Genomic DNA, 54,545 nt, shown 5'->3' on the forward strand with positions numbered 1-54,545 from the left:
GCCGCCGCGGCCGGCTCACCCGCGCTCACCGGGGCCGAGCTGGACACCGTCCGGTCGGTCTACGACGAGCTGGTCCGGCCCCGGGTGCACGACCGGTGGTGAGCCACGCCGGCCGGGTCGTCGCCTCGGCGCGGTCCGGCCGGCATCCTGGTGACCGGGTCGGATCGACCGGCCTGCGGAGGGGGGACCGGTGAGGGGATGGCTCACGCTCACCCTGGGCCTGTTGGCCGTGGTGGTGGGCGCCGTCTGGACGGTCCAGGGCCTCGGGTACGTCGACGGCAGCCTGATGAGCGACGAGCGGTTGTGGGCCGTCGTCGGGCCGCTGCTGATGCTGGCCGGCCTGGTGCTGCTCTGGCGCGGCCTGCGGGCCCGCCGGCTGCCCTGATGCCCTGCCGGGCTGCGGCCCGGCGGGGAGCGGGACCGACCGATGCGGAAAGCCCCGCGTCCTGAGGGGACACGGGGCTTCTCGTCGATCCGGCTGGCCGGACCACCCGGGCCGGCGGATGCCGACCGGCTTCGCTCAGAGGGGGCGGACCTGCTCGGCCTGCGGACCCTTCTGACCCTGGGCGATCTCGAACTCCACCCGCTGGTTCTCCTCCAGCGTGCGGTAGCCGCTGGTCTGGATGGCCGAGAAGTGGACGAACACGTCAGCACCCCCGCCGTCGACGGTGATGAAGCCGAAGCCCTTGTCAGCGTTGAACCACTTCACGGTTCCCTGCGCCATGTGTATCTCCTTCTAAAACCGGCGGCCGAGCACGCTGTGCGGCCGATTGGCCGTATGCGGGCGGCGACGACCCGGGCGGGCCCCCACAGCGGGAGAACGCTCCGTGCCGACACCGTCTCGCAACAGCGGGGATCAGCAAACCACGTACCCAAAAACCTTGCACAGCCTAATCGACGAAATTCTCCGACATGTGACCTGACGGATGCCCAACGCACGCTGGCCGGGTCGTCCGACCCGGGCGAAAGGCCCCCCGTCCGTCGATGCGCACGAGGGGCCACAGGTCGTCGTCACCATCCGGTAGGACAGCCGTCGCGGCTGGTCACCAGGGGTACGGCCGGTCGCGGCTGGTCAGTCGGGCCAGCGCCCGGTCAGCCGCCGGACGCCGACCGCGCCACCCCGGTCCACCGCCGCGCGGACGACCGAGAAGATCGCCCCCTGCAACGCCGCCGCCGCGAGGATCTCGCCCCAGCGGCGGTCCTCGTCGGTGGGGTTGGGTGCCTCGCCGTCCCCGGCGGTCGCCTTCCACACCTGCCGGAAGATCGCCCCGGCCAGCGCGCCGGCCGCCAGTCCCAGCACCACCCCGACCGGCTTGTACGCGGTCCTGCCGATGCCCTTGCTCACCTGCGCCTCCCCCGAACGATCAACAACACCACCACGGCGGCCACCGCACCGGCCGCTATCGTCGCCCACGGCACCGGATCGCGCCGCACCGCCACCGACCTGTCGTACGCCTGGGTCCGGGCCCGGTCGACGCTCTGCGCCGCCTGCTCCCGTACCCGGGCCACGGTCGACGCGGCCTGCTCGCGTACCCGCTCGCGCGCCTGTTCCGCCGAGTCCTTCAGCCGGGCCTTGACGTCGGCCTTGGCGGCCAGCAGTTCCATGGTCTCGCCCAGTTCCACCCGGGTGCGCCGGATCTCCTCGCGCAGCGCCTCGGTGTCGCCCGTGCCGTTGCCGTTGCCGTTGCTGCCCGTCGTGCCGGTCATGCCCGTCCCCTGTCCTTCACCGCGGCGGCGACCGTGTCCACGTCCGCACGGACGCTGCGGACCGTCGCCTCCGGCATCGGGGGGACCGCGTGGCTGACCTGCTTCTTCCCCACCAGGGCGAGCACCCCGGCGACGAGGAAGAGCACCACCGCCACGATCAGCGCCGCCGCCCACGCGGGCAGCACCAGGGCCAGCAGCAGGATCACGGCGGTGACCAGTGCGCCGAGCCCGTACAGGGCCAGCGCTCCGCCGCCGCCGAACAGGCCGATCCCGATCCCGGCGTGTTTGCCCTTCTGGGTCAGTTCCGCCCGGGCCAGGGCCAGCTCGTCCCGGACCAGTCGGGAGACCTGCTCGGTGGCCCGCTGCACCAGTTCGGCGGTGGACGGCTCGCTCCCGGTCCGGGACGTGCGGTGGTTCGCGACGTCAGCCATGCTGTCCTCCTTTCGTCATCACCGCGCTGTATGCCCGGAGCCGCCGTCCGTCAATCCTGCAATCCTGCGCACGGTGACCAACCACATCTGACCGCAGGTCGGGCCGGGGCGTCCGGCAAAACGCCGAAGCGGGTACGACACGGCCCCCGCGACCGGCGGTCGCGGGGGCCGTACGGGCTGCGGACGGCTCAGCGGCGGGCGTCGGCCCCCGGGTCCGCCCCGACGGTGACGGCCTCGCCCCGGGCGTCCTGGTCCGGGCCGACGAACGCCTCGCTGCGGGCGTCGCCGTCGTCGCTGCCACCGAAGACCCGGGCGTCGTCGGGCAGCTCCCCCTCGGCGCGGCGGTTGACCTGGCGGCGCGGCGGCACCCACTGCCAGGGCAGGCTGCCGGCGGCGTCGCCCACCTCGGCGCGGGTCCGGGGCAGCGCGGTCGGCCGGTGGTCCCGGACCCAGCCGACCAGGTGCTCCCGCACCAGGCACCGCAGGTCCCACAGGCTGCCCGCGTCGGCGGCGCTGACCAGGGCACGCACCTTGATCGCGCCACCGGTGGCGTCGGTGACCTGGAGCACGCAGACCCGGCCGTCCCACAGGTCGGTGCCCTCCACCAACCGGCGCAGCTCCTCCCGCATCGACTGCACCGGCACCGACCAGTCGAGGTGGAACTCGGCGGTGCCGAGCACCGCCGCCTCGGTCCGGGTCCAGTTCTGGAACGGGGTGCTGGTGAAGTACGAGGTGGGCAGGATCAGCCGCCGGTCGTCCCAGATCTGGACCACCACGTAGCTGAGCGTCAACTCCTCGATCCGGCCCCACTCCCCCTCGACCACCACCACGTCGTCGAGGCGGACGGCGTCGCTGAAGGCGAGCTGGAGGCCGGCGATGACGTTGCCGAGCAGGCTCTGCGCGGCCAGCGCGGCGACCACACCGACCACACCGGCGCTGGTGAGCACGCCCGCGCCGACGCCGCGTACCGCCGGGAAGGTCATCAGCATCACGCCGACGGCGAGCACCACGATCACCACGATGGTCAGCCGACGCAGCAGCACCACCTGGGTGCGTACCCGCCGGACGTGCCGGTTGTCGGGCACGTCGACCCGGAGGAACCGGGCCAGCGCGGTGTCCTCGGCCACCACCAGCAGCGAGGCGACCAGCCAGGCCACCGCGGCGACCACGCCCAGCACCAGGACGTGCAGCACGGCCTGCCGCCACCCGGTGCCCACCGCGTAGCCGGTGGTCCAGCGGACCGCGAACTGGACGGCCACCACCGTGCCGGCCACCTGCAACGGCCGGTGCACGTGCGTGGTCAGCTCCGTCATCAGGTGCGACCGGCGGCCCAGCCGCCTGATCACCCGGTGTACCACCTCGACGAGCAACAGAGCGATCGCCGCCGCGGTGGCCGCGGCGGCGATCGTCTCGAGGTAGTCCTGCACGTGGTTGTCTCCCTCCGGCCGGGCTGATCGCAATCGGGCAAAGGCCCAATGGTGCCCGGCGTTTCCGGTATCGACCAGGCTCAGATCTTGCGGAACCGGGACTGGAAGAAGCAGTAGACCCCGAACGCGGCGATGCCGAGCGCCATCAGCGCCAGGATGAACGGCCCGTACGGCTGATCCCGCAGGGTACGCAGCGCGGCGTCCAGGCCACGCGCCTTCTCCGGGTCGTAGTTGATCGCCGCGACGACGATCAGCAGACCGGCGACGGCGAACACCGCACCCCGGGCGATGTAACCGGCCATGCCCAGCCGGCGGACCGTCTGCCGGGTCTTGCCGTTCATCTCGTTGGTCTTGAGGTTCCGCTCGAACTTCTTCTTGTAGCCGTAGATCACCATGCCGATGCCGACGGCGGCGAGCACCAGACCGGCGAGCCCGACCAGCCCGCGGCCACCGCTGGAGGCCATCAGCTTCTCGCTGAACTGCTCCTGCTGGTCGGCGCTGTTGGAGCTGGCGTCCTGGACCACCTTGATCGAGGTCCAGGCGAGCCAGAGGAAGACGACGGTACGGACGCCCGAGGCGATCCGCTCGAAGAGGCGTTCCTTGCCGCGCTTGGCGTGGTGGCCGACGGCCGCCTCCAGGGCCTGCCAGATGGCCATCGCGATCAGGCCGACGGCGATCGCGATCAGCAGGAACTTGCCCATCGGCTGGGCGCCCAGGGCGCGCAGGGCACCGTTCTGGTTGCCCTCCTCGCCGGAGCCGGCGAAGGCGATCTGGAGGATGACCCAGGCGAAGAGCAGGTGGACGATCCCGTAGCCGATGAAACCGGCCCGGGCGAGGAGTTCCAGCCAGCGGCTGTCCGCGGTGCGGGCGGCGGTGGCTTCGGCGTTCCGGGTGAGTGACATGGGGCCACAATCTCCGTTTGCGGAGATCCCCAAACGTGGTGTGCCGCGCTCCCGGGCAGGTCAGCTGCCGGCGTTGCGCGCCACCCGGATCTGCACCTGCTGGTCGGTGACGCTGTCCAGGGTGACCGCGAAACCGCCCACCTCGGTGGCCTGCTGGCCGATGGTGAGCGACAGCTGCTCGCCGGCCACCTCGACGGTCACCTGGTCGCCCTGCGCGCCGATCAGCTTCGCCTCGACGCCGAGGATGGAGGCACGGGCGTCCACGCCCCGGTCGAAGGTGACCGTGCAGGCGTCCAGGCCGCAGTCGGTGTCGGCGCCGTCGGAGCTGCATCCGGCCAGCACCGCCACGCCGAGCGCCAGGCCGGCCAGCAGGCCGGCGGTCCGCCGGAGGGGGGTGGGGGTGGTGGCGCTTCGCTTCGTCACCCGACCAAGGGTACGAGACGCCGCCCACCCCGGCACCCGGCTGGATCTTCGGGTCGGGTGCGCGGGCTAGGGTCCGGGCATGCCGTTCGACATCACCCGCACCCGGGACGCGTACCCCGCGCTCGCCGAGGGTTTCGCCCACTTCGACGGTGCCGGTGGCACCCAGACCCCCCGGTCGGTGATCGACGCGGTGGCCGACGCGATGCGGATCGCGGTGGGCAACCGCAGCACCGCCTTCCTGCCCGGCCGCCGGTCACTGGAACTGGTCACGGGGGCCCGGACGGCGGTGGCCGACCTGCTGGGCGTCACCCCGGACGGGGTGGTGCTCGGGCCGAGCGCGACAGCGCTGACGTACACCCTGGCCCGGACGCTGGGCGCGGACTGGGGCCCCGGGGACGAGGTGGTGGTCTCCCGGCTCGACCACGACGCCAACGTGCGGCCCTGGGTGCAGGCGGCCGGGGCGGCGGGGGCGACCGTACGCTGGGCCGAGTTCGACCCGGCCACCGGTGAGCTGCCCGCCGGGCAGTACGCCGACCTGGTCGGCGCGCGGACCCGGCTGGTGGCGGTGACCGCCGGCAGCAACGCCACCGGCACCATGCCGGACGTGGCGGCGATCGCCGCGACGGCCCACGCGGCCGGTGCGCTGGTCTGTGTGGACGGGGTGCACTCGGTGCCGCACGGCCCCACCGACCTGGCCGCCACGGGTGCCGACTTCCTGGTCACCAGCGCCTATAAGTGGTCCGGGCCGCACCTGGCCGCGATGGTGGCCGACCCGGCCCGGTGGGCGCGGTTGCGTCCGGCCAAGCTGGTCCCCTCCTCCGACGCGGTGCCCGACCGGTTCGAGGCCGGCACGCCGAGTTTCCCGCTGCTCGCCGGGGTAGCCGCCGCCGTCGACCACCTGGCCGGACTGGACCCGACGGCCACCGGGGACCGGCGGGCCCGGGTCCGCGCCGGGCTGGCCGCCGCGCAGGCGTACGAGGGGGCGCTGTTCGCCCGGCTGGTCGGTGGCCTGGCCGCCCGGCCGGCGGTCACCGTCCTGCCGGCCGGGGTGCGGCGCTGCCCGACCGTGTCGTTCCGGGTGGCCGGGTGGACGCCGGCCGGCCTGGCCGCCGCGTTGGGCGCCGCCGGGCTCTGCCTGTCCAGTGGGGACTACTACGCGTACGAGTACTTCCAGGCGCTCGGGTTGCGCGACAGCGGCGGCGCCGTACGGGCGAGCGTCTACCACTACAACACCGTCGACGAGGTGGACCGGCTGCTGGCCGAACTGGACCGGCTGGCCGAACAGGGGGAACCGGCGGGCCGGTGAGCCGCGTGGGCGGGTGGGTGGGTCAGCGGCCTGCGGTGAGCAGTTCGGCGGCGGCGCGGGTGGCGGCCCGGGTCGCGCCGTGGGTGGCCAGGTGCAGCCCGCCGGTGATCAGCTCGGGCAGGCCGAGTTCGACGACGACGGCGTCCGGCCGGGTGGCCAGCGCCCGGTCGACCGCGGCCCGCATCCACGGGTGCCGGTGCAGGTCCCGCACGACCAGCACCAGTGGCCGGCCGGCCGCCCCGGCGGTCGGGTCGGCGGGCAGGTCGGCCTCGGCGAGCCGGACGGTGGTGGTGCCGGGCAGCAGGTCGGCCAGGGGCGCCCCGAGGCCCCACGGGGTCTCCGCGCCGATCGCGATGTTGTGCGGTGCGGCGAACTCGACCACGTGCGCGGCGGCGGTCAGCGGCAGCCGGCCGACCGCGTCGCCGCTGACCCGTACCGCCCGGCGGGCGGCGTTCAGGCCGACCGGCGAGCCGTCGGCGGGGCGCGGGGCGGCATCGGGCCGGCCGGCGCGGGCGGCGGTGCTCCACTCGGCGAGCTGACCGACCCGCTTGGCGGCCTCGGCGAGGCGTTCCTCGGGCAGCTCACCGGCGAGCACCGCGGCCACGATCGCGTCGCGCAGGTAGCGGGCGGTGGCCTCGTCGGCGCGTTCGCCGCCGACGCAGATCGCGTCGGCCCCGGCGGCGAGGGCACGTACGGCGGTGCCGGCGAAGCCGTACCGGTCGGCGACGGCGCGCATCTCCACCGCGTCGGTGACCACCACGCCGGAGAAGCCCAGTTCCTCGCGGAGCAGGTCGCCGAGGATGCGCGGGCTGAGGGTGGCCGGCAGGTCGGGGTCGAGGGCGGGGACCAGCAGGTGCCCGGTCATCACCGCCTGCACGCCGGCGGCGACGGCGGCCCGGAACGGGACCAGCTCACCGGCGTCCAGGCGGGCCCGGCTGGCGGCGATCCGGGGCAGGTCGTGGTGGGAGTCGACCCGGGTGTCGCCGTGGCCGGGGAAGTGCTTGGCGCAGGCGGCGACGCCGGCGGACTGCAGGCCGCGCACCCAGGCGGCGGTGTGCCGGGCCACCAGGTGTGGGTCGGCGCCGAAGGACCGCACCCCGATCACCGGGTTGGCCGGGTTGATGTTGACGTCGGCGTCCGGGGCGTAGTTGAGGGTGACGCCGAGGTCGGCGAGTTCGACGCCGAGGTCGCGGGCCACGTCCTCGGTGAGCGTCGGGTCGTCGACCGCGCCGAGGGCGAGGTTGCCGGGGCGGGAGCTGCCCCGGCCGGACTCGATCCGGGTGACGTCGCCGGCCTCCTCGTCGATGGCCACCAGCACGTCGGGGCGTTCGGCGCGCAGCGTGGCGGTGAGCGCGGCCACCTGGTGCGGGTCGACGACATTGCGGGCGAACAGCACCACCGCGCCGAGCCCGTCGGCCAGCCACCGGCGGACCCAGTCGGGCGGGGTGGTGCCGACGAAGCCGGGTTGCAGGACGGTGGCGGCCAGACCCGCCAGGTTGCGCTCGTTCATCCGGCCCCGGTACCCCCGTCGCGTGTCGACGGCCCGGTGCCGTCGCGGTGCTGTCATGGTCACACCGGGCGAGGTAATAGTCAATAAACCTTACTGTTACTGTCTGGCGTCGGTCGGGGCGACGTGCCACAGTGCGGGGATGGACCTGCCGCCGCTCGCCGACGCCACCTCGCCTGCCGACATCCCCGGCGTACGCCTGCTCGGTCTGGTGGTCGGCGGGTTGCTGCTGCTGGCCGCCATCCGGGCCATGTTCGGCCGCCGCTGAGATCGACCGCCGCTGAGATCGACCGCCGCCGACCGACTGATCCCGCACCGGCCGGGGTACCGGTAGCGGGACGTCACGCCGCACCCGGCGGCGCGCCCAGCGAGGGGGCACGATGAGGATCGGCTATTTCCTGTCCAGCGAGGAGTTCACCCCGGCGCAACTGCTGGAGCAGGCCCGGGCCGCCGAACGGGCCGGCTTCCAGGCACTGTGGATCTCCGACCACTACCACCCGTGGACGGACGCCCAGGGGCAGAGTCCCTTCGTCTGGTCCGTCATCGGGGCGCTGAGCCAGGTCACCACGCTGCCGGTGAGCACCGCGGTGACCTGCCCGACGGTCCGCATCCACCCGGCGGTGCTGGCACAGGCGGCGGCGACCAGCGCGGTCATGCACGCCGGCCGGTTCGTCCTCGGCGTCGGCACCGGCGAGGCACTCAACGAGCACATCCTCGGCGACGCCTGGCCACAGACCGACGTCCGGCTGGAGATGCTGGAGGAGGCCGTGGCGGTGATGCGGGAACTGTGGCGGGGCGACTTCGTCAACCACCACGGCCGGCACTACACGGTGGAGCACGCCCGCGTCTACACGCTGCCCGACGCACCCCCGCCGGTGTACGTCTCCGGCTTCGGCCCCAAGGCCGTCGACCTGGCCGCCCGGATCGGCGACGGCTACGTCAGCATGATGCCCGACGGCGACCTGGTCAGCCGGTTCCGGGACAACGGCGGCGGCGACAAGCCGTGCCAGGCCGGCTTCAAGGCCGCGTACGCCGACACCGAGGACGAGGGCGCGCGGATCGCGTACGAGACGTGGCCCAACGCCGGAGTGCCCGGCGAGCTGTCCCAGGTGCTGCCCTCCCCCAGGCACTTCGAGCAGGCGGCCCAACTGGTCACACCGGACCAGGTGCGGCAGGGCTTCGTCTGCGGCAACAGCGCCGACGCCCACCTGGAGATGATCGACAGGTACGCCAAGGCCGGCTTCGACGAGGTCTACGTGGGCAACGCCGGTCCGCACTGGCAGGGACTGTTCGACCTGTACCAGCGCGAGGTGCTCCCCCACCTGCGCTGAACCCGTCCGCGCCGACCACGGGTCACCGGCGCACCCCGCCGACGGTGACCCGTGGTCGATCGCGTGTGTGCACCCGGTCACCGCGCCTGACCTGCGACGTACCGGCCGGCGTGCGTGATGTGTCCGATCCGGTGGGAGCGGTTTCGCCACCGGTCCACCCGGGTACCTCCGGCCCTCGATGAAGCTGTCCATGCACTCGACGACGTTGCGCCGCGCGGCGCGCAGCCTGTTCGGCTGGAAAGCGCTGCGGCCCAACCAGCTCGCCGCCATGCGTGCGGTGATGAAACGACGCGACGCCCTGGTGGTGCTCCCCACCGGAGCCGGCAAGTCGGCGATCTACCAGATCCCGGCGAGCCTGATCCCCGGGCCGACGGTGGTGATCTCGCCCCTGCTGGCCCTCCAGCAGGACCAGATCGCCGCGCTCAACGAACGCCAGCGCCCCGAGCTGCGCGCCGTGCGGATCAGCTCCGACGAGAGCGCCGCCCAGCAGGCCCAGGCGATCGACGACGTTCGGCAGGGGCGGGCGGAGTTCCTCTTCATCACCCCGGAGGCGCTGAGCAACCCCGACCGGATGGCCGAGGTGAAGTCGCTGGCACCGGCGCTGGTGGCGATCGACGAGGCGCACTGCATCTCGGCGTGGGGGCACGACTTCCGCCCCGACTACCTGGCGCTGGGCCACCTGATCGACGGTCTGGGCCGTCCGCCGGTGGTGGCACTGACCGCCACCGCCTCCCCACCGGTACGCGACGACATCATCGCCCGGCTGCGGCTGCGCGACCCCGAGGTGGTGGTCTCCGGGCTGGACCGGCCGAACCTGTTCGTCGAGGTCGCCTACTGCCCCACCGACGACTACCGGTGGCGGCGGCTGATCGCGCTGCTGCGCGACGACGAGCGGCCGGGCATCATCTACGTGCCGACCCGCCGGGCCGCCGAGGAGCTGGCCGAGCGGCTGACCACCGCCGGGTTCCCGGCGGAGTACTACCACGGTGGGATGCCCACCGCCGCCCGGCACGGGCTGCACGAGGCGTTCCTCGCCGACCAGGTGCCGATCATGGTGGCGACCTCGGCGTTCGGCATGGGCATCGACAAGCCGAACATCGCCTGGGTGGTGCACATGGCGCTGCCCGACTCGCCGGACAGCTACTTCCAGGAGATCGGCCGGGCCGGGCGCGACGGTGCGCCGGCCCGGGTGCTGCTGCTGTGGCGGGCCGAGGACGTCGGCCTGCAACGCTACTTCTCCGGCGGCCTGCCCGACGAGACCGAACTGCGGGACCTGGCCGCGCTGCTGCGCCGCCGGGCGACGACGAAGAAGGCGCTGCGCGAGGCGACCGGCCTCGGGCCGCGCAAGCTCGGGCAGTACCTGGCCCTGCTGGAGCAGATCGGGGCGGCCGAACCCCGGGCCGGGCAGAAGATCGGCGCGCCGCGCTACTCCCCCACCCCGGCGGAGGCGGGCGCGGCGGCCCTGGCCGAGGCCGAACGGCAGCAGACGGTGACCCGCTCGCGTACCGACATGATGCGCGCCTTCGCCGAGACCACCGGGTGCCGGGGGCAGGTGCTGCTGGCCTACTTCGGCGAGCAGATGTCGCAGGTCTGCGGGCACTGCGACAACTGCCACGCCGGCACTAGCGTGGCAAGCGACGGCGCGGTCGGTCCGTTCCCGGTGCACAGCCAGGTGCGGCACCCGGAGTGGGGACCCGGGCTGGTGCTCAACTACGAGGAGGACCGGATGACGGTGCTCTTCGACGAGGTGGGTTACAAGACGCTCTCCGTACGCGTGGTGTCCGAACAGGGCCTGCTGACGCTGGACTAGCCTGACCCGGGCGACCGCCGGGGGCGGTGCCCGCAGTGCAACGATCGAGAGGGGCTCAGTCGTGATCGAACAGCCGGCGTACACCGGGTTCGGGTTCTCCGACGAGGAGTGGGGGCTGCTGGTCGGCCTGCCGCAGTCGGTCCTGACCGCGGCCAGCGCCGCCGAGTCGGACGGTGCCCGGCGCACCCGCGCCGAGAACGCGGCCGGGCTGGAGACCATCGCCGCCGGCCGGGAGTCGGCCAGCCCGCTCGTCGCCGCCGTCGCCGGGGAGATCGTCTCCCGGGTGGGCGACCCGGAGGCCGGCGAGGAACTGCCGATGATCTCGCCGGCCGACCCGCAGGCGCTCATCGACGACGTGCTGGTCCGGGCCGGACAGGCGACCACCCTGCTGGCCGGGAAGGTCGACGAGGGCGAGGCCGGGGCGTACCGGCACTGGCTGGTGGAGATCGCCGACCAGGTGGTCGGGGCGGCGTCCAGCGGGGGGCTGCTCGGCATCGGCGGCGACCAGGTCAGCGACTCGGAGCGCAAGTTCCGCGACCGCCTCTCCCAGGTCCTCAACGACTGACGTCAACCCACGGCCGACGGGCCGGGCCAGCCTGACGGCGGCCCGGCCCGCGCTGTAGTCCGTGCCAATGTTCACGCATTGGTCAACGCCCACGGCGGGTTTTGCGCGGTGTCCGGCGTCCACCCATGGCAAATGCGATCTGGTCGAGAGTGGTCCTCGCGTGCTCCGTATAAGGGTGTTGCTGACCAAGGGTGGTTCGCAGTTTCCGATGCGCTGCTTCAGCGAATCGACGAGCGGAAATCAACTGCCCGCGCCGCCCCAATAATTGGGCGAGATTCACCATGCCCGAAAGCGTATCAGGATGATCATCGCCGAGGATCCGTACACGTCGCCGATACATATCCTCCGCAACCTCCAACGCCCGCCCAAACTCCCCCACACCACCCAACGCGACAGCCAAATTACTCGCACACTTCAACGTGTCAGGATGATCCTCACCCAAAACCCGAACCAGCCGCCCATACACATCCTCCGCAACCTCCAACGCCCGCCCAAACTCCCCCACCCTACCTAAAGAAATGGCCAAATTACCCGCAGACATCAACGCGCCAGGATGATCCTCACCCAAAACCCGAACCCGCCGCCCATACACATCCTCCGCAACCTCCAACGCCCGCCCAAACTCTCCCATATCACCCAACGCGACAGCCAAATTACTCGCACACGTCAACGTGTCAGGATGATCCTCACCCAAAACCCGAACCCGCCGCCCATACACATCCTCCGCAACCTCCAACGCCCGCCCAAACTCCCCCACCCTACCTAAAGAACCGGCTAAAATACTCGCAGACGTCAACGCGTCAGGATGATCCTCACCCAAAACCCGAACCAGCCGCCCATACACATCCTCCGCAACCTCCAACGCCCGCCCAAACTCCCCCACCCTACCTAAAGAACCGGCCAAATTACTCGCAGACGTCAACGCGTCAGGATGATCCTCACCCAAAACCCGAACCCGCCGCCCATACACATCTTCATTGATTTCGAGCGCCCGCTGATGGTTCCCGAGAGCACTCTGAACTACCGCAAGGTCGGAGGCAGTGCGAAGGGTATCGGGATGATCATGGCCGAGAATGCTGATCTGGCGGGTGAGGGTGTCGTCGATCAGAGGACGAAGCCGGTCGAACTGGCCCAGGTCGCGGTAGGCCCAGACCAGCTCGGTGGCAGCGCGCAGAGTGTCCACATGATCTGGGCCGTATCGCTTCTTCCACTCCTGGTAGAGGTTGTCGGCCAGTTGCTGGGCGGGGCGGCTGTCGCCCCTGCAGAGCAGGTAGACAATGGCATCCCGGGACCGGAGGCGAAGATCGGGGTTGTCGGTGTGCGCGGGATCCGCTGCCAGCAGGTGGGGCAGGATCATGCTCCACTGCGGCCAGGTTGCAGTGTCCCGGGGATCACCTGGGTCGACGGTGCCGAGCGCCGCCTCGATGCGCACCCGCAGCTCGGCGGCAACGGTGGGATCGATCTGGTCCCGGACGATCGCCTGGACCAGTCGATGGAGGGTGATCGTCCCTAGTTCGACCCGGGCCAGCCCAGAGGCACCGACGGCACTGATGGAACGCTGGCGCTGGAGCGGCTTGTCAACGATCTGCGCCAGCGGTGCGAGGATCTCCAGGTGCAGGTCGGCATGCCGGGCGATGGTGATGACGAGGTCGGTCGGCACCGGCTCGGGTGCCAGGAACGCACACAGATGGAGGACGGCGAGCGCGGCGGGATCCCTGGCCCCCAGTCCCGCGGTGCTCAGGGTGGCAGCCGCCGCCAGGGAATGCGGATAACCTGCCGGCTGCCCCTCGTCGAGCACCGCGAGCGTCTCCTCTCGGAGCACCTGCCGGTACTCGGTGACCGACATGCCGAACTCGGCCAGGTAGCTCGCCGCCTGCGCCAGCGCCAAGGGCAGGTCACCCAGGTCCTCGGCGAGGTGACCGGCCTCCATCGCGCTGATCCTGGCAAGGCGCAGCGTCAGCAGTTCCACCGCCTCTGTGCGGGGAAGGACGTCCAGCTCCAGGGTCCGGGCGAGCTGTCCCCAGGCCGTGGTGCGGGAGGTGACGAGCACATGCCCCTCGCCGTCCGGCACCCAGGGGCGGAGGTCGTCGGGTTTCTCCGCGTTGTCGAAGATCAGCAGCCAACGGTCCCGGCTTCGGAGGAACTCCTTGACCTTGCTTTGGGCGATCACGCTATCCACCTGGGCGTCGAGCACACCCAGCGCGATCCCGAGCGCGCTGAACTGCTCACCGATGGCCCCGGACTGCTCCGCCGAGATCCACCACACGACGTCGTAGTCGGCCCGGTGCCGGTACGCGTACTCCAGGGCCAACTGGGTCTTGCCGACCCCACCGAGGCCGTGGATCGCCTGCACGCCCGCAGCGCCACCGGATGACAGCCGGGTCCGCAGCTCGGCCAGTTCGCTCCCCCGACCGGCGAAGTTCGGATCCCGGGGCCGGAGGTTCCACACCGGCGACGGCCGGTCCGCTGCGGCGGCGGGCCGATCGGTGGCGGGCCGGGGATCGGGTACGCCGCTGGTGTTGATGTTGACCTGAACGCCGCTGCCCACCACGACACTCGTACCGTGCCCCTCGGTCAGTACCCGCTGCGTCACCGGCGGTGGATCGTCATCCGATCCGCGACTGCGTGCCGGCTCGGTCGCTGGACCGTCGGACGACTCAGTCATCGGCGCGCGCCTGCGCGGTGCCGAACGTGTTCACCTGGCTGCCGTGGCCCAGCACCGCCTGCCGCGCGTTGCCGGAGGCGGTGACATGCTGCACCACGTGACCGGCCGAGCGGACCCCGGCGCTCGCCGCGACCTGCCGTACCAGCGCCTCCAGTTCGGCGGCGGCAGTCGGTTGCTCGATCAGCAGGTCCTCTAGCCGGCCCGCCCACAGCGCCTCGTGCTGTGCACGCACCCGGTCGCCGTCCGCGCCCGCCGTCTCCACCGCACCACGGGTCCGCTCCAACTGTTGCGTCACCGCGTCCTCTCTCGCCCGGTCACCCCGGCCGAGCAACCGCACGAAGCCGGTTTTCGCCAGCACCCACGCGTCCTGGGCCACCGCGCCCACCAGTGCCGCACCACCGGCTCCCGCCAACGCGAGCAGTTCCTCCGCCGCCATCACAGCCCCCTGATCGGTCGCCACATGCCCAACCCATAGGAATATCGCAACCTGTCGACGCCAGACACCCTGGACGGACGGACGCCGCCCCGGAGTCGGGAGACCGACATCGAAAACCATCCAAAAGGCCAATAACGCCTCCCGAGAGCAGGCCGGAAACCGTCGCCCTTCTTCAACGACGTGGCGGACGTCCAGCGGTCGCCACGGCACCGCAGAGGGGACAGCGACCGTCGGGCGCGGATCGTTCGGCGCGGCGGGCGGCGAGGATCAGTCGGTTGCGGATCTGGGCCAGGGACAGGAACGGCGCGGTCATGCTCAGGTCACCCGGAGGGTGGCGGCGAGCTGGATGATCGCGGCTGAAGCCCGTGGGTCGTGGGCCAACTGGGCGAGCACCGATCGGGCGGTAGGCCGGTGGCGCACCTCGGCGGGGGCAGCGTGCTCGGCGGCTATGAGGGCGCGGCTGGCGTTGGCCGAGTCGCCGGTGCGCAGGTAGGCGCGGGCGGCGGCGAGCAGGTGCCCGGCGCGGTGTTCCGCCGGTAGCCACCGCCAGCCGTCGCAGGCGAGGGCCTTCTCGTGCCAGGCCACCGCTGCACCGGCATCGCCCAGATCCAGAGCGGCGACGACCCGGGCCAGGTCCACCGCGACCGGCCCGAAGGCGGTCCGATAGTGGTCGTGGCCGTCGCCGACCCGGGCCGCCATCTCGGCGGCCTCGTCGAGCAGGTCGGCCGTGGCGTGATCGTCGCCGTCTCGGGCTGCGGACAACGCGGCCTCAATGACCAGGGCACCGCACAGCGACAGCACCGGGACGCGCCCGTCGTCGAGGTCGGGTGGAGCGATCCGGTACGCGGCGGCCAGCGCCGTGGACCTCGCCGCCCGGGCCCGCCCCGAAGCGCGGAGCACCCGGCCAAGTTGCACGGCAGCGGTGGCCACCAGCACCGCATCACCGGCCGCGATGGTCATCGCCCGATCGGCAGCCAACCACGCCAGTTCTCCTTCATCCAGCTTGACCAGCAGTGACGCGGTGACCCGATACGCCTCCACCAGCACCGACCGCCCCGCCACCGGATCATCCGCGTACGCACGCTGCGCGGCGATCACCAGACCCGGGAGCAGCCCGGTCACCTGCGGGTAGCGGGCGTGCTGGAACATGCCCCAGGCGTGGGCGACGTCTCGTGCCAGCCGACCGGCCGACAGCACCTGGCCCCGCACTGTCGAACGACCCACCGCGATGTCGTACGTCGACAACGCTTCGCGGACCCGCTCCACCGCCTCCACCGGACCGGGCACGTCGGCCGGCCGGAGGTCCCCGCCGAGCAGCACACCCGGATCGATACACAGCACAGCGGCGATGTCCTGGAGCGTGGACACCTTGTCCAGGGTCCGGACACCCCGCTCGACCTTGTCCACCCAACTCTTCGACTTACCCAACCGGTCGGCGAACACCTGCTGCGACAACCCACGCCGCCCCCGCCAGTGCGCCACCCGCCGACCCACCGGCAACAGCTCACTGCTGTCCACGCCGCCACCGCCGATCCGGCACCGCCCGCGTCGTCTCCTCCACCGGAATCCGCTCCGCCTCGGCCTGCGCGAGCAGCCGCCGCCGCGCCGCCTCCCGCTCGACCGCCTGAATCCGCTCGCCCCGACTCTCGCCCGGATCACGTTCTTCGTCGCCCACCTGCGTCCCCTTCGCATGGGCGCGGCGGTACGGACTGAAGCTGCCGCCGCGCACGATCAGCGGCACAGCGACGGCCGGTCACCAGACCAACGAGGCGTCACCACACCGTGATCACGACGCTACGGAGCGCACGCGCAAGGGTTGGAACGCTTACGCACCACCCACGGGCAGGCTCATCCGTTCGCAGAGGCCCCGCAGCTCGGGCGAGGTCGCCCCCTTACGCAGCAACGACCGTGCCGTCTCCCGGGCGGCGACCGACGAGCGGGCATGTTGCGGCCCGATCCGCTCCGCAGCGAGCAGCATCCGTACGGCGTCACGATCCCGACCGGTAGCCTCGGCCGCGCGGCTCATGTCGAGCCAGAAGTACACCTGACGCACCGCCGGCAGACCCGCCAGCTCCACACCCGCCGCCGTCCGCATCGCCGCTTCCGGGCGACCCGTGTCGAGCTGGAACGCCATCGTCCACAGGGCCACGTTCCGTGGACCCCACACGAGATCCCAACTCTCGGTCTCCCCGGTGTGCGCGGCGATCCGCGCGGCCTCGGCGAGATGATCCTCGGCACCGGCCCGGTCCCGCAGACCGGCGAGATGGTGCGCCCGCGCCAGGTGCAGGAACCCCAGCACGTCCAACGCGCCATCGGCAGCGCTACCCGCAAGATCGGCAGCCGCCGCGTCACACCACGCGCGGGCCGGCCCGTAGGCCCCGGAGTAGGCCGACACCCGCGCCCGGTTGGCCGCCGCCACCCCGATCGCCACCCCGTCGTCGAGCAACCCGGCAGCCTCGGCGCAACGCTCCGCAGCCAGCCAGGCATGGGCCGGATAGCTCACGTTCAGCAACGACCCCATGGCCACGCCGTACACCGGCACCATCTCCGACAACGCGGCCCGCCGGTCCACCAGGGCGTGCATCGCCGGGACGAGATCCACCAGCCGCCGCAACGCGCCCGCGTAATCGCACCGCCCGTACAGTCCGCGCACCAGCGCCGCCTCACCGCGCACCTGTTCGAGCGTCGCCGTCGCGGCGGAGCGCCTGGTCAACGGGGTGTCCATCATGATCCGCCAGACCCGCTCGGCATCAATGCGGGCCGCGTCGAGCTGCCGGTCAGCCGGCGTGTACGCCTGACCCGTCAGGTCGACCACCGAACACTCCAGGGCCGCCGCCAGATCCACCACCATGTACCGGTCGGTGCGCTGCAGCCCCCGCTCGATACGCGACCACGACGTATGGGAGATGCCCGCCCGACTGGCCGCATACCGCACGCTCCAACCACGCAACTCCCGGCGAGCACGAATACGATCACCGATCGACGGATCGTCAGGAATAGAGCGACGAGGCATCAGCACACTCCCCCGGTGACACGAGATCCCCACCGGCCGGAACCGACAGGCTGCCACCACGGAACGTACACCCGCACCACCGGATGCGTGACACCCCGCGCCGGCCGCCGGCCGGCGCTCAAGAACGATGCCGAGCGAGCGCGAGTCAGTTGATCGACTCAATGTCGCCGATGGACTGGTATCCCCGGCGCTCCCATGCCGCTATTTCCGCGAAACAGCGGCATCTGCGCACCCCGCGTGCGCACCCGACCCTCCGGGCGTGGGGTCTTCGTCCAGAATGGAGGGGAAGTGCCCGCCGACGGGGAGGCCGGACATGGTGCACCGCACAGTGATCGACACCGAACAACTGCCGCCGACGGAACGGTTCGGGATGTGGCTCGACCTGGTCGCCCGGACCGCCGCGCCGCTGCGCATCCGCTCCGACCACCAACACGACTTCCGGGCCCGCGCCGAGTTCGTCGAGCTGGGCCCGATCCGGCTGGTGCGCTACCGCTACCCGTCGCTTGCGGCGGTCCGCACCCCCAAGCTGGTCCGCCGCACCGAGGTGGACTTCCACATGCTCGCCCTCACCACCAACGGCACCGGCATCGCCGGGCAGGCCGGGCGGGAGAGCCGGCTCGGGGCCGGTGAGTTCACCTTCTACGACGGTTCCCGGCCGCACGAGGTGAGCCACCTCGGCGACGGCAACGGCGCGGAGCACGCCGCCTCGATCGTCGCCCTGGTCCCGTACGGGGCGCTCCCGCTCACCCCGGACCAGCTCGCCCCGCTGCTGGCCGGCCGGATGTCGGCCAGCGAGGGGGTCGGCGCGCTGGTCGCCCAGTACCTGACCCGGATCACCAGCCATCCGGAGCAGTACCAGCAGGCCGACGCCGAGCGGCTGGGCGGGGTGGCACTGGACCTGATCGCCACCATGCTCGGCCGGTACCTGGTCGCCGAGGACGAGATGCCCCGCGAGGTACGCCGCCGGGCACTGCTCGCCCAGGTGCAGGCGTACGTCCAGCGGTGCCTCGGTGACGCCGGGCTGACCCCGGCCACCATCGCCGAGGCACACCACATCTCGGTACGCAGCCTGCACCGGCTCTTCGAGGAGGAGCACGCCACGGTGGCGTCGTACATCAGGCAGCTGCGGTTGGAGCGGTGCCGGCGGGACCTGGCCGACCCGACGCTGGCCCACCGGCCGGTGCAGGCCGTCGCCGCCCGCTGGGGCTTCCGGGACAAGGCGCACTTCAGCCGGGCCTTCCGGGCCGCCCACCAGCTCACCCCCCAGGCGTACCGGGAACTGCACCTGCAACAGGCACGGATCGTCAACAGCACGGCGTCCGCAGTCAACCCGGGACCGACATACTGACCGTGGGCCGGCGGTCACCCGACCGCCCGGCCCGACGGTAACGGGGGACCGCGGCGTGGCGTCCGTGACCCAGGCGGGTCACGGACGGCCGCCCGGTGCCGCAGCCCGTCCGGCACACGACCGCCGTCGCCCGGATGGCTCCCCGGCCGCACCGGCCCCGGCCCCGTCGCGCCTTCCCCCCAGGAACAGCGGCGGGGTCGGTCAGGTCTCCGCCAGCAGCTCCAGCACCGACCGTTCGACCTGCTCACGCGGGGCGTCGGCGGGCACCGGCAGCACCACGCCCTCGTGGTAGAGGTCGACCACCCGGGGGTCCACGTACGAGGTCCGGGCCACCGTGGGGGTGTTGCCGAGCAGGTCGGCCACCGCCCGCATCACCCCGGCCACCGCCCGGCGACGGGCCGTCACCGAACGCTGGGTCCCCACGGTCGCCAGTTCGGTGGCCGCCCGGACGGTGGCGTGCCAGGTGCGGAAGTCCTTCGCGGTCATCTCGCCGCCGCTGGCGTCGCGCAGGTAGCCGTTGACCTCGTCGCTGCGCACATCCCGCCAGACCCGCCCGTCCCAGTAGCCGAAGAGGCGTTCCTCGGTACGCCGACGCCGCCGCAGGGTGGTCAGCACCTGGCACAGCTGCGGGTCCTCGATCCGGCGGACCTGTTCGACGCCGCCCTTGGCCGGGAACTCGAACACCACGCAGCCGCCCCGGGACCGGGCGTGCTCCGGGCGCAGGGTGGACACGCCGAAGGTGGCGTCCTCCCCGACGGCGTACTGCTCGTTGCCGACCCGGAAGGCGCCCATGTCGAGCAGCCGGACGACGGTGGCCAGCACCCGGTCCCGGTTCAGCCCCCGCCCGGCCAGGTCACCGGCGATCCGGTCGCGCAGGGTCGGCAGCCGGCGGGCCACCTCCAGCACGTGGTCGAACTTCGCCTCGTCGCGCTTGCGCCGCCACTGCGGGTGGTAGAGGTACTGCCGGCGTCCGGCGGCGTCGGTGCCGGTGGCCAGGATGTGCCCGTTGGGGTACGGCGCGATCCACACGTCGGACCAGGCCGGCGGGATCACCAGCTCGCCCAGCCAGGCAAGCGTGTCCGGGTCCCGCACCCGCTCACCGTGCCGGTCCAGGAAGGTCCAGCCCTTGCCGCGCCGGCGACGCCCGTACCCCGCCCGACCCGGATCACTGCGCCGTAGTCGCACCTCAGACCCGTACCGTTTCCTCGGCCTCGTCCACGGCGGCCAGCACCCGGTCGACCGGGAGCGCCGCCCATCTCGACGCCGTACCTACCCCGGGCACGGCGGCGCAATCCCCGCCCGGGGCCCAGAGCACCCGGTGCCACGGCCGGTCGGCCGGCGGGCCCCAGCGGGCCGGCGGCACCGGGCCGAACAGCAGCACCGACGGGACCCGGTAGGCGGTGGCCAGGTGACCGACCCCGGTGTCCCCGCTGACCACCAGCCGGGCGGCGGCCACCAGGGCGGCCAGCTCACCCAGGTCGGTCCGGCCGGCCAGCACCGCCGAGCGGGGCAGGCCCGCGTCGGCCGCCACCCGGGCGGCCAGGTCCCGTTCCCCGGCCGAGCCGGTCACCACCACCCGGTGCCCCCGGTCGGCCAGCCGCCGGGCCAGCGCGGCGAACCGGTCCGCCGGCCACCGCTTCGCCTCGACCTTGCTGCCCGGGTGCACCACGGTCACCCCGGCCGGCAGCCGGCCCGGCGGTGGGCGGCGCAACGCCAGGTCGGTGCGGTCGGCCGGGATGCCGTACCAGTGGAGCAGCCGGCACCAGCGGTCCACCTCGTGCTCGTCGTCGTCCCAGTCGGGGCCGTCGCGGTGCCCGGCGGGCGGGCACCGGAAGGCCACCAGCCGGCCCGCGCCGGCCAGCATCCGGTGTGACCCCGGCCCGCGTCCGTGCAGGTTGACCGCCACCCGCGGCGGCGGCCCGGACCACGGCGGCACGTCATTCGGGAGCCGCCCGGACCACGGCGGCACGCCCGGCGACGACCCGTCGGCCGACGGCGGGACGGGCCAGGGCGGCGGGCCGAGGTCGTCGGTGGGCAGCAGCCGGTCGACCCCGCCGACCAGCTCGACCAGCGGGCCCAGCCAGGCCGGCGCGGCCAGCACCAGTTCCTCGCCCGGATGCCAGGCCCGCAGGGCGCGCAGCGCGGGCACCGCCGTGGCCAGGTCACCGACGCCGAGCGCCCGCAACACCAGGATCACGGGTACGAGGTCTCCTGCTCGGCGCAGACCACCAGTTCCCGCACGGTGCTACCGGGCGGCTGGGACAGCGCGAACATGATCGCGGCGGCGGTGTCGGCCGGGTCGTTGAGCTTCGCGTCCGGGCCCGGACGGTACTGCGGGTCGCGGTCGTCGAAGAACGCGGTGCGCATCCCGCCGGGGATGAGCAGGGTCACCCCGACGCTGCCGGCCAGCTCGGCGGCGAGCGACCTGGTGAACCCGACCACCCCGAACTTCGCCGCGCAGTACGCGGTGGCGTCGCCGACCGCCTTGACGCCCAGGGTGGAGGCGACCGTGACGACGTTGCCCCGGGACGCCTCCAGGTAGGGCAGCGCGGCCCGGACCACCGCCACCGTGGCGAGCAGGTCCACCACGACGATCCGTTCCCAGGTGTCGCGGGGGACGTCGGCCAGTCTGCCGGGCACGTCCATGCCGGCGGCGGTCACCACCGCGTCCAGCCCGCCGACCCGTTCGGCCAGGTCCCGGGTGGCCTCCTCGGCGGCCCGGGTGTCGGCCAGGTCGCACTCGATCCACGGCACCCCGTCGGCGGGGGGTCGCCGGTCCAGCACCAGCGGTCGTCCGCCGGCGCGCGCGACGGCGGTGACCACCGCCGCGCCGAGGCCGCTCGACCCGCCGGTGACCAGGACGGCCGGACCGGCACCGGGTGGACTGCTGCTCATCGTGCTCCCTCCGTCGTCGGATGCGCCGGTCCGACCGGGGACCCGGCGGGCTCCGGCCGGCCGGTGCGCCGGCGTTCGCCCCGGGCCGCCGCGATCATGTCGGTGGTGGAGCGCCCGTCCAGGTACGGCACCACCACGCTGTCCCCGCCCCACCGGCGCAACAGCTCGCCCTCCGGCAGGCCCGGCCCGTCGCCGACGCCGGTGGCGTAGTCCCCGCCCTTGACCCAGACGTCGGGCCGCAGCCAGCCCAGCGTGGCGTGCGGGGTGGGTTCGTCGAAGACCACCACCGCGTCGACGCAGCTCAACGCGGCGAGCAGCCGGGCCCGGTCGCCCTGCGGGATCACCGGCCGGTCGGGGCCCTTGAGGCCGGTGACGCTGGTGTCGGAGTTCAGGCAGACCACCAGGCAGTCGCCGAGCTGCCGGGCGGCCTGCAACGTCGCCACGTGCCCGGCGTGCAGCAGGTCGAAGCAGCCCCCGGTGGCGACCACGGTGCCACCGGCAGCGCGGACCTCGGCCACCACCGCGCCCGCCGCGGCGGCCCCGATCCGTTCCCCGCCGCCGACCAGCACCGGCGGGCAGTCCCGCACCGGTACGGGCAGCGCGGCGGCCACCCCGCCGTCGGCCACGTACGCCGACGCCGCGCCGACGGCCGCCTGGACCGCCTCGGAGACCAGCGCGCCCCCGGCGAGCGCCACCGCGGCGGCCGAGGCGAACCGGTCCCCCGCCCCGCAGGTGTCCCCCTCGGCGCTGACCGGCGCGGAGACCATCAGCGGCGTCGCCCCGGCGGAGCAGAGCAGCGCGCCGTCACCCCCGAGGGTGACCACCACCGCCCCGGCCCGCCAGCGTTCCCGCAGTCCCTGGCCGGCGCGGGCGGCGACCGCCAGCCGGGACCCGCCCGGCGGCACCTTGGCCAACTCCCGGGCCTCCGGCTCGTTCGGGGTGACCAGCCGCACCCCGGGCACCGCGACCGGGCCCCGGGGGTGCGGGTCCCAGACCACCGGGGCGCGGGTCGCGGCCAGCGCCGCCCGCAGCGCCGGCTGTCGGGCCACCCCCCGGCCGTAGTCGCTGACCAGCACGGCGGACGCCCCGGCGAGCAGCCGCAGCACCGCCTCGGTGGGTGGCCCCGGTTCGCCCGCCATGCCACCCCGGTCGTGGCGCAGCAGCACCCGGCCCCGGGCCCGCAGTCGGACCTTCTCCGGGGTCGCCCCGGCCAGCGGCAGCCCGTACACCTGCACCCCGGCGGCGGTGAGCAGCGAGCTGAGCCGGGCCGCCCCGGCGTCGTCGGCGAGCGCGGTCACCAGCGCCACCTCGGCACCCGTGGCGGCGGCGAAGACGGCGGCCAGGCCCGCCCCGCCCGGCCGGTCGGCGGCGGCCGTCTCGTCCAGCACCGGCACCGGCGAGTCGGGGCACAGCCGGTTCACCACCCCTTCGACGTCCCGGTCGAGCAGGGTGTCCCCGAGCACCACCAGCGGGCCCCTCACGCCGGGTCCCCACGCCGTCGGTCGGCCGTCGGGTCGACGACCACCTCCACCCCGGCCCGGACCGGCCCGCCGTCGGCCACCGGCGATGCGTCGACCGGGTCGTCCGCCGCCGGGTCCACGGGCCGGGCCGCCGACGCGGCGGCGCTGGCCGCCGCCTGGCCGGCCAGCGCGGTCAGCGCCGTGGGCAACGCCCGGTCGACGTACTCGCAGAGCACGTGGGTGGAGACCAGGTGCAGTTCCTGCACCACCTGGCTGTCCGGCGAGGCGACGCCCAGCGCCTCGTGGCAGGCGTCGGCGAGCGGGTTCGGCGTCGGGCCGGTGAACGCCCAGCAGCGCAGCCCGACCTCCCGGGCGGCGGCCACCGCGGCGAGCAGGTTGCCGCTGGACCCGCTGGTGGACATCAGCAGCAGGACGTCACCGGGACGGCCGTGGGCCCGCACCTGCCGGGCGAAGACCTCGTCGTAGCCGTAGTCGTTGCCGATCGCGGTCAACGCGGAGGTCTCGGCGTGCAGGGCGATCGCCGACAGCGGCCGGCGCTCGTCGCGCAGCCGGCCGACCAGTTCGGCGGTGAGGTGCTGGGCCTCGGCGGCGCTGCCCCCGTTGCCGGCGACCAGCAACCGCCCGCCGCCGACCAGGATGCCGGCCAGCTCGGTGCCCCAGCGGGCCAGCAACGGCTCCGCCGCACGGTACGGCAGCAGCGCCTCGGCCAGCAGGGTCAGGTGCGCGTCGAGCAGGCCGGCCCGTGCCGCCCGGGTCGAGGTCGTCATCAGGCGACCACCCGGCTCGGCCTGCGTACGGCGGCGACCTCGGCGTACACCTCGGTCAACCGGTCGGCGGCGGTGGCCCACGAGTAGCTGCGGCGGGCCCGCTGCAACGCGGCGGTGGCGTAGCCGTAGCGGCGGGCCGGGTCGCCGAGCAGGCCGGCCAGCGCGTCGCCCAGCGCCTGCGGGTCCCGGGCCGGCACCAGGTCCCCGGTCACCCCGTCGACCACGGTGTCCCGGATGCCGCCGACCGCCGTGCCGACGACGGGCACCCCGCAGGCCATCGCCTCCAACGGGGTCAGCCCGAACGGCTCGTACCAGGGGGCGGCGACCAGCACGTCGGCCGACCGGTACCAGCGGCCCATCTCCTCCCGGGGCACCGCCCCGACCAGCCGGACCCGGTCGGCGACCCCGCAGGTGCCGGCGAGCGCCCGCAGCCGCCGGGCGTACGGGTCGGTCTCCAGCAGCCCGGCGGGCGGCCCGCCGACGACCACGCACTCGGCGTCGGGCACCAGCGCCATCGCCCGGATCACCGTCTGGAAGCCCTTGCGTTCCACCAGCCGGCCGACGGTGAGCACCCGGGGCCGGTCGGCGTCACGGTCGACGGCCGGGCCGAGCGGGGCGAAGGTGTCCAGGTTCACCCCGGACGGCACGACGGTCATCCGGGACCGGGGTACGCCGAGCCGGACCAGCTCCCCGACCTCGTCGCTGCACTGGGCGACGACCCGGTCGACGGCGCACCCCAGTTCCCGTTCGTAGCCGATCCGCCGGGCCGGGCTGGTGTCCTGGACCCCCTGGTGACGCCGCTTGACCGTGCCCAACGCGTGGTACGTCTGCACCACCGGCACCCCGGTCCGCCGGCCCGCGGCCAGCGCGGCCAACCCGCTCATCCAGAAGTGCGCGTGCACCACCTCGGGCATCCAGTCCCCGCCCCGCCAGCGGCCGGTGAGCCAGTGGCTGAACTCCTTCATGTGCGGCAGTAGGGCGTCCTTGGCGACCGGTTCGGCCGGCCCGGCGGGCACGTGCACCACCTCGTACCCGTCCGGGGCGCGCACGGCGACCGGCAGGTCGACGGCGTCGCGTCGGGTGTAGACCCGGACGTCGTGGCCGGCCGCCACCAGCGCGGCGGAGAGTTCCGCGACGTGCGTGTTCTGCCCACCGGCGTCCTCACCGCCCAGCACGGCGAGCGGGCTGGCATGCTCGGAGATCATCGCGATGCGCATACTTCCTCCTCCAGCAGGCGGTCCCAGTCGGCGAGGAAACGGTCCAGGCCGTAACGGCCCAGCGCGGCGGTCCGCGCCTGCGCACCCGCGCGACGCGCCTCGGCGGGGTCGGCGACGAACCGGGCGGCGGCGGCCAGCAGGGTGTCGACCCGGGTGGACAACGCCCCCGCCGCGGGAGGCACCGCCTGCACGGCCTCGGTGGTGGCCAGCGCGACCACCGGCATCCCGATGGTCATCGCCTCGATCAGGCTCAACCCGAGCGAGGTCCACCGGCACAGGTGCAGGTAGGCCCGCCGCCGGGCCAGCTCGGCGTGCATCAGGTGCTGCGGGACGTCGTCGTGGCTGGTCAACCGGTCGGCCGGCAGGCCCAGGTGGTCGGCGAGCCCGGCCACCTTCATGCCGAACACGTCCAGCGGGGCGATCTCGGCGAACCGGGCGAGCAGGTCGGTGCCGGTGATCCGATTCCGGCGTACCGGCTCGTTGATCACCACGGCGAGCCGGTCCAGCTCGCCGGTCCAGGTCACCGCGGGTGGCACCACGCCGTGTTCGACGACGGCGGTGCGGGTGGACCCGTTGTCCCAGAACAGCTCGTTGAAGTGGGTGACGTGGGTGAGCAGCAGGTCCTCCCGGTCGGCCATCGGGTGCCTGGTGTTCGGCACGTCGCCCTTGGGGGTGTTGTGCTCGACGTAGACCGCCGGCACCGCCCGGCCGAGCCACTGCCGGGCCAGGTCGTGTTCCTCGGGGCGTTGCAGCAGCACCACGTCGACGTCGGCGTGGCGCAACTGCTCCGGGGTCACCTCGACGGCGGTGTCCGGCCACGGGTAGGTGCGCGCCCGACCCAGCCCGTACGGGCCCCGGTCGGGGGTGACCGGCACCAGGTAGCGGTGCCTGCCGTGCACGAAGGACGTGGTCCAGGAGCCGTGCACGTGCCAGAGCAGGATGTTCATCGCCGACTCCCCCGCCCGGCGGTCACCGGCGTCACCCCGGCCGGCGTCACCCCGGCCGGGGCGTCGGCGGGGACGCCGAGCAGGCGTACCGCGTCGAGGACCCGGCCCGGTTCGACGGCCGACAGGCAGGGGTGGCCGGGCACCGGACAGACCGTGGCGCGGGTGTCCCGGCACGGTGCGGCGGCGTCGCCCAGCCGGACCGTCGGCACCCGGTAGGGCCCCCACTGTCCGTAGGGGACGGTGGGGGCGAACAGGCTGACCACCGGCACGCCCAGCGCGGCGGCCAGGTGCGCCGGCCCGGTGTTGCCGACCACCAGCGCGCCGGCGTGGGCGAGCACCCCGGCCAGGTCGGCCAGGCCGGTCCGGCCGCCCAGGTCGATGCCGGTGTCGCCGGCCACCCGGGCGGTCAGCGCCGTCTCGTCGGGTCCGCCGGTGACCGCCACCCGGTGCCCGGCGGCGGTGAGGGTCCGCACGATCCGGGCCGCCAGTTCCGGTGGCACGGCCCGGCTCGGCACCGCCGAACCGGGGTGCAGCACCAGGTACCCGGGGCCGCCGAGCCCGGCCGGCGCCGGCGGCACCCGGTCGGCGCGGACCCGCAGTCGCGGATCGTCGCCGGGCGGCAGCGTGAAACCGGCGGCGGCGGCCAGCGACAGCGCCCGCTCCGGCTCGGGCAGCCCGGCGGGGACCCGGTGCCGCACGTCGAGCAGCGAACCCGGGTAGTCGTCGCTGATCGCGCTGACCCTCGGCACGCCGGCCAGCCGCAGCAGCAGCGCCAGCGGCAGGGGCGACTGGTGGAACGAGGTGAACACGACCGCCTCGTCGGCCCGGACCGCGCGCAGCCGGTCGGTGAGCCGGTCGATGTCCGCCGGGTCGACCGGGTCGGGCGTGCCGTCGATCCAGGGCAGCGGCCACTCGACGACCTCGTCGACGCCGGGCAGCAGGGCGGCGGCGGCGCGGCCCCGGGGGCCGCAGAGCAGCACGACCCGCTGCGCGTACCCGGCGACGGCCCGGACGGCCGGGCCGGTGACCAGGACGTCCCCGGCGGAGTCGCTGCGCACCACCAGCACGGTGCCGGCCCGGCGCGGCGGCGGGCCGGCGACCAGGGCGGACCGGGTGAGGATCAGCTCCACGGCGGCGGGCAGGTCGGCGGCGACCTGCCCGGCGGCGGCCACCTCGACGGCCCGGGTGGTGGGGGTGGGCACGAGCACCCCGGCCGCGCCGGCCGCGGCGGCGGCGCCCAGGTCGGCGGCGATGTCCCCGACCAGCACGCAGCGGTCCGGGGTGGTGCCGAGCGCCCGCGCGGCGGCGTGCACCATGCCGGGCGCGGGTTTGCGGCAGGCGCAGCCGGCCCGCTCGTCGTGCGGGCAGCACTGCCAGGTGTCGAACGGGCCGAGCAGCTCCTCGACCCGCGCGTTGACCGCGCGCAGTTGGGCGGCGGTGAACAGCCCCCGGGCCAGCCCCGACTGGTTGGTGACCACGCCGAGCCGTAGCCCGGCGGCGCGCAGCCGGTCCAGCGCCGCCCGCGCGCCGGGCACCGGCCGTACCTTGTCGGGGTCGCCGTTGTAGGGCACGTCCTCGATCAGGGTGCCGTCCCGGTCGAGCAGCACCGCGTCGTACAGTGCGCGGCCGCCCCGGCCAGCGACCGGATCAACCCGGCCTGACCTGCGCTGATACGGCTCCGCGTCCCGTCGCACGGGCGGCGGGTTCCCGAGGCCCCGGGGAGTAAACCTGGCCCTACCGGGCGGTACGCCGCCCGGCGTCGGGCCGGGCCGCGCCGTCGACCCGAACCGGGTCGGTGCAGCGTTACCCGTCGGCCCGGAGAAGCTAACGCGGCGGGTTAGGCCGGGCCGGCCCGGGTACTGCTCAGCGGTGGCAGTCGTGGAGAAAGTGATCGATGCACCCCCGCAGCAGGTCTTCGACGTGCTGGCCGACGGTTGGACGTACAGCGACTGGGTGGTCGGCACGGTGCACGTGCGTGACGTCGACGCGCAGTGGCCCCGGGTCGGCACCCGACTGCACCACCGGGCCGGCCCCTGGCCGTTCTCCCTGGAGGACGCCTCGACGGTGCTGGTCTGCGAGCCGCCGCACCGGCTGGTGCTGCGGGCCGGCCTGTGGCCGGCCGGGGAGGCGGTCGTGGTGTTCACGCTGACCCCGGAAGGGGACGGCGCGACCCGGGTCCGCATCGGCGAGGACTTCGCCGCGGGCCCGTTGCGCTGGGTCCGCAACAAGCTCAACGACCTGGTGCTGCACCAGCGCAACAAGGAGACGCTGCGCCGGCTCTGCGACATCGCCACCCGGCAGAAGGCCGATGCGCGCGCCGAACGGTGACCGGGCGGTCGCGGGGAGCCTCGGCGGGGTCCCGTCGGGCTTTTGGCTACCCTGTGGGGGAATGCCGACCCCGACTGAGGATGTCCGAGATGATCGAACCCGTGGAGCTGCCGTCACCGTGGCGGGACGCACGCCTGACCGTCGTGGTCCCCACCTACAACGAGGCGGGCAACCTCCCGGTGCTGGTCGAACGGCTGCTGGCCCTTCCGCTGCCGGGCCTGAAGGTGCTCGTCGCCGACGACAACTCGCCGGACGGCACCGGTGAGGTGGCCGACAAGCTGGCCATCGAGAACCCGGACCGGGTGCAGGTCGTGCACCGGGCCGGCAAGGAGGGCCTGGGCCGGGCGTACGTGGACGGCATCGGCCGGGCCCTGGACGGCGGCGCGGAGTACGTGGCGCAGATGGACGCCGACCTGTCGCACCCGCCGGAGGCGCTGCCCGGGATGCTGGGCGCGCTGCTGTCCACCCAGGCGGGGGTGGTGATCGGCTCCCGGTACGTGCCGGGCGGGCAGCTCGACGAGGCGTGGCCGCTCTACCGGCGCGCACTCAGCGGCTGGGCCAACCTCTACGTGCACACCCTGTTGCGGGTGCGCATCCGCGACCTGACCGCCGGCTTCAAGATCTGGCGGGCCGACGCGTTGCGCGACATCGGCCTGCACCGGGTGCAGTCGAACGGTTACAGCTTCCAGGTGGAGATGCACTACCTGGCCACCAAGCTGGGGCACACCATCCTGGAGGTGCCGATCCGGTTCGAGGAGCGGCGCGACGGCGCGTCCAAGATGACCACCGCGACCAAGGTGGAGAGCGCGCTGATGCCGTTCAAGCTGCGCACCCGGCACCGCAACCTGGACTCCTGACCCCGCAGCGGGGTCGTGGGTGGACGGTTCAGCGGTAGAGCGTCCGGTGCGCGGCGTCGATCATGCCGGCGTACACGCCGCCGGTGACGGCGCGGTCGCGGGCCAGCGCCGCCCGGGCGGCGTTCGCGCCGGGTGCGCCGTGCACCCCGCCGCCGGGGTGCGCCGACGCGCTGGCCAGGTAGAGCCGGTCGACCGGGGTGTCGGCCCGGCCCAGGCCGGGGATCGGGCGTAGGAACAGCTGCTGGTACGCCGCGGCGGTGCCGCCGCCCAGCGCCCCGCCGACCAGGCTCGGGTCGCCCTGTTCCAGCTCGGCCGGCCCGGCGACGTGCCGGCCGACGACCAGGCTGCGGAACCCGGGGGCGGCGGCCTCCAGCACGTCCTCCATCCGGTCGACCTGGCGGGCGACGTCCTCGGCCCGCCAGTACCGCCGGAACGGCAGGTGGGTGTACGCCCACAGCGACTCGGTGCCGGCCGGCGAGTGCGTGGGGTCGGCGGTGGTCATCTGCCCGGCCAGCAGGAACGGCTTCGCCGGGATCTCACCCCGGGCCAGTTCGGCGGAGTACGTGGTGAGGCCGTCGAGGTCGGCGCCCAGGTGCACGGTGCCGGCGCCGGCCACCGCCGGGTTGGTCCACGGCAGCGGGGCGGACAGCGCCCAGTCGACCTTGAGGGTGGAGCCGTCCCAGCGGAAGTGGGCCAGGTCCTCGACCAGTCGGGGCGGCAGTTGGGCGGCCCCGACCAGGTCCAGGTAGAGGGCGGGGGCGGGCACGTCGGCGAGCACCGCCCGGCGGGCCCGCCACAGCTGCCCGTCGACGGTACGGACGCCCACCGCCCGACCCCGGGCGGTGAGCACCCGGTCGACCCGCGCCCGGTAGCTGATCCGGCCGCCCCGCTCGGTGAGCCGGGCCACCAGCGCGTCGGTGATCCGCTGCGCGCCGCCGACCGGCACCGGCCAGCCGACCTGCTGGCCGAGCATGGCCAGCAGCCAGCCGTAGACGCCGGAGCCGGCCTCCTCGGGGGACAGGTCGGTGTGCAGGGCGCAGCCGGCCAGCAGCGCCGGGCCGCCGTCGCCGGTGAACAGTTCGCTGCCGAGCTTGCGCACCGGCAGGACCAGGCGGCGGGCCAGCCGTAACGCGCCGCCGACCCGCAGTTGGCGCAGCAGGCCCAGTCCGCCGCGTACCGGGGGGAACGGGGTGGTGATGGCGTCGAGCATCGGGCCGGACACCTGCGCCCAGTCGGCGTACGCGTGCCGCCAGCGGTCCCCGTCGCCGGGGGCGAACGTCTCCAGCGAGGCGGCGGTGGTGTCCAGGTCCCGGTTGATCACCGCGGCCCGCCCGTCGGGCAGCAGGTGGGCCAGCACGTCGGGGGCGTGCGTCCAGGTCAGGCCGTAGCGGGGCAGGTCGAGGCCGGCCAGCACCGGGGAGGCGTACCCGAGGGGGTAGAAGGAGCTGTACAGGTCGCTGAGGTAGCCGGGGGCGGTGACCTCGGCGGAGCGGACCGCCCCGCCGGGTGCGCCGGTCGCCTCCAGCACCAGCACGTCCCAGCCGGCGTCGGCGAGCAGGTTGGCGGCCACCAGGCCGTTGTGTCCGGCGCCGATGACGACGGCGTCCGCGGTGTCCGTGCCCGGCGAGGTCATCGGATCCGGCTACCCGGCGGGCAACCGGGCGAAACGCGTTTGCTTCGGCGGGAGCGGGGCATCCCGCCGCATGTACCGGGTGGAGCAACTCATCGGTGGGGTGTGGGGCGCGGGCGGCGAGGGTGGTGAGCTGACGGTCCACGACCCGGCTGACGGCTCCCCGGTCGGCACCGTGCCGGTGGCGACGGCGGACGAGGTGGCCAAGGCGGTCGAGGCGGCCCGGGAGGTGGCCGCCGAGTGGGCGGCGACCCCGACGGCGCAGCGTGCGGAGCTGCTGCACCAGGCGGCGGACGCGGTGGCGGCGGACGCGGAGGAGTTGGCCGCGGCGACCACGGCGGAGATGGGCAAGCCGCTGGGCGACGCCCGGGGCGGGGTGGCGGCCGGCGTCGGCACCCTGCGCCAGTACGCCGAGCTGGGTCCGCTGCGCGGCGGCCGGACGTTGCACGGCGACGGCGACGCGATCGACTTCATGCTGCCGCAGGCGCGGGGGGTGGTGGCGGCGATCACCCCGTGGAACGACCCGGTGGCGGTCTCCTGCGGGTTGCTCGGCGCGGCCCTGGTCACCGGCAACGTGGTGCTCTACAAGCCGAGCGAGCGGACCCCGGTCACCGGGTGGCTGCTGGCCCGGCTGTTCGACGGGGTGTTCCCGGCGGGCGTGCTGTCCCTGCTGACCGGGGGCGCGGAGGTGGGCGCGGCGTTGGCCGCGCAGCCGGTGGACGTGGTCGCGCACGTCGGTGCCACGGCGACCGGCCGGGCGATCGCGGCGGCCTGTGCCCGGACCGGGGCGAAGGCCCTGCTGGAGAACGGCGGCAGCGACCCGCTGGTGGTCGACGCCGGGGTGGACCCGGGGTGGGCGGCCGGGCAGGCGGCGTTGGGCGCGTTCGCCAACGCCGGGCAGCTCTGCGTGGCGGTGGAGCGGATCTACGCGCACCGCGACGTCGCCGAGGACTTCGTCGACGCGTTGGTGCAGCGGGCCGGGGCGCTGACGGTCGGGCCGGGCCGGGACCCGGCCACCGAGCTGGGCCCGCTGGTCGACCGGCGGCACCGCGACCAGGTGCACGGGCAGGTCACGGCCGCGGTGGCGCAGGGGGCGACGCTGCGCGCCGGTGGGGTGCTGCCGGACGGGCCGGGGGCGTTCTATCCGGCGACGGTGGTCACCGACTGCCGGCAGGAGATGACGCTGGTGCGGGAGGAGACGTTCGGGCCGGTGGCGGCGGTGGTGACGGTGGACTCGTTCAGCGAGGCGCTGCGGTGTGCCGCCGATTCGCCGTACGGGCTGGCGGCGACGGTGCTGACCGGGTCGATGAGCCACGCCCAGCGGGCCTTTCGGGAGCTGCCGGTGGGCACGGTGAAGGTCAACGCGGTGTTCGGGGGCGCGCCGGGTGGTGCCGCGCAGCCGCGCCGGGGCAGCGGCCAGGGCTTCGGGTACGGCCCGGAGCTGCTGGACGAGTTCAGCACGGTCAAGGCGGTGCACCTGCAACCGCCGGCCGGCGGCCACTGGTGAGCCGGGCCGCCCCGTCCGGGGCGGCCCCGCGCGTACTTCCGGTCAGTCGCCGCGGGCCTTGCGGGTGGCCCGGTTGTTGGCCTTCTCGATGGCCTTGACCAGTTCCGGCTTGGTCATCCGGCTGCGGCCGGGCACGTCCAGTTTCTTCGCCACCTGCATCAGGTGGTCCTTGGTGGCGTTGGCGTCCACCCCACCGGCGGTGGGGGCCCGGCGGGCGGGGCCGCCGCCTTCGGCCTGGCGGTCGCTGGGGCCCTTGCGGCCCTTCGCTTCCCAGTGGTCGCCCACCTTCTCGAAGCTGTGCTTGACGGCGGCGAAGGCGGCGCGGTGCGCCCGCTCCCCCTCGCCGTAGGTCTGCACCGCCGAGTCGTGTGTCTTCTCCCAGGTGCGCTGCGCCTTCTCCGGGGAGCGTCGCAGCGTGCTGGGCAGTACCTCGCGCCCGGGCATCCCGTCCTCCTCCGCGTCGATTTCCTGGCTTGACCCCAACGGTTCCCTGGGCCCGCACCGGCAAACACCGACGTCGGGTTTGTCGATTTCCACCGTCGGGTACCGCCGGGCCCAGACGCGCGCCGGACGCCGGGTCCGCCGGGTCGTCGGGCGACGAGGAGCCGAGCATGGCAGCGACGACGGAGCCGACCACGGCCGCCGGTGACGACCCGGGGGTACGCGTACCCCGCCGGGTACGCCAGTTGAGCTGGTCGACCTGGCGCGGGGTGCTGGTGCGCAGCGGCCGGGGTTTCGTGAAGGACAACTGCGCCGACTGGGCGGCGGCGTTGACCTACTACGGGGTGCTCGCCCTGTTCCCGTCCACGGTCGTGGTGGTGGCCCTGGTGGGGCTGGTCTCCGACGGCGAGCGGACGGTGGACACCGTGCTGGACCTGGCCCGCGACATCGGGGCCGGTTCGGTGGTCGGCAACGAGGGTTTCGTGTCGGTGGTGCGCACGGTGGTCGACCAGCAGAGCGGGACGAAGGTGCTGCTCAGCTTCGGTCTGGTGGGCGCGTTGTGGTCGGCGTCCGGGTTCATCGGCGCGTTCACCCGGGCCTCCAACGCGGTCTACGGGGTACAGGAGGGCCGCCCGTTCTACCGGCTGCGCCCGTTGCAGATCGGGTTGGCCGGGGTGTCGCTGCTGCTGCTCGCGGTGGTGGCGCTGGGGTTGATCGTCAGCGGCCCGGTGACCGACGCGGTCGGCGACCTGGTGGGTGCCGGTGGGCTGGCCCGGACGACGTGGAGCGTCGTGAAGTGGCCGGTGCTGGCGCTGGTGATGATGACGCTGTTGTCGCTGATGTTCTGGATCGCCCCCAACGTCCGGCAGCCCCGGTTCCGGTGGCTCACCCCGGGCGGGGCGGTGGCGTTGCTGTCCTGGATCGTCGTCTCCTTCGGCTTCGGCCTGTACGTGGCCAACTTCGGCTCGTACGACGTCACCTACGGCAGCCTGGGGGCGGTGATCGCCTTCCTGGTGTGGCTGTACCTGTCGAACTCGGCGCTGATGTTCGGGGTGCAGATCAACGCGGAGTTGCAGCGGGGGCGTCGGTTGCAGGCGGGCGTCGACGACCCGGGTGAGCCGGTGCTGCCGCCGAAGGCCACCGCCGGTTCGTGACCCCGTCGGGTCCGGCGTCCGGGTCGGTGTTTCCCCGGGGCGGGCGCGGGTAGCACAACAGACATGGAACGTGGCAGCAGCAAGCACGCACCGAGGGTCGACGACCAGATGAGCCAGGAGGTCAGCGGCCTGGTCCAGGGGTCGGGGGCCGGTGGTTCCCGGGTCGAGGAGTTCCGCGAGGCGGAGCCGGCCGGCGAGGACCAGCCGGGCGCGACCACGGCACCGGCGGGCGACCTGCGCACCGGCACCCCGCAGGGGATGACCGCACAGGACGTGGAGGCGCGCAGCCGGCTGGGCCGGTTCATCACGATGACGGCCCTGCCCGGCGACCGGCTGGCGCTGGTCGCCAACGCGCGGGAGAACGACGCGCCCGACGACCTGGTGGCCGCCCTGGAGCGCCTGCCGGAGGGCACCCGTTTCCAGACGATTTCCGAGGTGTGGGCCGCACTCGGGCACCGGAACGAGACGACGCGTTGGTGACCGGATCGGCCCACGATCCGGACGGACACCAGCGGCCAGAGGAGGATTTCGCATGAGCGGCGTCATCGAGCACGTGGACGTGTCGGTACCGGTACGGACCGCCTACGACCAGTGGACCCAGTTCGAGGAGTTCCCCCACTTCATGGAGGGGGTGCAGGAGGTCCGGCAGCTGTCGGAGACGATGACCCACTGGACGGTGGAGATCGCCGGGGTCAAGCGCGAGTTCGACGCCGAGATCACCGAGCAGCTCCCCGACGAGCGGGTGGCCTGGAAGTCGACGGGCGGCACCCAGCAGGCCGGTGTGGTGACGTTCCACCGGCTCGACGAGGGCAACACCCGGGTCACCCTGCAGATGGACTTCGAGCCGCACGGCGTGGTCGAGCAGGCGGGCGACAAGCTCGGTGTGGTCGACCGGCGGGCCAAGGGCGACCTGGAGCGGTTCAAGCAGTTCATCGAGCGTCGCGGTCAGGAGACCGGGGCGTGGCGCGGGTCGGTCGACCGTCCGCAGCCCTGATCCCCGTCTCCCCCGACACGGACGCACAGCCCCGACGGCCGCCGGTGAACCGGCGGCCGTCGCCGCGTCCGGGTCCGACCGTTTGCGATCATCGGGTCGGGGTACCGCGCAGGTATGACGGACAACGACGGCAGGGTGTGGCGGGACGAGCAGAGGACGCCGCTGGAGGAGCTGGACCGGGCGATCGCCAGATCCACCATCGACGGGCAGGCCGACGACCCGACCGGCAACGACGCGGGCGAGGAGGCCACCTTCGGGCACGGCCCCGAACCGGTGGACCGGGGTGCCGGCCCGCAGACCGGGCGCCGGGAGATGACCGACACCGAGCGCGCCTACCGCCCCTCCACGACGGGACGTACCGGGCCCGACACGATGTGACGGTCGGCGTCGGGGCCCGCGTCGGGTCGGGGTCGGCGGCATGGGGGCCGATGATGCGGTGTCCCGGTCGAACGACACCGCATCATCGGCCCAGAAGCCCGATTGCCCTGGCTGGCCGAGCCCGAGAAGGGCGGAAGCGGGCTCAGTGGGTGGGGGGCGGCGCGGCGGTCTGGCGGGCGGCTGCGGCGTGCGCCACCAGCAGCGCCACCGCCAGCACGGTCAGCGCCGGGCCGAGCAGCCGCACCGAGATGTCGCCGAGCAGCACGCCGAGCCCAGCCGGGATGAGGGCCGCCCCGATGCCGGCGGCGCCGATCTGCACGCCGATCACCCGGTCGGCGTGCTGCCGGCCGACCCGTTCGGCGGTGCTCAGGGTGAGCAGCGGGAACACGGGCGCGGCGGCGAACCCGAGGACGACCAGGCCGGCCACCGTCACCCAGCCCGGCCCCGGCAGCGCGATCAGCACCGCGCCGACGGCCATGCCCAGCAGGCTGCCCCGCAGCACCCGGGCGGTGCCGAGCCGCTCGGCAACCAGCCCCTGCACCACCCGGCCGACGAAGAGGCTGCCCCAGTAGCCGGAGACCGCCACCCCGGCGGCCTCAGCGGACACCCCCCGCCCCTCGGTGAGCAGCAGGAACGCGTAGAGCCCGGCGGACACCTCGATGGCCACGTAGACGGCGAAGGCGAGCGCGCCGAACCAGACGGCGGGCAACCGGAGCGTGTCGGCGATCCGCACCCCCGCCGGGCCACCGGCCGACCCGCCACGCCCGGCCACCGCCGGACCGTCGACCGGTCCGGGGTGGCCGGCCGGCGCGACGACGCTGTCGTCGGGCCGCGCACCGACCGTCCGGTCGACCGGCGCGGCGGGCGACGGCGGGGAGCCGGCCGTGCGGTCCCGCCATGCGCCGACGGTGAGCGCGAACGCGGTGGCCAACGCGAGCTGGGCGGCGGCGGTGACCGCGTACCCCCAGCGCCAGCCGGCCCCGGTGCTCAGCATGGCGGTCATCACCAGCGGGCCGATCGCCACGCCGAGGCCGAAGAAGGCGTGCATCCAGTTCATGTGCCGGGGGCCGAACGCCCCGGCGGCGTACGCGTTGAGACCGGAGTCGATCGCCCCGGAGCCCAGGCCGAGCACCAGCGCACAGCCGATCAGCACGGTCAGCGCCGGGGCGCTGGCGTACCCGGTCAGCGCGAGGCTGGCCAGCAGGGTGCTGCCGGCCAGCAGCCGGCCCACGCCCAGCCGGGCGAGGGTGAAACCGGCCAGGACGCTGGAGGTCAGGTACCCGATCGTGCCGGCGGTGAGCACCAGCCCGACCGCGCCGGTCGGTACGCCGAACTCGGCGCTGATCGAGGGCCAGCCGACGCCGAGCAGGCCGTCGGGCAGGCCGAGACTGACGAAGGCGAGGTAGGCGAGCAGGAGCAGTGAGGTACGGGGCGGAGCGACGGACACGGAGGCTCATCCTGCCGCATCACCGAGAACGGGTCGACGTGATTGTCGCCTCCCCCGAACCGGTGGTTTGGAACGCCCGAGCGGGCAGTAAACCGGACAGGTCGTCCAGAATCCGCCGTTCGGCTGCCGGTAATCCGAAGGGGTCGCGCAAGACTTTCGGGATGCAACAGGGCTCCGGTTTCCTCACCCCTCGTCAGCGTCGTCTGGCTTGGCTCGGCTTCCTGCTCGCCGCCGTCCAGGCCCCGGTCTCCGCCAGGTTCTCCTCCGACGACTCGTGGCTGTTCAGCCTCTGCGTCGCGCTGATGGTGGCCACCGTGATCATCGCCGACGACGCCAGCCGTCGTCGCCCGGCCGACGCCACCAGCGCGGACTGACCGCCCGGCGGCCCGTCAGGGGGTCGGGCCGGGGAACTCCCGCTGCGGGCAGCTCAGCGGGTGCGCCGGGTCGACCCGGTGCAGGGCGTACCCGGTGCCCTGGGTCGGGACGTGTGTGCTCGGCGCGCGGTCGCCGATCTGGATCAGGGCGTGCCAACCGGTGCGCTGCGCGGTGTACCTGGTGCAGCCGTCGATGACCTCGGTGTGCTGCCGGGCCGCCACGGTGGCCCGGCCCTGGACGAAGCTCGTCGGGTCGGCCGGGTCGCTCCCGGCCAGCAGCAGTGAGGATGCGGCCGTGGTGGTGTGCGCCCAGAACGACTCCCCGGCCGTCAGCCAGAGGTCGGCGACGGTGACCACGTCGTGGTCGACCAGGCTGGAGAAGGTCAGGTCGGGATCGGCCGGGCCGGTGGTGCCGGAGTGCGTCACCGGCGGCAGGGTGATCGTGGCGGTGTCCGTGCGCTGCTGCACCCAGTACACGCCGGGGGTGTACGCGCTGACCACGGCCGTGTAAGCGCCGAACGGCAGGTGTCCGGCCGTGGAGTCGACCACCACGAAGTCGGTACGACCGAGCCCGTAGACGCTGGTGGCGAGCGTGCTGCCGACGGCGTCGCGCAGGGTCAGGTCCCAGTCGGCGGTGGCGGCGGGTTGGACGGCGACCACCGACCAGTGCCGCTGGTAGGTGCGGTAGGTGTAGTCCTGCGCGGTCCGGGCGATCTGCACGTCGCCGTCGCCGAGCGCGGTGCCGGCCAGGGCCGCTCCGGGGTGGGCGAGCGGCACGGTCAGGGCCAGGGCGAGGGTGCCGGCGAGGCGCGCGCCGAACCACCGGCGGGCGGAACGGGACAGGGCCATCGGTGGGATTCCTTCCGGGTGGGAACTGGACTGTAGCGACGCCGGACCGCCCGGGGCGTCGTCCCGCGCTGTCGGATATCGGCCCCGCCACGGCGACCGCCGGTGTGCGACCTTGTCGACACCCCGCCGCACACCGGCACCGGCCCGGCACCCGCCGCGCCCCGGTCGCCGTACTCCGGCACCCCCGACCCCGAGGAGCGCCGACCGTGACCAGACGACCGACGGTGTGGATGTGGCTGTTGAGCCTGCTGGCGGTGGTGGCGCTCGCCCCGACGCCGGCGTCGGCCGCGCCGCCGGTGGGCGAGCGGGACGCCCGCGACCTCGCCGCCGTACGCAGCGCCGCCGCGCAGGCGTCGTGGTCCACCGGCCCGGTCGCACCCGGCGTCACCCAGGGCTGGGTGTGGAACAACGCCAACCCGCTGAACGCGGCGTACCAGGTGGGGCTGTCCCCCACCGGGGCCGGTGACCTGACCCCCTGCCAGTTCGAGGTGACCCGGACCTGGTACTCCCGGGAGCCGGGCGGCGAGCGGCGGTTCCACTTCACGGTCGCCAACAGCGGCACGCTCACCTGCACGGCCACCGTCCTGCTGTCCTGGCTGACGCCGACCCACGACTGGTCGACAGGGGCGCTCGCGCCCGGGGCCAGCGGCAACTACGGCTGGGTGGAGCAGATCGCGCCCACCGTGTCGTACCTGCTGGGGGTGACGCCGACCGGGGCGACCGCGACGGCCGCCTGCCAGCTGGAGATCACCCGCAGCTGGTACCGGCAGGAACCGGACGGGGTACGCAAGTTCTACTTCGTGCTCCGCAACATCGGCACGATCACCTGCTCCGGCCAGTTCCAGCTCGCCCAGACCGGCCCGTCGGCGTCGTGGCCGACCGGGACGCTCGCCGTCGGGGCCTCGGCCACCTGGACCTGGAACAACGCCAACCCGCTGAACGCGGTCTACCTGCCCGGCCTGGCCCCGACGGGAGCCGCCGGGGGCACCGCCTGCCAGTTGGAGGTGACCCGCAGCCGGTACGTGCAACGGGCCAACCCGGACGGCTCCCGCCAGCGGCAGTACGTGCTGACCGTCGGCAACGTCGGGCAGCTGCCGTGCGGCGGCACCGTCCTGCTCGGGTCACTGACCCCCTGACGCCCCGGGGGATTCCGGCGCACCGGGGGATTCCGGCACCGCGTCCCGTTGCTGTCCGCCCGGACGCCGACGGTGGCCGGTGCGCCGTCTGCCCGCCGGGGCGCGGATCGGTCCCGGTGGCCGAGGGCCGGTCGGCCGCCGGGGGAACCCGTACCGGCCGGGTGGCCGACTCCGCCGGGGTTACCGGGTGGTTAACCTCGATCCTCATGCGAGTGCCGTACCCCCAGGTCGCGACCCGGACCGCCGTACGGGCGGCGCGCTCCCACCTGGCCCTGCTCAGCGCCTCGGTCGGTGCCCCCGGCCTCGCTGCCGCCGCGGCCCGGCCCGGCCTGCTCGCGCTGGTCGACCAGCACGCCGCGGCGATCCGGGACAGCCTCGACGGTGACCGCCGGCCGCTGACCCCGGCCGCGCTGGCCGGCTACGCCGAGGGCGTCCGCGACACCGCCCGGGAGCACGGCCTGCTCCCCGAGGGCGCGGCGGACTTCACCGCCCCGGACTGGGTGCTGGTCCGCCTGCTCGCGGTCTGCGCCCTGGCCCGCACCCTCGACCCCCGGCACCTCGACCCGGCCTGACCCGGTCCACGCGGGAAGGGTGCCCGCCTCGCGCGGACACCCTTCCCGGTGGTACTGCCGACTCAGCTGCCCGGACGGCCGAACTGCTGGGTCTCGTCGCCGGTGCCGGACTGGTAGGTTCCCCGACCGCCGGCCATCGTGCGGGCCTCGTCGACGCGCGGCATGGCCTGCGTCCGCTCGCCGCCCCGGTCGGCCATCTGCCGACCCATGTCGCCCTGCCCGGCGGCGCGGGCCCGCCGGTGCTCCTGGACCGCCCGCGACTCCTCGGCCGCCCGGTCCAGCCAGCCGTCCCAGCGGGACTGCATCGGCTTCACCAGACCGCCGCCGACGCCGACGATCAGGATGCCGGCCACGGTGGCGAGCACCGCGATCAGGACCGGCGTGGTGACCGTGGTGGCGATGCCGACCTGGTTCAGCGCGGCGATCACGCCGAGCGCCAGGATGAAGATGGCCGTCAGGTCGGCCAGCACCTTGCCGTACGACAGGCCGCCGAGCGCACCGGAGACCAGGTCCCGCACGGCGTTGGCGATGGCAGCGGCCACGACCACGATGACGATCGCGATGAACGCCCGCGGCAGCCAGGCCACCACCCCCCGGATGAGGTCGCTGATCGCGTTGGGCCCCCACACCCCGAACGCGAACTGCAGGGTGAACAGCAGCACCGCGTAGTACGCCAGTCGGGCCAGGATGTCACTGGCGTCGTACTTGGTGCGTTCCAACGCGCGTCTGATCCCGCCCCGTTCGACCGCCCGGTCGAAGCCCACCCGTTCCAGCGCCGCGTCCACGATCTTGAGTACCGCGCGGGCGATGAGCCAGCCCACCACGAGGATGACGATGAACGCGATGGCTCTCGGCACGAACAGCAGCACCGACCGCCACATGTCGGTCAAGGCGCTACCGATGTCGACCTGCCTGACCGCAAGGGTTTCCGGCATGATGTCCCTCCTGTCCAATGGACTGCGCCGCCCGGTTACCCGTCCGCCGCAGCAGCACGCCGGAGAATCCGCACCGATTTTCCCGACATGTCTGTAGAAAACCCGCCGGAACTACACGAAGGTCGGCGTCAGTGGAGGCGACGGGCATGATCGGGTCACCCGGGCCGGCTCCGGATAGGCTGCGGGCATGCCAGGCACGGTCGGGCGGGTCCCGACGTCACCAACCCCCGCACCGGGGCCGGCCGGGGTCACACCGGAGGCGGCAGCCGTGCCCGCCCACCCGTGGGCCGACACCCCGCTGGGTCCGCAACAGGGTTGGGACGTGACCATCCGCGTCCTGGTCGACGTGATCCTGTCCTGCCCCGTACCGATGGCGCTGCACTACGGCGACGACTTCGTGCTGCTCTACAACCAGGCGTACGCGGAGGTGATCGGCGACCGGCACCCGGACGCGATGGGCCGGCCCGCCCCGGAGGTCTACGCCGACCTGTGGCACACCCCGGGCGTCGGCGAGGTGATCGAGCGGGCCTACCGGCACGGCGAGTCCTTCCTCCAGAAGGAGTCGGTGCTCCCCGTGCACCAGCAGGGCACCGGTGAGCACACCGTCTTCACCCGGGGCCACTCCCCGGTCCGCGACAGCACCGGGCGGATCGTCGGCGTGCTCACCGTCGCCGCCCAGACCAGCCAGCTCACCCAGCAGTTGCAGAGCCTGTCCGACTTCGCCGCGGCGCTGTCGGGCACCCTCACCCTCGACGACGTGGCCCGGGTGACGCTGCGCTACGCGCTGCACTCCTTCGACGCCGACCAGGTCTCCTTCGCCGTCGACGACGGCCCCGCCTGGCGGCTGGTCCGCCGGATCCGGGGCGAACTGCTCGACGAGGCCGACGAGCGGCTGCCCCCGCTGTGGCGACCGGTCCCACCGGACACCACCGCGCCGGTGGTGGTCGGCGCGCGCAGCGGGGTGCCCTTCTTCGCCGGCGACGGCCAACCGCTGCGGGACACCGCCGTCGACCGGCACGACCAGAAGATCCGCTCGCTGGCCGCGCTGCCGCTACGCTCGTCGGTGATCCGCGGCGGCCTCGCCGTGGGCTACCAGACCCCGCACGGCTGGACGGCGGCGGAACGGGCGCTGCTGGCCGCCTCGGCCGAACTGGTCGGCCAGGCGGCGGAGCGTGCCCGCCGGTTCGAGACCCAGCACGGTACCGCCCAGCTGCTGCAACGCAGCATGCTCCCGGAGCAGTTGCCGACGCTGCCCCGGCTGCGCATCGCCGCCCGCTACGACCCCGGTGTCGACGGCAACGCCGCCGGGGGCGACTTCTACGACGCGTTCCTGCTGCCCTCCGGTGACCTGGGCGTGGTGCTGGGCGACGTCGCCGGGCACGACGTGCAGGCGGCGGCCCGGATGGGGCAGGTACGCGCGGCGCTGCGGGCGCTGGCGTTGACCGATCCCCGGCCGGACGCCGTCCTGGCCGGGCTGGACCGGCTGGTGGCGAGCCTGGGCACCGAGACCGGCACCCACGAGCTGTTCGTGACGGTGGCCTTCGGGGTGGTCGACGCCGACCGGGGCGAGATCACCCTGGCCAGCGCCGGGCATCCCCCGCCGCTGATCCGGCGGTCCGGGCCGGACGGCGTCGCCACTGCCGCCTTCGTCGAGCTGCCGACCGGCGCGCCCCTGGGGTTGGGCTGTCGGCCGCACACCGCGACCGTGCCCTTCGCCCCCGGCGACACCCTGCTGCTCTACAGCGACGGGGTGGTCGAGCGCCGGCGACAGAGCCTCACCGCCGGCCTGGCCGGGTTGGCGGCGGCGGTGGCCGGGGCCGCCAGCGGTGACCCCCGGGCGCTGTGTGCGGTCGCCACCGGCGCGGTCTCCGGCGCCACCGAGGACGACGTGGCGGTGCTCGCGGTCGAGCACGCGCTCAAGCCGAGCCGGTCGGCGGGGATGGAGATGCCCGCCGAGCCGACCGCGCCCAGCCGGGTACGCCACTGGATGACCGCGCAGCTGGCCGAGTGGCAGGTGCCCGAGGCGGTGATCGGTGCGGCGGTGCTGTGCACCAGCGAGCTGACCACCAACGCGTTGCTGCACGCCGGCACCGCCGCCCGGGTGGAGATCGACCTCAGCCCGGAACGACTGCTGGTGTCGGTGGCCGACTCCGGCACCCGGGGCACGGTGACCCGCGCCCAGACCGACACGCTGAGCAGCCGGGGCCGGGGCCTCGGGCTGATCGAACAGCTCTCCGACGCCTGGGGCACCGACCCGACGGTACGGGGCTCGACGGTCTGGTTCGAGATCCTCCTGCCCACCGGCTGACCGGGATTGCCCACCAGCGGTCCGGTCGGTCCCCGGCTGCGGACCAAGCCCTCGCCGTCGGCTCGAACCCGTCTGCGATCCTGACCCCATGAAGCCCAACCTGCACCGGATCTCAGGAAGGCAGGACCACCTGGCGGCAGCGATCCTCGAGCGCGTACCAGGTCGTATGGATCAACAGTTCGTCGATTCCCTTGATCCGGCCGTTGCGCTGGCGCTGGGCCGGTACGGCGTCCGTTCCGCCACGCGGGCACTCCGGCAGCATGATCCCGACCTGCTACGCCGTTCCCTGCTCGCCACCGGGCTCGCCGGCTGTCTGGAGGACGACGACGCCCGGGACCTCATGGTGGGACTGGCCCTGCCCTGGTACGTGGCCCGGCAGCTCCACGTGCCGCCGGAGGCGATGTTCACCGACGTCGCCGACCGTCTTCCGGACGGCACGGTCGCCGAGGTGTTCCGGACCTTCGGCACCCGGACCGACATCACCCTGGAGGCATTCGGTTGGCAACTGGTCACCACACCCGACGGCCCCGACTTCTGTCCGGTGTGATGAACGCTGACCGCTTCGACACGCGGGAGTGGCCGTCGGGGTCGGCCATCGGCGGCCACTGATCGACCGCCCGTGCCGGGACAAGCCGGACACCCAGGCTTAGCCCGGCCGGTCACGGGGCACAGTCCCACCCCCGCCCACACCGGTGGCCGGGGGTGAGAGGCGGTCGGGGTGGAACTGGTCGATGTCGAGTTCGCGCTGGTGGGCGCGGGTGCCCTGTTGGCCGGGGTGCTCCCCCGCCTGCTGGAGCGTCGTCCGCTGTCGATGCCGATAGCGTTCCTCGGCCTCGGGATGCTGGTCTTCGCCCTGCCGATCGGGCTGCCCGCGCCGGACCCGTTGCGGTACCCGCAGGTCGCCACCCACCTGACCGAGATCGGCGTGATCGTGGCGTTGATGGGTGCCGGCCTCAAGATCGACAGACCGTTGAGCTGGCGGAAATGGTCGTCCACCTGGCGGTTGCTGGCGATCGCGATGCCGCTGTGCATCGCGGCGGTGGCGCTGCTCGGCTGGTGGTGGGCGGGACTGGTGCCGGCCGCCGCGTTGCTGCTGGGCGCGGCCCTCGCCCCCACCGATCCGGTGCTCGCCTCGGACGTCCAGGTGGGCGAACCCACTGACGCCGAGGACTCCGAGGACGAGGTGCGCTTCGCGCTGACCTCCGAGGCCGGCCTCAACGACGGCCTGGCCTTCCCGTTCGTCTACGCGGCCATCGCGATCGCCACCGCCGGGCTTGCCCCGTCGGGCTGGTTCGCCGAGTGGTTCACCATCGACGTGCTCTACAAGCTGGCCGTCGGCGTCGGCGGGGGCCTGCTGATCGGCTGGCTGCTCGGCAAGCTGTTCTTCCGCGCCCCGAGCGAGCTGCGGCTGGCCCGGCACGCCGAGGGCTTCCTCGCGCTGGCCGCCACCTTCCTGGCGTACGGGCTGGTGGAGGTGGTCGGCGGGTACGGCTTCCTGGCCGTGTTCGTCGCCGCGCGGGCGATCCGGGCCGCCGAACGGACCCACGAGTTCCACGCCGTGCTGCACGACTTCGCCGAGCAGACCGAACGGCTGCTGACCGTCCTGCTGCTGCTCCTGTTCGGTGGCGCGGTGATCACCGGTCTGCTCGCCCCGCTCACCTGGCAGGCGGCGACGGTCGGGCTGGCGCTGGTGTTCGTCATCCGGCCGCTGTTCGGTTGGCTGTCGCTGCGCGGCGCACCGGGTCGCCCCGCGGAGCACTGGGTGATCGCGTCGTTCGGCATCCGCGGCGTCGGCTCGTTCTACTACCTGGCGTACGCCACCACCAAGGCGGACTTCGCCCAGGCGGACCTGATCTGGGCGACGGTCGGCCTGGTGGTGGTCGTCTCGGTGGTGGTGCACGGGATCGCCGCGACCCCGGTGATGCAGTTGCTGGACCGGGCCGGTGAACGCACCGCCGACCCGTCGGAGCGGGGTCGGCGCGACGAACCGGCCCTGGACGCCGCCCGGAGCTGACCGGGCACCGGACCGGGCCGGCCGCACGGTCAGGTGAGCCGGCGGGCCAGTTCCCGGCCCAGGTCCCGGCCGGAGCGCCAGGCGCTCTGCACGCGCGGCTTGCCGAAGGCGTCCCCGGCCAACCCGACCAGGTCGTCGTCGAGGAAGAACGTCCCGTCATGGTCCGGCTCGACCGGCCGGGCGTACGTCCACCGGTGCACGTGGGTCAGCTCGGCCGGGTCCGGCAGGCCGAGCAGGTCGCGGACGGCCTCCTCGATCGCCGGGCCGGCACCCCCGGGCTGGGCCAGGTGCCCGGCGGCGAACTCCGGCGTGGTGTGGGCGACCAGCACCGGGGCGGCGTCGCCGCGCCGGTCGCCGTCGTCGCAGACCAGGGCGAGCACCGGGTGGTCGTTGACGAACGCGCCCCGGAAGTCGGCCCACCGACGGCCGGGGAAACGCAGCACCGCCGCGAGCACCGGCGACCACCGCTGCCGTACGGCGGCCCGGGTGGCCCCGCTCAGCGCCGGGTCGAGCAGCAGGGCGGCCTGCGGACCCGGGGTGCACAGCGCCACGGCGGCGGCGGGCTCCCCGTCCACCAGCGGGCCCGGCGCGACGCCCGACACGAGCCGGTCGACGGTCACCGGCAACTCCCGGGCCAGCTCCTCGACCAGGGAACGCAGGCCGCGCGGGGCGGCCCAGCGGACCGGTCCGGGCACCTCCCGCCGGCCGTCCGGGCCGTACGCGACGAAGGTGTCGGTCCACTCCCGTACCAGCCCGGCGGCCTGCCACCGCCGGACGACCTCGACGAAGTCCGGGTCGTCGGCGGTGAGGTACGCCGCCCCCAGGTCGGCGGGGCGGCCGTCGAAGCGTCGGCTGGCCATCCGGCCCCCGGCCACCCGACCACGTTCCCGGACCTGTACCGGCACACCTGCCCGCGTCAGTTCCCCGGCGCACGCCACCCCGGCGATGCCGGCACCCACCACGATCACATCCGTGTCCACCGGATGATCGTAGGCACCGCGACCGGCATGACCTGGCGGCCGGCGGGGTATTGGCACGGCTGTTCGAGGAGAGGTGAACGTGATGACCGACAACGACCAGCTGCCCGACCCGCGTGGGGCGATCAAGGATCCGGACGAGTGGGTGACCGGGGACGAGCCACCGACCGCCGCCCAGGAGTCGTACCTGCACACCCTCGCCCGGGAGGCGGGCGAGGAGGTGCCGGACGACCTGACCAAGGCGGAGGCGTCCCGGCGGATCGACGAGTTGCAGGAGGAGACCGGCCGGGGCCGGTGACCTCAGCGGGGTGGCAGGCGGTGCAGCACGACCCGGTCGAGCTGTCCCGCCGCCACCTCGGCGGTCAGGTACGTGGCGTACGGCTGGGCCCGCCGGTCGGTGGGTGAGCCCGGGTTGAGCAGCCGCAGACCGCCCGGTGCGACGCTGTCCCACGGGATGTGCGAGTGGCCGAAGACGAGCAGGTCGTGGTCGGGGAACCGGGCCGCGCAGCGCTGTTCCCGGCCGGTCTTCGGCCCGGTCTCGTGCACCACCGCCACCCGCAGGCCGGCCAGTTCCACCTCGGCCACCTCGGGCAGCCGGGCCCGCAGGTCGGGGCCGTCGTTGTTGCCGTACACGCCGACCAGCCGACGGGCCCGGTCGGCCAGCCGGTCGAGCAGCCCCACCTCGACCCAGTCACCGGCGTGCAGCACCACGTCGGCGGCGTCCACCGCCGCCCACACCTCGTCCGGTAGGTCCCGGGCGCGTCGGGGCAGGTGGGTGTCGGCGATCATGAGCAGCCGCATCAGGCGGGCCTTCCGGGCGGGGGCCGGGCGCGGCCGGCCGGCTCAGGCGCCCTGGCCCTGATTCTGCATCAGGCCGCCGTCCATGAAGTACGTCGACCCGGTCACGTAGTCGGCGTCGTCGCTGGCCAGGAAGACGGCCAGTTTGGCGATCTCGGCCGGTTCGGCGGCCCGCTTCCACGGGATGCTCTGCACCTGCTCTTCCAGGTACTTCGGGTCGTCGATGGCCTCCTGGTTGAACGGGGTGAGCACCATCCCGGGTCCGATGTTGTTGACGTTCATCCGCATCGGGGCGACCTCCAGGGCGAGGCTCTTGGCCAGTTCGAGCATGCCGCCCTTGCTGGAGTCGTAGTCCGCCCCGCCGGCCCGGGCGACCTCCTGGTGGATCGAGGTGATGTTGATGATCTTCCCGCCGCCGCCCTGGTCGCGGCGGTGCCGGACGAACCGCCGGCAGCAGAAGAACATCCCGTACAGGTTGGTGCGGATGCACCGGTCCCAGGTCGCGGTGTCCAGGTCGGCCACGCCGATGCCGGAGGCGTCCACCCCGGCGTCGTTCATCAGCACGTCCACCGTGCCGAACGCCGCCAGCGCCTCGTCGAACATCGCCTCGACCTGATGCTCGACGCTGATGTCGCCCTGCACCACCACCGCCCGTCGGCCGGCCTTCTCGATCTCGGCCCGGGTGTGGTCCGCGCCGGCGTGATCGTGCAGGTAGTGCACCACCACGTCCGCACCCTCCCGGCCGAACTCGATCGCGGTGGCCTGCCCGATACCCGAGTCCGAGCCGGTGATCAGGGCGGTGCGGCCGGTCAGTCGTCCACTCATCAGCGTGTTCCCTCCGTCGGTCCCGTGCCGGTCGGCACGGCTCAGGTCGACGTCGCCACGACGTCGGTGCCGGTCGTCACGAAATGCGGCCGGTCGGTGGCGAGGTCGCGCCGTCGTTCGGCGATGTCGGTGAGCAGGCCGGCCGCGTTGATCAGGCCGATGTGCGAGAACGCCTGCGGGAAGTTGCCCACCTGTTCGCCGGTGGCCTGGTCGATCTGCTCGGCGTAGAGGCCGAGGTCGTTGACCCGGCCGGCGAGCTGCTCGAACAGCCGGGTGGCCCGCTCCTGCTCGCCGGCCAGGGCCAGGCAGCTGGCCAGCCAGAACGAGCAGATCACGAAACCGGCCGGGTCACCGTCCCAGCGGCGCAGCAGCCCGTCGCGGGACAGCCGCCGCTCCACCACGTCGATGGTGGAGCGCATCCTCGCCTCGGCGGCGGGCAGGAACCCGACGAGCGGCATGAGCAGCACCGAGGCGTCCAACCGGTCGGAGTCGAAGGCCCCGGTGTACGCGCCCAGCCGGTCGTTCCACCCCCGCCGCAGCACCGCCGCGCGGACCTCGTCGCGGGCCCCCGCCCACCGCCGGATGTCGGCCGGGTCGCCGAGCCGGGGGCCGAACCGCACCGCCCGGTCCAACGCCGTCCAGCACTGCACCTTCGACGACACGTAGTGCCGTTCGGCGTCGCGGGCCTCCCACATGCCGGAGTCCGGCAGACGCCAGCTGTGGACCGCCTGGTCGGCCAGCGCCCGCAGCAGGTGCCGCACGTCCGGCGACATCGGGTCCAGGTAGTGCCGCATCAGCCAGGCGGCGTCGAGGATCTCGCCGAGCACGTCGTTCTGCCGCTGGGTCCAGGCGTCGTTGCCGACCAGCACCGGTCGGCTGTCGGCGTAGCCGCGCAGGTGGTCGAGGGCGTGTTCGGTGAGGTCCCGCTCGCCCTCGACGCCGTACATGATCGGCACCCGGCCGTCGTCGATGCGGCCCATCGCCCGCGCCACCCAGGAGAACTGCCGGTCGGCCTCGTCCGGGCAGGCCGAGCGCCACAGCGCCTGGAGGGTGAGGCTGAAGTCGCGGACCCAGACGTAGCGGTAGTCGTAGTTGCGGTCACCACCCACCTGTTCGGGCAGCGAGGTGGTGGCCGCCGCGACGATCGCGCCACTGGGCTGGTAGGTCATGCCCTGCACCACCATCGCGCTGAGTCGTACCTGGTCGCGGTAGAGACCCTGGTAGTCGTGCAGGTCGGCCCAGGAGCGCCAGCCGGTCACCGCGTCGGCCACCACCCGGTCGGCGGCGGGCAGCGCCGGTTCGCCGCCGTCGTAGGTCGGGGCGTACCCGAGGGTGAGCCGCAGGGTGTCCCCGGCCCGGACGGTCGCCCGGCCGACGGCGTCGCCGTGCCGGCAGGCCAACGGTACGTCGGAGCGCAGGCTGAGCCGGCACGCGCCGGCCCGCGCGTCGATCACCCCGGCGGCGTGGGTCAGGTACGCGGTGACCCGGCCGTACTCGAACCGGGGAGCGAACTCGACGCGTACCGGCACCTCGCCGGAGAGCCCCTCGACCAGCCGGGCGAGGACCCGGGGCGAGCGCAGGCCGATGTCATGCCCGCGCGCCTCCGGTTCCAGGGCCAGCGCGTCGGTGACCGCCACCGAGCCGGTGCCGGTGTGGAAGACGGTACGCAGCACCAGCGAATCGTCCAGATAGGAGCGGGACACCCGGACGTCGTCGCCCTCCGGGGTGATCGACCAGTGCCCGGCCCGGTCGTCGAGGAGCCGGCCGAAGACCGACGGGCTGTCGAACCGGGCCGGGCACCACCAGTTGACCGAGCCGTACCGGTCCACCAGCGCGGCGCTGCGCCCGTCGGCGAGGAACCCGTGCTCGCTGATCCGTCCGCTGTCCACGGGCCGGGTTACCCGGGCTCCTCGGCGCGCATTCCTCGACCACACCGTCTTCTGTCCGCCCGTGACCCTCGCTCCGGCGGCCCCAGCCTCCCGGCGTCATCCAGGTCGGGCCCGGATTACCGGACCTGCCGGCGTTACCTCGACGGGCCCACGGGAACGCCTGTCGTTGACGAAGGAGGAGGCCATGACCAGAGCAGCGAACCCGACCGCCACCTGGCGACCCGGGATGCCGGGCGGCGACAACCTCCCGTCCGGTCCGGCCGGCCGGCCGGCGACCCCGCCGGGGGACGGACACGGCCCGCAGGGCGGCCCGCCCACGGTGACGATCGGCGCGTACCCGGACTACCCGTCCGCGCAGCGCGTGGTGGACTACCTGGCGGACAACCGGTTCCCGGTGGAGCACACCGCGATCGTCGGGACCAACCTCACCCTGGTGGAGACGGTGCTCGGCCGGCTCACCACGGGACGCGCCGCCCTGCTGGGTGCCGGCACCGGCGCGTGGTTCGGGTTGTTCATCGGCCTGTTGTTCGGCATCTTCACGGTCGGCAACTGGCTCGCGGTGATCCTGGTCGGCCTGGTGATCGGCGCGATCTGGGGTGCCGTGTTCGGCGCGGTGGCGCACGCCATGTCCGGCGGCCAGCGCGACTTCACCTCGGCCAGTTCGCTACGCGCCGGCCAGTACGCGGTGACCGTCGACGCCGCCCTGGCCGACCAGGCGCGGCAGATGCTCGGCCGGATGCACCTGACCCCGACCGGGGCCACCGCCCGCTGACCCGTCCGACCCCGCCGCCGTCCCGACGCGCCCAGCGTCGGGGCGGCGGTCGCGTCGGGGCGGCGGTCGCGCCGGGGCGGCGGTCGCGCCGGGGCGGCGGTCGCGTCGTCGGCCCCTCACCGGGGCGGGCGGCCCGGCCATGACACGCCGGGAGCACCCGTCACCCGGGCAGCGAGGAATGCCCCGGCCGACGGGGGCACTGGGATTTCTGGCTAGCGGGACGCCCTCGCGAAGTCCACGAACCCCCGCCACGCACCCGGCGCGAACGCCAGCGTCCCACCCGCACGGTCCTTCGTGTCCCGCACCAGGACGACGCCGGGCAGGTTGTCGGCGACCTCGACGCAATTCCCGCCGTTGCTGCCGCTCCTCGTGCTCTTACGCCACCGCGCGCCGGTCATGTCCATGTCGCTGCCACTCTCCTGATGAGATCGAGAGATTGCGTCCGGGGTAGGGCCTCGCCGACTATGCGAGCCCAGCTACGTTCAAGGCTAGCGATTTCTGCCGCGTCGTCGGTGATGTGCGCCCTGGCCGGACCGTCCTGATGCGCCAGCCGCGCACCGTCCGGCAGCTCGGCCAGCACGAACGGACCGCCCATGCCCAGATAGATCGGCGTGTCGAGCGGCACGACGTGCACCTGCATGCACGGCAGTTCGGCGCAGGCCGCGATGTGCTCACACTGCTCGCGCATCAGCTTGCCGTCGCGTCCTGCGCGCCGCCGGAGGGCCGCTTCATCGATCACCGCGACGACGAGCGGAGGCTCTGGCCGGTGGAGGATCGCCTGCCGCTGCATCCGCGCCGTCACCAGCTCGTCCACCTCCTCGGGGGTGGGGGTCGCCAGCGCCAGCGTCGCCCGCGCGTACGCCTCCGTTTGCAGGAGCCCCGGCACCCACGCCAGTTCGAACCCCCGCAGCACCACCGCCTCGCGCTCGATGTCCGCCCAGCGGCGAAACCAGACCGGCTCGTGGCGCTTCAGCGCGTCCGGCCAGAGGTCCAGGACGTCGCGGCCCAGGACCGCCGCGACCTTGGCGCGATGCCGGGTCTGCGGGATGCTCCCGTGGCGTGCCCACCTGGCTGCGGTTTTCGGGTCGACCCCGACCTGAGCTGCCAGGCTCTCGGCGGTCTCCCCGGTCTGCGCCATGGCCTCTTTGACTGCCAGATTCATCCCGCTCCCTCCCATGTTGCGGCCGAACGTTCCGAACGTCTGCCTGCATATTGCTACGCGGTGTGTTTGCTCCACAACCCTCGGCAAGGTGGAGTCCAGAGCGGCGCCGCCGGTCGGAGGGGAGATCCGCCGGCCGGAGGGGAGATCCGCCGGCCGCGTCTGCTGCGGGGGCCGTCTCCTGTGGAGGGGCAGGAGGCGGCCCCCGTTCCATCCACCGCTACGAAGGGGGAGCACCGTGCCGGACACGCCGGAGCCCGACCGCCCACCGCCGCCCGAGCCGCGCCGCAAGCCTGACGACGACCCGCCACCGGCACGCCCGTCGGTGCCCGGCCCGATCGGGCCGTTCGTCCCACCGTGGCGGGGCCCCGGCCGGCTGGCGAACGCCGTCCCCTGCCACCGCCGGGCTCACTGCCACCGCCGGGCCCCTCGGCTGGAACGGGAGCCAGCCCGGTGACCCCGCACCCGATCCGCCCCGGTGACGTGCTCCACCTGACGCGCGCCGCGAGCGTGCAGTTCATCCGTCCGATCACGGTACGGGTCATCCGGGTGCTCACCGACCGGCACACGTACGACGGTTGGTTGTGGATCGACGCCTACGAGCTGGACGCAGCCGGCGACGCGGTCCGGCGGCGGACCCTGTTCCTGATGCCGGCCGGAGCGACGCGCCCGGAGCCCGGCCCCCGTCGACCGGCTCCGCGCAGGCCGATCCCGGGAAGGGCCGTGGTGGCGTGACCGAGCTGCTTCCCGGCCGGCACACGCCGCTGCCACCCACCTGGCTCTGCCGGATCGACGCCCACCCGTGGCCCTGCGGGGAAGCGAAACTCGCGCTCCTCGCGGCGTACGCCGACGACCGGCCGGGCCTGCTGACCCTGCTGTCGACGCTCAGGGAGGAAGCCGAAGACCAGCTCACGCAGCTCGACGGCGGCAGAACCGTGGACGCGACCGACCGATTCCTGACCTGGGCATGCCAGGCCGGCCGCTGACCTCACCTCTCGCCGAGCGGCGGGGCGGGTGGGGCGGGGCGGGTAGGGCGGGGACGTGGCAGGGTCAGCGGTCGCGGCGGGGATAGACCAGTTCACCGGCCCGGATCGGGGTGGCGAGCCGGTTCTCCGGGGGTGCCAGCGGGCAGGCCCAGGTGTCGTCGTACGCGCAACTGGGGTTGTAGAGGTAGTTGGCGTCCAGGCGTACCCGGTGACCGGGGAGCACGGTGAGTCCCCGCCCGAAGGTCCCCTTGACCGTGTCGGTGAGGTACCGGCCACCGCCGTACGTCTCCCGGCCGCTGGTGCCGTCGCGGACCGGCACGAACAGTCCCCCGCCGTACGCCTCGATCCACCACAGGGTCAGCGGCCCCCACGGCGTCTCCGCGACCGCCACCCGCCGGTAGCTCACCACGCCGTCCGGGCCGCCGGTGTCGATGGTCTCGGTGCCGGAGGCGGGGCGTAGCGGGGCCTCGACCACCGCCCCCGGGTCCGGCGGGAACCAGCCGAGCCCGGGGAAACCGGCCCGGTCGGCGGCCGGCAGCGGGCTGGCCGGGTGACTGCGGAACAACTCGTCCCGGGCGGCCCGGAAGCCGGCCAGATCGGTGTCGGACAGGTAGAGCGCAGCGGTGCGTTCCCGCCAGTCGAGCACATCGAGGTCGTCCACCCGTCGACCCTAACCAGCCCCCGAACCGCCGCCCCCGGTGATCAAGAGGTTCGCGTCAGTATCGGGCTGAACGATGACGCAAACTTCTTGATCACCGGGGACAGCGGCGGGACACCGCGCCCACGGGGCGGTGATCAAGAAGTTTGGGGCGGAAATCGGGCTCAACGTGACGCAAACCTCTTGATCACGGGACGCTCCACCAGGACAACGCGCCGAGCGGCGGTGATCAAGAAGTTTGGGTCAGTATTCGGCTCAACGTGACGCAAACCTCTTGATCACGGGACGCTCCAGGACAACGCGCCGAGCGGCGGTGATCAAGAGGTTTGGGTCAGCATTCGGCTCAACGGTGACGCAAAGCTCTTGATCACCCGGGACAGGGCAGGGCCGGGGCGGGGCGGGGGCGACGGGTCAGCGGGGGCGACGGGTGAGCGGGAGCGGAGCGGGTCAGGTGTCGGTGGCGAGGCGGGCGTGCAGGTGTTCGTCGTGGCGATGGCCGTCGCCGTAGCGGTGCGACTCGCGCAGTGTGCCCTCCCAGCGGTAGCCGGCGCGGGTGGCGACCCGGCAGGAGGCGGGGTTGTCGACCGCGTGGCACAGCTCGATCCGGTGCAGGTCGAGGTGGGTGAAGGCCCAGTCGGTGAGCGCCCGCAGCGCGCCGGAGGCGACCCCGCGTCCGCGCGCCGGCCCGGTGGTCCAGTAGCCGACGGCGGCGTTGCCGTGCCGGATCTGGTGGACGGAGACCGCGCCGAGCAGCGTCCCGTCGGTGGCGTCGGTGACCGCGACGGAGACGTGGCTGTCGTCGCTGCGGTCGGCCCGCCTGGTGATCCACGCGGCGGCGGTCGCCAGGTCGGTCACCCCCTGCCCGTTCCACCTGACGATGTCGGGGTCGACCAGGGCGGCCAGCACGGCCGGCGCGTCCGCCGCCCGCCAGGGGCGCAGCACCAGGCCGGGTGCGGTGATCTGTACGGGTTCCACCGGAGCAGTCTGTCAGCTCGCCACCCACCGGGTCCTTTCAAATCCTGAACTTCCTCCCGTCAAGGAGGACTGTCTCGCTGCTCACACGGGCATCAGTGAGCTTGTTTAAATTTGAAAGAGTGCTACTGTTCGAGCCATGACGGAGAGCCTGGACAGCGAGCGGATGGCTTGCTGGCGTGCCTACATCGAGGCCAGCCAGCGGCTGTTCACCCAGCTGGAGGACGATCTGCGCGCCGACGGTGGGCTGAGCTTCGCCGACTACCACGTGCTGGTCCTGCTCTCCGAGGCACCCGGCCAACGGCTACGGATGGGCGAGCTGGCCGCCCGGTTGGTCTTCTCCCCCAGCCGGCTCACCTACCAGATCTCCACCATGCAGCGGCGGGGTCTGGTCGCCCGGCAGTCCT

60 protein-coding genes (2 of these 60 cut by a window edge) are annotated in these 54,545 nt (G+C 73.7%); 26 read left to right on the forward strand and 34 right to left on the reverse strand.

Features of this window, described 5'->3' with window-relative positions; translation table 11 throughout:
• A protein-coding gene (locus ACN267_RS13935; protein WP_281898974.1) for an aldo/keto reductase crosses the window boundary here: on the forward strand, positions 1-102 show its end. The gene continues 882 nt to the left of window position 1, outside the view; only the last 102 of its 984 coding nucleotides appear in the window; its start codon lies off the left edge, out of view; the stop codon is at positions 100-102.
• A gap of 88 nt (positions 103-190) precedes the next feature.
• Entirely contained in the window at positions 191-385 is a 195-nt protein-coding gene (locus ACN267_RS13940; protein WP_281898976.1) for a hypothetical protein, read from the forward strand.
• A 135-nt stretch (positions 386-520) separates the two neighbouring features.
• Here the strand turns inward: ACN267_RS13940 and ACN267_RS13945 are convergent, their stop codons facing one another.
• The 7 genes from ACN267_RS13945 to ACN267_RS13975 all read right to left on the reverse strand — a co-directional run bounded on the left by ACN267_RS13945 (position 521) and on the right by ACN267_RS13975 (position 4,890).
• A complete protein-coding gene (locus ACN267_RS13945) occupies positions 521-724 on the reverse strand; it encodes a cold-shock protein (protein WP_011905669.1) in 204 nt (67 codons plus the stop codon).
• 348 nt (positions 725-1,072) lie between these two features.
• On the reverse strand, positions 1,073-1,345 hold the full coding sequence (locus ACN267_RS13950) for a DUF4235 domain-containing protein (RefSeq protein WP_281898981.1): 273 nt from the start codon (positions 1,343-1,345) through the stop codon (positions 1,073-1,075).
• Positions 1,342-1,707 (reverse strand): DUF3618 domain-containing protein, encoded by a 366-nt coding sequence (locus ACN267_RS13955; protein ID WP_281898983.1) that lies wholly within the window; start codon positions 1,705-1,707, stop codon positions 1,342-1,344. Before ACN267_RS13955 ends, ACN267_RS13950 begins: the two co-directional genes overlap by 4 nt.
• Positions 1,704-2,138, reverse strand: coding sequence for a phage holin family protein (locus ACN267_RS13960; protein WP_145918853.1), 435 nt, complete (start codon positions 2,136-2,138; stop codon positions 1,704-1,706). Before ACN267_RS13960 ends, ACN267_RS13955 begins: the two co-directional genes overlap by 4 nt.
• A 188-nt stretch (positions 2,139-2,326) precedes the next feature.
• Positions 2,327-3,565: a mechanosensitive ion channel family protein gene (locus ACN267_RS13965; RefSeq protein ID WP_204961319.1), complete on the reverse strand. Its 1,239-nt coding sequence runs from the start codon at positions 3,563-3,565 to the stop codon at positions 2,327-2,329.
• A gap of 80 nt (positions 3,566-3,645) precedes the next feature.
• On the reverse strand, positions 3,646-4,467 hold the full coding sequence (locus ACN267_RS13970; RefSeq protein ID WP_204961318.1) for a DUF1206 domain-containing protein: 822 nt from the start codon (positions 4,465-4,467) through the stop codon (positions 3,646-3,648).
• A gap of 60 nt (positions 4,468-4,527) precedes the next feature.
• Positions 4,528-4,890 carry a hypothetical protein gene (locus ACN267_RS13975; RefSeq protein ID WP_204961317.1) on the reverse strand — a complete coding sequence of 121 codons (363 nt, stop codon included), beginning with the start codon at positions 4,888-4,890 and terminating at the stop codon, positions 4,528-4,530.
• A 79-nt stretch (positions 4,891-4,969) separates the two neighbouring features.
• On the opposite strand from ACN267_RS13975, the gene ACN267_RS13980 reads away from it, so the two are divergent.
• Positions 4,970-6,196 carry a cysteine desulfurase-like protein gene (locus tag ACN267_RS13980; protein WP_204961316.1) on the forward strand — a complete coding sequence of 409 codons (1,227 nt, stop codon included), beginning with the start codon at positions 4,970-4,972 and terminating at the stop codon, positions 6,194-6,196.
• Between the two features lie 22 nt (positions 6,197-6,218).
• On the opposite strand, the gene ACN267_RS13985 is transcribed toward ACN267_RS13980, so the two are convergent.
• Positions 6,219-7,706, reverse strand: a complete 1,488-nt coding sequence (locus ACN267_RS13985) for a glycoside hydrolase family 3 protein (RefSeq protein ID WP_421488862.1) — start codon at positions 7,704-7,706, stop codon at positions 6,219-6,221.
• A gap of 139 nt (positions 7,707-7,845) precedes the next feature.
• On the opposite strand from ACN267_RS13985, the gene ACN267_RS13990 reads away from it, so the two are divergent.
• From ACN267_RS13990 to ACN267_RS14005, 4 genes are all read left to right on the forward strand, one after another.
• A complete protein-coding gene (locus tag ACN267_RS13990) occupies positions 7,846-7,971 on the forward strand; it encodes a hypothetical protein (protein ID WP_255470159.1) in 126 nt (41 codons plus the stop codon).
• Between the two features lie 112 nt (positions 7,972-8,083).
• Positions 8,084-9,034 (forward strand): TIGR03557 family F420-dependent LLM class oxidoreductase, encoded by a 951-nt coding sequence (locus ACN267_RS13995; protein WP_204961314.1) that lies wholly within the window; start codon positions 8,084-8,086, stop codon positions 9,032-9,034.
• A gap of 178 nt (positions 9,035-9,212) precedes the next feature.
• Positions 9,213-10,844 (forward strand): RecQ family ATP-dependent DNA helicase, encoded by a 1,632-nt coding sequence (locus ACN267_RS14000; protein WP_204961313.1) that lies wholly within the window; start codon positions 9,213-9,215, stop codon positions 10,842-10,844.
• 61 nt (positions 10,845-10,905) lie between these two features.
• Positions 10,906-11,409: a hypothetical protein gene (locus ACN267_RS14005; protein WP_421488863.1), complete on the forward strand. Its 504-nt coding sequence runs from the start codon at positions 10,906-10,908 to the stop codon at positions 11,407-11,409.
• 82 nt (positions 11,410-11,491) lie between these two features.
• Here ACN267_RS14005 and fxsT read toward each other — a convergent pair whose 3' ends face one another.
• The 5 genes from fxsT to ACN267_RS14030 all read right to left on the reverse strand — a co-directional run bounded on the left by fxsT (position 11,492) and on the right by ACN267_RS14030 (position 17,490).
• Positions 11,492-14,002, reverse strand: coding sequence for an FxSxx-COOH system tetratricopeptide repeat protein (gene fxsT, locus ACN267_RS14010; RefSeq protein ID WP_421488864.1), 2,511 nt, complete (start codon positions 14,000-14,002; stop codon positions 11,492-11,494).
• Between the two features lie 64 nt (positions 14,003-14,066).
• On the reverse strand, positions 14,067-14,510 hold the full coding sequence (locus ACN267_RS14015; protein ID WP_421488865.1) for a hypothetical protein: 444 nt from the start codon (positions 14,508-14,510) through the stop codon (positions 14,067-14,069).
• A gap of 315 nt (positions 14,511-14,825) precedes the next feature.
• Positions 14,826-16,028: a helix-turn-helix domain-containing protein gene (locus tag ACN267_RS14020; RefSeq protein ID WP_421488866.1), complete on the reverse strand. Its 1,203-nt coding sequence runs from the start codon at positions 16,026-16,028 to the stop codon at positions 14,826-14,828.
• On the reverse strand, positions 16,015-16,251 hold the full coding sequence (locus ACN267_RS14025) for a hypothetical protein (RefSeq protein ID WP_421488867.1): 237 nt from the start codon (positions 16,249-16,251) through the stop codon (positions 16,015-16,017). The genes ACN267_RS14020 and ACN267_RS14025 overlap by 14 nt, the downstream gene beginning before the upstream one ends.
• A gap of 84 nt (positions 16,252-16,335) precedes the next feature.
• Positions 16,336-17,490, reverse strand: a complete 1,155-nt coding sequence (locus tag ACN267_RS14030) for a helix-turn-helix domain-containing protein (protein WP_281903127.1) — start codon at positions 17,488-17,490, stop codon at positions 16,336-16,338.
• Positions 17,491-17,836: 346 nt separating this feature from the next.
• On the opposite strand from ACN267_RS14030, the gene ACN267_RS14035 reads away from it, so the two are divergent.
• Positions 17,837-18,871: a helix-turn-helix domain-containing protein gene (locus ACN267_RS14035; RefSeq protein WP_421488868.1), complete on the forward strand. Its 1,035-nt coding sequence runs from the start codon at positions 17,837-17,839 to the stop codon at positions 18,869-18,871.
• A gap of 201 nt (positions 18,872-19,072) precedes the next feature.
• On the opposite strand, the gene ACN267_RS14040 is transcribed toward ACN267_RS14035, so the two are convergent.
• Genes ACN267_RS14040 through ACN267_RS14075 form a run of 8 tightly spaced genes read right to left on the reverse strand, consistent with a single transcriptional unit; the run spans position 19,073 to position 27,872 of the window.
• Positions 19,073-20,056, reverse strand: coding sequence for a DNA topoisomerase IB (locus tag ACN267_RS14040; RefSeq protein WP_204961307.1), 984 nt, complete (start codon positions 20,054-20,056; stop codon positions 19,073-19,075).
• A gap of 1 nt (position 20,057) precedes the next feature.
• Positions 20,058-21,068, reverse strand: a complete 1,011-nt coding sequence (locus ACN267_RS14045) for a glycosyltransferase family 9 protein (RefSeq protein ID WP_421488869.1) — start codon at positions 21,066-21,068, stop codon at positions 20,058-20,060.
• Positions 21,065-21,766 (reverse strand): SDR family oxidoreductase, encoded by a 702-nt coding sequence (locus tag ACN267_RS14050; protein WP_204961305.1) that lies wholly within the window; start codon positions 21,764-21,766, stop codon positions 21,065-21,067. The genes ACN267_RS14045 and ACN267_RS14050 overlap by 4 nt, the downstream gene beginning before the upstream one ends.
• Positions 21,763-23,247: a PfkB family carbohydrate kinase gene (locus ACN267_RS14055; RefSeq protein WP_421488870.1), complete on the reverse strand. Its 1,485-nt coding sequence runs from the start codon at positions 23,245-23,247 to the stop codon at positions 21,763-21,765. Before ACN267_RS14055 ends, ACN267_RS14050 begins: the two co-directional genes overlap by 4 nt.
• Positions 23,244-24,014, reverse strand: coding sequence for a D-sedoheptulose-7-phosphate isomerase (locus ACN267_RS14060; RefSeq protein WP_281899011.1), 771 nt, complete (start codon positions 24,012-24,014; stop codon positions 23,244-23,246). The genes ACN267_RS14055 and ACN267_RS14060 overlap by 4 nt, the downstream gene beginning before the upstream one ends.
• Positions 24,014-25,231, reverse strand: a complete 1,218-nt coding sequence (locus ACN267_RS14065; RefSeq protein ID WP_421488871.1) for a glycosyltransferase — start codon at positions 25,229-25,231, stop codon at positions 24,014-24,016. The genes ACN267_RS14060 and ACN267_RS14065 overlap by 1 nt, the downstream gene beginning before the upstream one ends.
• Positions 25,216-26,178 (reverse strand): glycosyltransferase, encoded by a 963-nt coding sequence (locus ACN267_RS14070; protein ID WP_421488872.1) that lies wholly within the window; start codon positions 26,176-26,178, stop codon positions 25,216-25,218. Before ACN267_RS14070 ends, ACN267_RS14065 begins: the two co-directional genes overlap by 16 nt.
• The gene (locus ACN267_RS14075; RefSeq protein WP_421488873.1) at positions 26,175-27,872 is read right to left on the reverse strand and encodes an HAD-IIIA family hydrolase; all 1,698 of its coding nucleotides are present in this window, start codon (positions 27,870-27,872) and stop codon (positions 26,175-26,177) included. The genes ACN267_RS14070 and ACN267_RS14075 overlap by 4 nt, the downstream gene beginning before the upstream one ends.
• A 184-nt stretch (positions 27,873-28,056) precedes the next feature.
• Between ACN267_RS14075 and ACN267_RS14080 the strand changes: the two genes are divergently transcribed.
• Together ACN267_RS14080 and ACN267_RS14085 are read left to right on the forward strand one after the other, a co-directional pair.
• Positions 28,057-28,506: an SRPBCC family protein gene (locus ACN267_RS14080; RefSeq protein ID WP_308447869.1), complete on the forward strand. Its 450-nt coding sequence runs from the start codon at positions 28,057-28,059 to the stop codon at positions 28,504-28,506.
• Between the two features lie 89 nt (positions 28,507-28,595).
• Complete coding sequence (locus ACN267_RS14085) at positions 28,596-29,363, forward strand: polyprenol monophosphomannose synthase (protein ID WP_281899017.1); 768 nt, start codon at positions 28,596-28,598, stop codon at positions 29,361-29,363.
• 28 nt (positions 29,364-29,391) lie between these two features.
• Here ACN267_RS14085 and ACN267_RS14090 read toward each other — a convergent pair whose 3' ends face one another.
• The gene (locus ACN267_RS14090; protein ID WP_421488874.1) at positions 29,392-30,996 is read right to left on the reverse strand and encodes a phytoene desaturase family protein; all 1,605 of its coding nucleotides are present in this window, start codon (positions 30,994-30,996) and stop codon (positions 29,392-29,394) included.
• 70 nt (positions 30,997-31,066) lie between these two features.
• Between ACN267_RS14090 and ACN267_RS14095 the strand changes: the two genes are divergently transcribed.
• The gene (locus ACN267_RS14095; protein ID WP_281899021.1) at positions 31,067-32,500 is read left to right on the forward strand and encodes an aldehyde dehydrogenase family protein; all 1,434 of its coding nucleotides are present in this window, start codon (positions 31,067-31,069) and stop codon (positions 32,498-32,500) included.
• Positions 32,501-32,542: 42 nt separating this feature from the next.
• On the opposite strand, the gene ACN267_RS14100 is transcribed toward ACN267_RS14095, so the two are convergent.
• Positions 32,543-32,944, reverse strand: a complete 402-nt coding sequence (locus tag ACN267_RS14100; protein WP_204961295.1) for a ChaB family protein — start codon at positions 32,942-32,944, stop codon at positions 32,543-32,545.
• A 167-nt stretch (positions 32,945-33,111) separates the two neighbouring features.
• Here ACN267_RS14100 and ACN267_RS14105 point away from each other — a divergent pair, with 167 nt between their 5' ends.
• The 4 genes from ACN267_RS14105 to ACN267_RS14120 all read left to right on the forward strand — a co-directional run bounded on the left by ACN267_RS14105 (position 33,112) and on the right by ACN267_RS14120 (position 35,467).
• Positions 33,112-34,095, forward strand: a complete 984-nt coding sequence (locus ACN267_RS14105) for a YihY/virulence factor BrkB family protein (protein ID WP_421488875.1) — start codon at positions 33,112-33,114, stop codon at positions 34,093-34,095.
• A gap of 63 nt (positions 34,096-34,158) precedes the next feature.
• Positions 34,159-34,575: a DUF2795 domain-containing protein gene (locus ACN267_RS14110; RefSeq protein WP_281899026.1), complete on the forward strand. Its 417-nt coding sequence runs from the start codon at positions 34,159-34,161 to the stop codon at positions 34,573-34,575.
• Between the two features lie 52 nt (positions 34,576-34,627).
• Positions 34,628-35,089, forward strand: coding sequence for an SRPBCC family protein (locus ACN267_RS14115; protein WP_281899028.1), 462 nt, complete (start codon positions 34,628-34,630; stop codon positions 35,087-35,089).
• Positions 35,090-35,203: 114 nt separating this feature from the next.
• Positions 35,204-35,467: a hypothetical protein gene (locus ACN267_RS14120; RefSeq protein WP_421488876.1), complete on the forward strand. Its 264-nt coding sequence runs from the start codon at positions 35,204-35,206 to the stop codon at positions 35,465-35,467.
• 142 nt (positions 35,468-35,609) lie between these two features.
• Here ACN267_RS14120 and ACN267_RS14125 read toward each other — a convergent pair whose 3' ends face one another.
• Entirely contained in the window at positions 35,610-36,914 is a 1,305-nt protein-coding gene (locus tag ACN267_RS14125; RefSeq protein WP_204961291.1) for an MFS transporter, read from the reverse strand.
• A gap of 161 nt (positions 36,915-37,075) precedes the next feature.
• Here ACN267_RS14125 and ACN267_RS14130 point away from each other — a divergent pair, with 161 nt between their 5' ends.
• The gene (locus ACN267_RS14130; protein WP_088644069.1) at positions 37,076-37,288 is read left to right on the forward strand and encodes a hypothetical protein; all 213 of its coding nucleotides are present in this window, start codon (positions 37,076-37,078) and stop codon (positions 37,286-37,288) included.
• A gap of 15 nt (positions 37,289-37,303) precedes the next feature.
• Here ACN267_RS14130 and ACN267_RS14135 read toward each other — a convergent pair whose 3' ends face one another.
• The gene (locus tag ACN267_RS14135) at positions 37,304-38,137 is read right to left on the reverse strand and encodes a hypothetical protein (protein WP_421488877.1); all 834 of its coding nucleotides are present in this window, start codon (positions 38,135-38,137) and stop codon (positions 37,304-37,306) included.
• Positions 38,138-38,343: 206 nt separating this feature from the next.
• Here ACN267_RS14135 and ACN267_RS14140 point away from each other — a divergent pair, with 206 nt between their 5' ends.
• Positions 38,344-39,273 carry a hypothetical protein gene (locus tag ACN267_RS14140; protein WP_421488878.1) on the forward strand — a complete coding sequence of 310 codons (930 nt, stop codon included), beginning with the start codon at positions 38,344-38,346 and terminating at the stop codon, positions 39,271-39,273.
• A 206-nt stretch (positions 39,274-39,479) separates the two neighbouring features.
• Positions 39,480-39,845 carry a DUF6401 family natural product biosynthesis protein gene (locus ACN267_RS14145; RefSeq protein WP_204961288.1) on the forward strand — a complete coding sequence of 122 codons (366 nt, stop codon included), beginning with the start codon at positions 39,480-39,482 and terminating at the stop codon, positions 39,843-39,845.
• Positions 39,846-39,907: 62 nt separating this feature from the next.
• On the opposite strand, the gene ACN267_RS14150 is transcribed toward ACN267_RS14145, so the two are convergent.
• A complete protein-coding gene (locus ACN267_RS14150; RefSeq protein ID WP_204961287.1) occupies positions 39,908-40,780 on the reverse strand; it encodes a mechanosensitive ion channel family protein in 873 nt (290 codons plus the stop codon).
• 187 nt (positions 40,781-40,967) lie between these two features.
• Here ACN267_RS14150 and ACN267_RS14155 point away from each other — a divergent pair, with 187 nt between their 5' ends.
• From ACN267_RS14155 to ACN267_RS14165, 3 genes are all read left to right on the forward strand, one after another.
• A complete protein-coding gene (locus ACN267_RS14155; RefSeq protein WP_421488879.1) occupies positions 40,968-43,088 on the forward strand; it encodes an ATP-binding SpoIIE family protein phosphatase in 2,121 nt (706 codons plus the stop codon).
• Positions 43,089-43,254: 166 nt separating this feature from the next.
• A complete protein-coding gene (locus ACN267_RS14160) occupies positions 43,255-43,635 on the forward strand; it encodes a hypothetical protein (protein WP_204961285.1) in 381 nt (126 codons plus the stop codon).
• Positions 43,636-43,806: 171 nt separating this feature from the next.
• Positions 43,807-45,102, forward strand: a complete 1,296-nt coding sequence (locus ACN267_RS14165) for a cation:proton antiporter (RefSeq protein ID WP_421488880.1) — start codon at positions 43,807-43,809, stop codon at positions 45,100-45,102.
• A gap of 29 nt (positions 45,103-45,131) precedes the next feature.
• On the opposite strand, the gene ACN267_RS14170 is transcribed toward ACN267_RS14165, so the two are convergent.
• A complete protein-coding gene (locus ACN267_RS14170) occupies positions 45,132-46,070 on the reverse strand; it encodes an NAD(P)/FAD-dependent oxidoreductase (RefSeq protein WP_421490422.1) in 939 nt (312 codons plus the stop codon).
• 94 nt (positions 46,071-46,164) lie between these two features.
• Here ACN267_RS14170 and ACN267_RS14175 point away from each other — a divergent pair, with 94 nt between their 5' ends.
• The gene (locus ACN267_RS14175) at positions 46,165-46,377 is read left to right on the forward strand and encodes a DUF3072 domain-containing protein (RefSeq protein WP_088644100.1); all 213 of its coding nucleotides are present in this window, start codon (positions 46,165-46,167) and stop codon (positions 46,375-46,377) included.
• A gap of 2 nt (positions 46,378-46,379) precedes the next feature.
• On the opposite strand, the gene ACN267_RS14180 is transcribed toward ACN267_RS14175, so the two are convergent.
• From ACN267_RS14180 to ACN267_RS14190, 3 genes are read right to left on the reverse strand one after another with little or no spacing between them, the layout of a single operon-like run.
• The gene (locus ACN267_RS14180) at positions 46,380-46,880 is read right to left on the reverse strand and encodes a metallophosphoesterase family protein (protein WP_421488881.1); all 501 of its coding nucleotides are present in this window, start codon (positions 46,878-46,880) and stop codon (positions 46,380-46,382) included.
• 42 nt (positions 46,881-46,922) lie between these two features.
• Complete coding sequence (locus ACN267_RS14185; RefSeq protein WP_204961282.1) at positions 46,923-47,702, reverse strand: SDR family oxidoreductase; 780 nt, start codon at positions 47,700-47,702, stop codon at positions 46,923-46,925.
• Between the two features lie 41 nt (positions 47,703-47,743).
• A complete protein-coding gene (locus tag ACN267_RS14190) occupies positions 47,744-49,591 on the reverse strand; it encodes a glycoside hydrolase family 15 protein (RefSeq protein ID WP_421488882.1) in 1,848 nt (615 codons plus the stop codon).
• Between the two features lie 184 nt (positions 49,592-49,775).
• Here ACN267_RS14190 and ACN267_RS14195 point away from each other — a divergent pair, with 184 nt between their 5' ends.
• Positions 49,776-50,363 (forward strand): general stress protein, encoded by a 588-nt coding sequence (locus ACN267_RS14195; protein WP_088644078.1) that lies wholly within the window; start codon positions 49,776-49,778, stop codon positions 50,361-50,363.
• Between the two features lie 212 nt (positions 50,364-50,575).
• Here ACN267_RS14195 and ACN267_RS14200 read toward each other — a convergent pair whose 3' ends face one another.
• The gene (locus ACN267_RS14200; protein WP_204961280.1) at positions 50,576-50,767 is read right to left on the reverse strand and encodes a DUF397 domain-containing protein; all 192 of its coding nucleotides are present in this window, start codon (positions 50,765-50,767) and stop codon (positions 50,576-50,578) included.
• The gene (locus tag ACN267_RS14205; protein ID WP_204961279.1) at positions 50,758-51,525 is read right to left on the reverse strand and encodes a DUF5753 domain-containing protein; all 768 of its coding nucleotides are present in this window, start codon (positions 51,523-51,525) and stop codon (positions 50,758-50,760) included. Before ACN267_RS14205 ends, ACN267_RS14200 begins: the two co-directional genes overlap by 10 nt.
• 450 nt (positions 51,526-51,975) lie before the next feature.
• Between ACN267_RS14205 and ACN267_RS14210 the strand changes: the two genes are divergently transcribed.
• Together ACN267_RS14210 and ACN267_RS14215 are read left to right on the forward strand one after the other, a co-directional pair.
• Positions 51,976-52,257 (forward strand): hypothetical protein, encoded by a 282-nt coding sequence (locus ACN267_RS14210; RefSeq protein WP_281899052.1) that lies wholly within the window; start codon positions 51,976-51,978, stop codon positions 52,255-52,257.
• Positions 52,254-52,508 (forward strand): flavin reductase, encoded by a 255-nt coding sequence (locus ACN267_RS14215; RefSeq protein WP_281899054.1) that lies wholly within the window; start codon positions 52,254-52,256, stop codon positions 52,506-52,508. Before ACN267_RS14210 ends, ACN267_RS14215 begins: the two co-directional genes overlap by 4 nt.
• Before the next feature lie 64 nt (positions 52,509-52,572).
• Here the strand turns inward: ACN267_RS14215 and ACN267_RS14220 are convergent, their stop codons facing one another.
• Positions 52,573-53,169 carry a DUF1684 domain-containing protein gene (locus ACN267_RS14220; RefSeq protein WP_204961278.1) on the reverse strand — a complete coding sequence of 199 codons (597 nt, stop codon included), beginning with the start codon at positions 53,167-53,169 and terminating at the stop codon, positions 52,573-52,575.
• 444 nt (positions 53,170-53,613) lie between these two features.
• Positions 53,614-54,141, reverse strand: a complete 528-nt coding sequence (locus ACN267_RS14225; RefSeq protein ID WP_421488883.1) for a GNAT family N-acetyltransferase — start codon at positions 54,139-54,141, stop codon at positions 53,614-53,616.
• Positions 54,142-54,277: 136 nt separating this feature from the next.
• Between ACN267_RS14225 and ACN267_RS14230 the strand changes: the two genes are divergently transcribed.
• A protein-coding gene (locus ACN267_RS14230; protein WP_204961276.1) for a MarR family winged helix-turn-helix transcriptional regulator crosses the window boundary here: on the forward strand, positions 54,278-54,545 show its 5' portion. The gene runs 215 nt beyond the window's last position; only the first 268 of its 483 coding nucleotides appear in the window; its start codon is at positions 54,278-54,280; its stop codon lies beyond the right edge, outside the window.

The organism is Micromonospora sp. WMMD734, assembly GCF_049178975.1.
GTDB lineage: Bacteria > Actinomycetota > Actinomycetes > Mycobacteriales > Micromonosporaceae > Micromonospora > Micromonospora wenchangensis.

Excerpts from the sequence above, each read along its gene's own strand:
- ACN267_RS14090 (WP_421488874.1), bottom strand. The coding sequence starts at position 30,996 with ATGACCTCGCCGGGCACGGACACCGCGGACGCCGTCGTCATCGGCGCC.
- ACN267_RS14175 (WP_088644100.1), top strand. The coding sequence starts at position 46,165 with ATGACCGACAACGACCAGCTGCCCGACCCGCGTGGGGCGATCAAGGAT.
- ACN267_RS13970 (WP_204961318.1), bottom strand. The coding sequence starts at position 4,467 with ATGTCACTCACCCGGAACGCCGAAGCCACCGCCGCCCGCACCGCGGAC.
- ACN267_RS13945 (WP_011905669.1), bottom strand. The coding sequence starts at position 724 with ATGGCGCAGGGAACCGTGAAGTGGTTCAACGCTGACAAGGGCTTCGGC.
- ACN267_RS14115 (WP_281899028.1), top strand. The coding sequence starts at position 34,628 with ATGAGCGGCGTCATCGAGCACGTGGACGTGTCGGTACCGGTACGGACC.
- ACN267_RS14195 (WP_088644078.1), top strand. The coding sequence starts at position 49,776 with ATGACCAGAGCAGCGAACCCGACCGCCACCTGGCGACCCGGGATGCCG.
- ACN267_RS14155 (WP_421488879.1), top strand. The coding sequence starts at position 40,968 with ATGCCAGGCACGGTCGGGCGGGTCCCGACGTCACCAACCCCCGCACCG.
- ACN267_RS14205 (WP_204961279.1), bottom strand. The coding sequence starts at position 51,525 with ATGAATCTGGCAGTCAAAGAGGCCATGGCGCAGACCGGGGAGACCGCC.
- ACN267_RS14110 (WP_281899026.1), top strand. The coding sequence starts at position 34,159 with ATGGAACGTGGCAGCAGCAAGCACGCACCGAGGGTCGACGACCAGATG.
- ACN267_RS13995 (WP_204961314.1), top strand. The coding sequence starts at position 8,084 with ATGAGGATCGGCTATTTCCTGTCCAGCGAGGAGTTCACCCCGGCGCAA.
- ACN267_RS14185 (WP_204961282.1), bottom strand. The coding sequence starts at position 47,702 with ATGAGTGGACGACTGACCGGCCGCACCGCCCTGATCACCGGCTCGGAC.
- ACN267_RS14100 (WP_204961295.1), bottom strand. The coding sequence starts at position 32,944 with ATGCCCGGGCGCGAGGTACTGCCCAGCACGCTGCGACGCTCCCCGGAG.
- ACN267_RS13985 (WP_421488862.1), bottom strand. The coding sequence starts at position 7,706 with ATGAACGAGCGCAACCTGGCGGGTCTGGCCGCCACCGTCCTGCAACCC.
- ACN267_RS14095 (WP_281899021.1), top strand. The coding sequence starts at position 31,067 with ATGTACCGGGTGGAGCAACTCATCGGTGGGGTGTGGGGCGCGGGCGGC.
- ACN267_RS13980 (WP_204961316.1), top strand. The coding sequence starts at position 4,970 with ATGCCGTTCGACATCACCCGCACCCGGGACGCGTACCCCGCGCTCGCC.
- ACN267_RS14070 (WP_421488872.1), bottom strand. The coding sequence starts at position 26,178 with ATGAACATCCTGCTCTGGCACGTGCACGGCTCCTGGACCACGTCCTTC.
- ACN267_RS13990 (WP_255470159.1), top strand. The coding sequence starts at position 7,846 with ATGGACCTGCCGCCGCTCGCCGACGCCACCTCGCCTGCCGACATCCCC.
- ACN267_RS14160 (WP_204961285.1), top strand. The coding sequence starts at position 43,255 with ATGGATCAACAGTTCGTCGATTCCCTTGATCCGGCCGTTGCGCTGGCG.
- ACN267_RS13960 (WP_145918853.1), bottom strand. The coding sequence starts at position 2,138 with ATGGCTGACGTCGCGAACCACCGCACGTCCCGGACCGGGAGCGAGCCG.
- ACN267_RS14200 (WP_204961280.1), bottom strand. The coding sequence starts at position 50,767 with ATGGACATGACCGGCGCGCGGTGGCGTAAGAGCACGAGGAGCGGCAGC.
- ACN267_RS14150 (WP_204961287.1), bottom strand. The coding sequence starts at position 40,780 with ATGCCGGAAACCCTTGCGGTCAGGCAGGTCGACATCGGTAGCGCCTTG.
- ACN267_RS14050 (WP_204961305.1), bottom strand. The coding sequence starts at position 21,766 with ATGAGCAGCAGTCCACCCGGTGCCGGTCCGGCCGTCCTGGTCACCGGC.
- ACN267_RS14065 (WP_421488871.1), bottom strand. The coding sequence starts at position 25,231 with ATGCGCATCGCGATGATCTCCGAGCATGCCAGCCCGCTCGCCGTGCTG.
- ACN267_RS14015 (WP_421488865.1), bottom strand. The coding sequence starts at position 14,510 with ATGGCGGCGGAGGAACTGCTCGCGTTGGCGGGAGCCGGTGGTGCGGCA.
- ACN267_RS14180 (WP_421488881.1), bottom strand. The coding sequence starts at position 46,880 with ATGCGGCTGCTCATGATCGCCGACACCCACCTGCCCCGACGCGCCCGG.
- ACN267_RS14105 (WP_421488875.1), top strand. The coding sequence starts at position 33,112 with ATGGCAGCGACGACGGAGCCGACCACGGCCGCCGGTGACGACCCGGGG.
- ACN267_RS14145 (WP_204961288.1), top strand. The coding sequence starts at position 39,480 with ATGCGAGTGCCGTACCCCCAGGTCGCGACCCGGACCGCCGTACGGGCG.
- ACN267_RS14130 (WP_088644069.1), top strand. The coding sequence starts at position 37,076 with ATGCAACAGGGCTCCGGTTTCCTCACCCCTCGTCAGCGTCGTCTGGCT.
- ACN267_RS14000 (WP_204961313.1), top strand. The coding sequence starts at position 9,213 with ATGAAGCTGTCCATGCACTCGACGACGTTGCGCCGCGCGGCGCGCAGC.
- ACN267_RS14035 (WP_421488868.1), top strand. The coding sequence starts at position 17,837 with ATGGTGCACCGCACAGTGATCGACACCGAACAACTGCCGCCGACGGAA.
- ACN267_RS13955 (WP_281898983.1), bottom strand. The coding sequence starts at position 1,707 with ATGACCGGCACGACGGGCAGCAACGGCAACGGCAACGGCACGGGCGAC.
- ACN267_RS14085 (WP_281899017.1), top strand. The coding sequence starts at position 28,596 with ATGATCGAACCCGTGGAGCTGCCGTCACCGTGGCGGGACGCACGCCTG.
- ACN267_RS14135 (WP_421488877.1), bottom strand. The coding sequence starts at position 38,137 with ATGGCCCTGTCCCGTTCCGCCCGCCGGTGGTTCGGCGCGCGCCTCGCC.
- ACN267_RS14060 (WP_281899011.1), bottom strand. The coding sequence starts at position 24,014 with ATGACGACCTCGACCCGGGCGGCACGGGCCGGCCTGCTCGACGCGCAC.
- ACN267_RS14120 (WP_421488876.1), top strand. The coding sequence starts at position 35,204 with ATGACGGACAACGACGGCAGGGTGTGGCGGGACGAGCAGAGGACGCCG.